Annotated in this window: 55 protein-coding genes and 1 riboswitch (1 of these 56 only partly in view); of the genes, 25 read left to right on the plus strand and 30 right to left on the minus strand. The window is 56.9% G+C overall.

Annotated elements, in window-relative coordinates; all coding sequences use genetic code 11:
- Positions 1-28 precede the first annotated feature (28 nt).
- Positions 29-1,192 (plus strand): serine hydrolase domain-containing protein, encoded by a 1,164-nt coding sequence (locus ACR0DG_RS04815; RefSeq protein WP_480694807.1) that lies wholly within the window; start codon positions 29-31, stop codon positions 1,190-1,192.
- Positions 1,193-1,201: 9 nt separating this feature from the next.
- The gene (locus ACR0DG_RS04820) at positions 1,202-1,576 is read left to right on the plus strand and encodes a DUF2237 family protein (RefSeq protein ID WP_480694809.1); all 375 of its coding nucleotides are present in this window, start codon (positions 1,202-1,204) and stop codon (positions 1,574-1,576) included.
- Positions 1,577-1,657: 81 nt separating this feature from the next.
- Here the strand turns inward: ACR0DG_RS04820 and trpB are convergent, their stop codons facing one another.
- From trpB to ACR0DG_RS04860, 8 genes are all read right to left on the minus strand, one after another.
- Positions 1,658-2,905, minus strand: coding sequence for a tryptophan synthase subunit beta (trpB, locus tag ACR0DG_RS04825; RefSeq protein WP_480694811.1), 1,248 nt, complete (start codon positions 2,903-2,905; stop codon positions 1,658-1,660).
- A 67-nt stretch (positions 2,906-2,972) separates the two neighbouring features.
- On the minus strand, positions 2,973-3,308 hold the full coding sequence (locus ACR0DG_RS04830) for a hypothetical protein (RefSeq protein WP_480694813.1): 336 nt from the start codon (positions 3,306-3,308) through the stop codon (positions 2,973-2,975).
- A gap of 47 nt (positions 3,309-3,355) precedes the next feature.
- Positions 3,356-3,997, minus strand: coding sequence for a phosphoribosylanthranilate isomerase (locus ACR0DG_RS04835; RefSeq protein WP_480694814.1), 642 nt, complete (start codon positions 3,995-3,997; stop codon positions 3,356-3,358).
- Between the two features lie 7 nt (positions 3,998-4,004).
- Entirely contained in the window at positions 4,005-4,355 is a 351-nt protein-coding gene (locus tag ACR0DG_RS04840) for a lipopolysaccharide assembly protein LapA domain-containing protein (protein ID WP_480695007.1), read from the minus strand.
- 6 nt (positions 4,356-4,361) lie between these two features.
- On the minus strand, positions 4,362-4,646 hold the full coding sequence (gene ihfB / locus ACR0DG_RS04845; protein ID WP_050603110.1) for an integration host factor subunit beta: 285 nt from the start codon (positions 4,644-4,646) through the stop codon (positions 4,362-4,364).
- Between the two features lie 271 nt (positions 4,647-4,917).
- On the minus strand, positions 4,918-6,594 hold the full coding sequence (gene rpsA, locus ACR0DG_RS04850; RefSeq protein WP_170769919.1) for a 30S ribosomal protein S1: 1,677 nt from the start codon (positions 6,592-6,594) through the stop codon (positions 4,918-4,920).
- 264 nt (positions 6,595-6,858) lie between these two features.
- Complete coding sequence (locus ACR0DG_RS04855) at positions 6,859-7,161, minus strand: DUF6525 family protein (RefSeq protein WP_480694817.1); 303 nt, start codon at positions 7,159-7,161, stop codon at positions 6,859-6,861.
- Positions 7,162-7,245: 84 nt separating this feature from the next.
- Entirely contained in the window at positions 7,246-7,779 is a 534-nt protein-coding gene (locus ACR0DG_RS04860) for a hypothetical protein (RefSeq protein ID WP_480694819.1), read from the minus strand.
- Between the two features lie 217 nt (positions 7,780-7,996).
- Here ACR0DG_RS04860 and ACR0DG_RS04865 point away from each other — a divergent pair, with 217 nt between their 5' ends.
- Positions 7,997-8,476, plus strand: a complete 480-nt coding sequence (locus tag ACR0DG_RS04865) for a YHS domain-containing (seleno)protein (RefSeq protein ID WP_480694821.1) — start codon at positions 7,997-7,999, stop codon at positions 8,474-8,476.
- Between the two features lie 31 nt (positions 8,477-8,507).
- Here the strand turns inward: ACR0DG_RS04865 and cmk are convergent, their stop codons facing one another.
- The 10 genes from cmk to miaB form a co-directional block, all read right to left on the minus strand.
- Positions 8,508-9,125, minus strand: a complete 618-nt coding sequence (gene cmk / locus ACR0DG_RS04870) for a (d)CMP kinase (RefSeq protein ID WP_480694823.1) — start codon at positions 9,123-9,125, stop codon at positions 8,508-8,510.
- Entirely contained in the window at positions 9,122-10,468 is a 1,347-nt protein-coding gene (gene aroA / locus ACR0DG_RS04875) for a 3-phosphoshikimate 1-carboxyvinyltransferase (protein WP_480694825.1), read from the minus strand. Before aroA ends, cmk begins: the two co-directional genes overlap by 4 nt.
- Positions 10,469-10,536: 68 nt before the next feature.
- Complete coding sequence (trmB, locus tag ACR0DG_RS04880) at positions 10,537-11,247, minus strand: tRNA (guanine(46)-N(7))-methyltransferase TrmB (RefSeq protein ID WP_480694827.1); 711 nt, start codon at positions 11,245-11,247, stop codon at positions 10,537-10,539.
- 122 nt (positions 11,248-11,369) lie between these two features.
- Positions 11,370-12,551 carry a methionine adenosyltransferase gene (metK, locus tag ACR0DG_RS04885; protein WP_480694828.1) on the minus strand — a complete coding sequence of 394 codons (1,182 nt, stop codon included), beginning with the start codon at positions 12,549-12,551 and terminating at the stop codon, positions 11,370-11,372.
- A 5-nt stretch (positions 12,552-12,556) separates the two neighbouring features.
- Positions 12,557-12,605, minus strand: a riboswitch (SAM-SAH riboswitch).
- Positions 12,606-12,647: 42 nt separating this feature from the next.
- Complete coding sequence (gene lnt / locus ACR0DG_RS04890; RefSeq protein WP_480694830.1) at positions 12,648-14,144, minus strand: apolipoprotein N-acyltransferase; 1,497 nt, start codon at positions 14,142-14,144, stop codon at positions 12,648-12,650.
- The gene (locus ACR0DG_RS04895) at positions 14,141-15,028 is read right to left on the minus strand and encodes a hemolysin family protein (RefSeq protein ID WP_480694832.1); all 888 of its coding nucleotides are present in this window, start codon (positions 15,026-15,028) and stop codon (positions 14,141-14,143) included. Before ACR0DG_RS04895 ends, lnt begins: the two co-directional genes overlap by 4 nt.
- 37 nt (positions 15,029-15,065) lie before the next feature.
- Complete coding sequence (ybeY, locus tag ACR0DG_RS04900) at positions 15,066-15,560, minus strand: rRNA maturation RNase YbeY (protein ID WP_480694833.1); 495 nt, start codon at positions 15,558-15,560, stop codon at positions 15,066-15,068.
- A gap of 38 nt (positions 15,561-15,598) precedes the next feature.
- Positions 15,599-16,621, minus strand: coding sequence for a PhoH family protein (locus tag ACR0DG_RS04905; RefSeq protein WP_480694835.1), 1,023 nt, complete (start codon positions 16,619-16,621; stop codon positions 15,599-15,601).
- A 162-nt stretch (positions 16,622-16,783) separates the two neighbouring features.
- Positions 16,784-17,548 (minus strand): outer membrane protein, encoded by a 765-nt coding sequence (locus ACR0DG_RS04910; protein WP_480694837.1) that lies wholly within the window; start codon positions 17,546-17,548, stop codon positions 16,784-16,786.
- Positions 17,549-17,735: 187 nt separating this feature from the next.
- Positions 17,736-19,055: a tRNA (N6-isopentenyl adenosine(37)-C2)-methylthiotransferase MiaB gene (gene miaB, locus ACR0DG_RS04915; protein ID WP_480694839.1), complete on the minus strand. Its 1,320-nt coding sequence runs from the start codon at positions 19,053-19,055 to the stop codon at positions 17,736-17,738.
- A 60-nt stretch (positions 19,056-19,115) separates the two neighbouring features.
- On the opposite strand from miaB, the gene ACR0DG_RS04920 reads away from it, so the two are divergent.
- Entirely contained in the window at positions 19,116-20,039 is a 924-nt protein-coding gene (locus tag ACR0DG_RS04920) for a hypothetical protein (RefSeq protein WP_480694841.1), read from the plus strand.
- On the opposite strand, the gene ACR0DG_RS04925 is transcribed toward ACR0DG_RS04920, so the two are convergent.
- Together ACR0DG_RS04925 and irrA are read right to left on the minus strand one after the other, a co-directional pair.
- On the minus strand, positions 20,027-20,833 hold the full coding sequence (locus tag ACR0DG_RS04925) for a phytanoyl-CoA dioxygenase family protein (RefSeq protein ID WP_480694843.1): 807 nt from the start codon (positions 20,831-20,833) through the stop codon (positions 20,027-20,029). The genes ACR0DG_RS04920 and ACR0DG_RS04925 overlap by 13 nt on opposite strands.
- A 167-nt stretch (positions 20,834-21,000) precedes the next feature.
- Positions 21,001-21,417, minus strand: coding sequence for an iron response transcriptional regulator IrrA (gene irrA / locus ACR0DG_RS04930; protein ID WP_480694845.1), 417 nt, complete (start codon positions 21,415-21,417; stop codon positions 21,001-21,003).
- Positions 21,418-21,604: 187 nt separating this feature from the next.
- Here irrA and fabA point away from each other — a divergent pair, with 187 nt between their 5' ends.
- The 3 genes from fabA to ACR0DG_RS04945 are packed head-to-tail and all read left to right on the plus strand — an operon-like array spanning position 21,605 to position 24,172.
- Entirely contained in the window at positions 21,605-22,114 is a 510-nt protein-coding gene (gene fabA, locus ACR0DG_RS04935; protein WP_480517532.1) for a bifunctional 3-hydroxydecanoyl-ACP dehydratase/trans-2-decenoyl-ACP isomerase, read from the plus strand.
- A 31-nt stretch (positions 22,115-22,145) separates the two neighbouring features.
- Positions 22,146-23,375 carry a beta-ketoacyl-ACP synthase I gene (gene fabB / locus ACR0DG_RS04940; protein WP_480694847.1) on the plus strand — a complete coding sequence of 410 codons (1,230 nt, stop codon included), beginning with the start codon at positions 22,146-22,148 and terminating at the stop codon, positions 23,373-23,375.
- 5 nt (positions 23,376-23,380) lie between these two features.
- The gene (locus ACR0DG_RS04945) at positions 23,381-24,172 is read left to right on the plus strand and encodes an enoyl-ACP reductase FabI (protein WP_480694849.1); all 792 of its coding nucleotides are present in this window, start codon (positions 23,381-23,383) and stop codon (positions 24,170-24,172) included.
- A 272-nt stretch (positions 24,173-24,444) separates the two neighbouring features.
- On the opposite strand, the gene ACR0DG_RS04950 is transcribed toward ACR0DG_RS04945, so the two are convergent.
- On the minus strand, positions 24,445-24,873 hold the full coding sequence (locus tag ACR0DG_RS04950; protein WP_480694851.1) for an FKBP-type peptidyl-prolyl cis-trans isomerase: 429 nt from the start codon (positions 24,871-24,873) through the stop codon (positions 24,445-24,447).
- 126 nt (positions 24,874-24,999) lie between these two features.
- On the opposite strand from ACR0DG_RS04950, the gene ACR0DG_RS04955 reads away from it, so the two are divergent.
- The 9 genes from ACR0DG_RS04955 (at position 25,000) to ACR0DG_RS04995 (ending at position 33,169) form a co-directional block, all read left to right on the plus strand.
- Positions 25,000-25,686, plus strand: a complete 687-nt coding sequence (locus ACR0DG_RS04955) for a haloacid dehalogenase type II (protein WP_480694853.1) — start codon at positions 25,000-25,002, stop codon at positions 25,684-25,686.
- Entirely contained in the window at positions 25,686-26,513 is an 828-nt protein-coding gene (locus ACR0DG_RS04960; RefSeq protein WP_480694855.1) for an alpha/beta fold hydrolase, read from the plus strand. Before ACR0DG_RS04955 ends, ACR0DG_RS04960 begins: the two co-directional genes overlap by 1 nt.
- Positions 26,510-27,484 carry a threonine ammonia-lyase gene (locus ACR0DG_RS04965; RefSeq protein WP_480694857.1) on the plus strand — a complete coding sequence of 325 codons (975 nt, stop codon included), beginning with the start codon at positions 26,510-26,512 and terminating at the stop codon, positions 27,482-27,484. Before ACR0DG_RS04960 ends, ACR0DG_RS04965 begins: the two co-directional genes overlap by 4 nt.
- 59 nt (positions 27,485-27,543) lie before the next feature.
- The gene (gene pcaD / locus ACR0DG_RS04970; protein WP_480694859.1) at positions 27,544-28,332 is read left to right on the plus strand and encodes a 3-oxoadipate enol-lactonase; all 789 of its coding nucleotides are present in this window, start codon (positions 27,544-27,546) and stop codon (positions 28,330-28,332) included.
- Positions 28,333-28,347: 15 nt separating this feature from the next.
- On the plus strand, positions 28,348-29,073 hold the full coding sequence (locus ACR0DG_RS04975; RefSeq protein ID WP_480694861.1) for an alpha/beta fold hydrolase: 726 nt from the start codon (positions 28,348-28,350) through the stop codon (positions 29,071-29,073).
- Positions 29,074-29,140: 67 nt separating this feature from the next.
- Positions 29,141-30,340: a TCR/Tet family MFS transporter gene (locus ACR0DG_RS04980; RefSeq protein WP_480694863.1), complete on the plus strand. Its 1,200-nt coding sequence runs from the start codon at positions 29,141-29,143 to the stop codon at positions 30,338-30,340.
- Positions 30,341-30,421: 81 nt separating this feature from the next.
- A complete protein-coding gene (locus ACR0DG_RS04985) occupies positions 30,422-31,516 on the plus strand; it encodes a Zn-dependent alcohol dehydrogenase (protein WP_480694865.1) in 1,095 nt (364 codons plus the stop codon).
- A 23-nt stretch (positions 31,517-31,539) separates the two neighbouring features.
- Positions 31,540-32,772 (plus strand): mandelate racemase/muconate lactonizing enzyme family protein, encoded by a 1,233-nt coding sequence (locus ACR0DG_RS04990; protein ID WP_480694867.1) that lies wholly within the window; start codon positions 31,540-31,542, stop codon positions 32,770-32,772.
- 109 nt (positions 32,773-32,881) lie between these two features.
- Positions 32,882-33,169, plus strand: a complete 288-nt coding sequence (locus ACR0DG_RS04995) for an ArsR/SmtB family transcription factor (protein WP_480695009.1) — start codon at positions 32,882-32,884, stop codon at positions 33,167-33,169.
- On the opposite strand, the gene ACR0DG_RS05000 is transcribed toward ACR0DG_RS04995, so the two are convergent.
- Complete coding sequence (locus ACR0DG_RS05000) at positions 33,166-36,162, minus strand: ABC transporter transmembrane domain-containing protein (RefSeq protein WP_480695011.1); 2,997 nt, start codon at positions 36,160-36,162, stop codon at positions 33,166-33,168. The two genes, ACR0DG_RS04995 and ACR0DG_RS05000, sit on opposite strands and share 4 nt — an antisense overlap.
- A 244-nt stretch (positions 36,163-36,406) precedes the next feature.
- On the opposite strand from ACR0DG_RS05000, the gene ACR0DG_RS05005 reads away from it, so the two are divergent.
- Positions 36,407-36,766: a DUF3307 domain-containing protein gene (locus ACR0DG_RS05005; protein ID WP_480695013.1), complete on the plus strand. Its 360-nt coding sequence runs from the start codon at positions 36,407-36,409 to the stop codon at positions 36,764-36,766.
- 7 nt (positions 36,767-36,773) lie between these two features.
- Here the strand turns inward: ACR0DG_RS05005 and ACR0DG_RS05010 are convergent, their stop codons facing one another.
- From ACR0DG_RS05010 to ACR0DG_RS05040, 7 genes are all read right to left on the minus strand, one after another.
- Entirely contained in the window at positions 36,774-37,505 is a 732-nt protein-coding gene (locus tag ACR0DG_RS05010) for a hypothetical protein (protein ID WP_480694869.1), read from the minus strand.
- A 59-nt stretch (positions 37,506-37,564) separates the two neighbouring features.
- A complete protein-coding gene (locus tag ACR0DG_RS05015) occupies positions 37,565-38,869 on the minus strand; it encodes an NAD(P)/FAD-dependent oxidoreductase (protein WP_480694870.1) in 1,305 nt (434 codons plus the stop codon).
- Positions 38,866-39,540: a TetR/AcrR family transcriptional regulator gene (locus tag ACR0DG_RS05020; RefSeq protein ID WP_480694872.1), complete on the minus strand. Its 675-nt coding sequence runs from the start codon at positions 39,538-39,540 to the stop codon at positions 38,866-38,868. Before ACR0DG_RS05020 ends, ACR0DG_RS05015 begins: the two co-directional genes overlap by 4 nt.
- The gene (locus ACR0DG_RS05025; protein ID WP_480694874.1) at positions 39,541-41,094 is read right to left on the minus strand and encodes a trimethylamine methyltransferase family protein; all 1,554 of its coding nucleotides are present in this window, start codon (positions 41,092-41,094) and stop codon (positions 39,541-39,543) included.
- Positions 41,094-43,496, minus strand: a complete 2,403-nt coding sequence (locus ACR0DG_RS05030) for a GcvT family protein (RefSeq protein WP_480694876.1) — start codon at positions 43,494-43,496, stop codon at positions 41,094-41,096. The genes ACR0DG_RS05025 and ACR0DG_RS05030 overlap by 1 nt, the downstream gene beginning before the upstream one ends.
- Before the next feature lie 111 nt (positions 43,497-43,607).
- Positions 43,608-44,237 carry a glutathione S-transferase family protein gene (locus tag ACR0DG_RS05035; RefSeq protein WP_480694878.1) on the minus strand — a complete coding sequence of 210 codons (630 nt, stop codon included), beginning with the start codon at positions 44,235-44,237 and terminating at the stop codon, positions 43,608-43,610.
- A gap of 16 nt (positions 44,238-44,253) precedes the next feature.
- Positions 44,254-44,751: a class I SAM-dependent methyltransferase gene (locus ACR0DG_RS05040; protein ID WP_480694880.1), complete on the minus strand. Its 498-nt coding sequence runs from the start codon at positions 44,749-44,751 to the stop codon at positions 44,254-44,256.
- Positions 44,752-44,983: 232 nt separating this feature from the next.
- Between ACR0DG_RS05040 and ACR0DG_RS05045 the strand changes: the two genes are divergently transcribed.
- The 5 genes from ACR0DG_RS05045 to ACR0DG_RS05065 are packed head-to-tail and all read left to right on the plus strand — an operon-like array spanning position 44,984 to position 52,204.
- Positions 44,984-46,756, plus strand: a complete 1,773-nt coding sequence (locus ACR0DG_RS05045) for an ABC transporter ATP-binding protein (protein WP_480694882.1) — start codon at positions 44,984-44,986, stop codon at positions 46,754-46,756.
- A complete protein-coding gene (locus tag ACR0DG_RS05050) occupies positions 46,749-48,659 on the plus strand; it encodes an ABC transporter substrate-binding protein (protein WP_480694884.1) in 1,911 nt (636 codons plus the stop codon). Before ACR0DG_RS05045 ends, ACR0DG_RS05050 begins: the two co-directional genes overlap by 8 nt.
- A gap of 13 nt (positions 48,660-48,672) precedes the next feature.
- The gene (locus tag ACR0DG_RS05055) at positions 48,673-49,701 is read left to right on the plus strand and encodes an ABC transporter permease (RefSeq protein ID WP_480694886.1); all 1,029 of its coding nucleotides are present in this window, start codon (positions 48,673-48,675) and stop codon (positions 49,699-49,701) included.
- A complete protein-coding gene (locus ACR0DG_RS05060) occupies positions 49,698-50,852 on the plus strand; it encodes an ABC transporter permease (RefSeq protein WP_480694888.1) in 1,155 nt (384 codons plus the stop codon). Before ACR0DG_RS05055 ends, ACR0DG_RS05060 begins: the two co-directional genes overlap by 4 nt.
- Positions 50,849-52,204 carry a CoA transferase gene (locus tag ACR0DG_RS05065; RefSeq protein WP_480694890.1) on the plus strand — a complete coding sequence of 452 codons (1,356 nt, stop codon included), beginning with the start codon at positions 50,849-50,851 and terminating at the stop codon, positions 52,202-52,204. The genes ACR0DG_RS05060 and ACR0DG_RS05065 overlap by 4 nt, the downstream gene beginning before the upstream one ends.
- A gap of 88 nt (positions 52,205-52,292) precedes the next feature.
- Here the strand turns inward: ACR0DG_RS05065 and ACR0DG_RS05070 are convergent, their stop codons facing one another.
- Positions 52,293-54,674: a mechanosensitive ion channel domain-containing protein gene (locus ACR0DG_RS05070; RefSeq protein ID WP_480694892.1), complete on the minus strand. Its 2,382-nt coding sequence runs from the start codon at positions 54,672-54,674 to the stop codon at positions 52,293-52,295.
- A gap of 367 nt (positions 54,675-55,041) precedes the next feature.
- On the opposite strand from ACR0DG_RS05070, the gene ACR0DG_RS05075 reads away from it, so the two are divergent.
- The 3 genes in view from ACR0DG_RS05075 to ACR0DG_RS05085 are tightly spaced (each overlapping or abutting the next) and all read left to right on the plus strand, a layout consistent with a single transcriptional unit that may run on beyond the window.
- Positions 55,042-56,256, plus strand: a complete 1,215-nt coding sequence (locus ACR0DG_RS05075; RefSeq protein ID WP_480694894.1) for a glycosyltransferase family protein — start codon at positions 55,042-55,044, stop codon at positions 56,254-56,256.
- Positions 56,253-57,500, plus strand: a complete 1,248-nt coding sequence (locus tag ACR0DG_RS05080) for a glycosyltransferase family 4 protein (RefSeq protein WP_480694896.1) — start codon at positions 56,253-56,255, stop codon at positions 57,498-57,500. Before ACR0DG_RS05075 ends, ACR0DG_RS05080 begins: the two co-directional genes overlap by 4 nt.
- Positions 57,500-57,671: the 5' end (the start) of a glycosyltransferase family 4 protein gene (locus tag ACR0DG_RS05085; protein WP_480694898.1), read on the plus strand. The gene runs 905 nt beyond the window's last position; the window shows 172 of its 1,077 coding nt (coding positions 1-172); it begins with the start codon at positions 57,500-57,502; its stop codon lies off the right edge, out of view. The genes ACR0DG_RS05080 and ACR0DG_RS05085 overlap by 1 nt, the downstream gene beginning before the upstream one ends.

A 57,671-nucleotide genomic window follows, 5' to 3' on the forward strand; every position in this document is an offset into this window, starting at 1 on the left:
AATAGGGTACGTATACGGGAGGCTACGGATGAGAACCTTGTTAAAGTGGGTGCTGCGCATCGTCCTGACGCTGGTGCTGGCCGGCGCTGTCGTGGGCCTGTGGAAACGCGAAGAAATCCAACGTCTTATGGCTGTGAATTCTTTGTTTTCCGAAGACAAGATCGTCCACAACTTTTCCAATATGGACGACGCCTTCCTGACAGCCACTTTGCCGCGCGGCGATGGACCGACATGGGATCTTGCGTATGGCGCGGGATTTGACCTGCCTGACGGCACGGACCGGTGGATCGAAGACCGTGCTGTAACCTCTTTACTGGTGATGCAGGACGGTCAAATCCGGTTCGAAGAGTACTATCTGGGGACCACACCCGATGACCGGCGGATTTCCTGGTCAGTCGCCAAAAGCTATTTGTCATCCCTGTTCGGCATCCTTTTGAGCGAGGGCGCAATTGAATCGCTAGACGATCCGGTGACCAAATATGCCCCCAAACTTGCAGGAACAGCCTATGACGGCGCGACAATCCGCAATGTTCTGAACATGGCCAGCGGCGTCACCTTTAACGAGGATTATCTGGACTACGATTCAGACATCAACCGCATGGGTCGCGTCGTTGCCTTGGGCGGCGAACTGGACGACTTTGCCGCATCCCTGCAGGACAGTTTCGCCACGCCCGGAGACACCTGGCAATATGTTTCGATTGATACGCATGTTATCGGAATGGTGATCCGGGGCGCCACAGGTCGCAGTGTTACCGAACTGTTGAGCGAACGGATCATCCAGCCGCTGGGTCTTGAACGCGATGGGTACTATGTCACCGACGGTGCCGGCGTAGCCTTCGTATTGGGGGGCCTGAACTTCACCACCCGTGATTTCGCAAGATTTGGTCAGATGATCCTGCAAAACGGCGCGCACAACGGACAACAGATCGTTCCCGCCGACTGGATCGCCGAATCTGTCGCACCTAGCGCCCCGACTGCACCGGGTAAGATCGGCTATGGGTACCAGTGGTGGATCCCGCAGGGTGCGCATGAGGGAGAGTTTCTGGCGCGCGGCGTCTATGGCCAATACATTTATTTTGACCAACCCAGAGGCGTTCTGATCGTTTCGACAGGGGTGGATCGCAACTTCCGTGACCCCGGTGTAAATGAAGCCAATATCGAAATGTTCCGCAAAATCGCGCAAAGCCTGTAAGATGGTCACATGCAAAAACAAGACAGTGTAAATGTTCTTGGGGGCGTTCTCGCCCCCTGCTCTCGTGATCCGCTGACCGGGTTTTTCCGGGATGGAGCGTGCAATACATGCCCCGAAGATCAGGGCAGTCATACGGTCTGCGCCGTCATGACGGCTGAGTTTTTGGCCTATTCCAAATACGTGGGAAACGACCTGAGCACCCCGCGGCCAGAGTTCAACTTTCCTGGCCTCAACCCCGGCGACCGTTGGTGTCTGTGCGCGGGACGCTTTCTGCAAGCGCATGATGAGGGTTGCGCCCCAAAGGTTCAGTTAGACGCGACACACCAGCGTGCACTGGACGTTGTGCCGCTGCGTGTTCTGAAAATACATGCCATTGAGGATTGATGTTCTGCACCGCACTGCCAGAACTGAAACGGCGCGCTAGAAATAGCGCGCCGTGATACGTTCCAAAGACGTAAGGTCGGGTTAATCGACACTCCGACCTTCCGTGTCGGACATGTCAAAGTTCAGATACTTGGCAACAGTTTGCACATCCTTGTCGCCACGACCGCACATGTTCATACAGATCAGGTGATCTTTGGGCAGGTCAGGGGCAATCTTCATCACGTGCGCCAGCGCATGGGACGGCTCCAGTGCGGGGATGATACCCTCGGTCGCGCAACATAGCTGGAACGCTTCCAGCGCCTCTTTATCGGTAATCGAGACATATTGCGCGCGACCTATGTCGTGCAGCCAAGAATGCTCGGGGCCAATGCCGGGATAGTCCAGCCCGGCCGAGATCGAGTACCCTTCCAAAATCTGGCCATCGTCATCCTGCAACAGATAGGTCCGGTTCCCGTGCAACACGCCGGGACGGCCACCCGTCAGGGATGCGCAATGCTCCATCTTTTCATTCACGCCTTTGCCGCCAGCCTCTACACCGATGATATTGACGGACTTGTCGTCCAGGAACGGATAGAACAGACCCATCGCATTCGATCCACCGCCAATGGCGGCAATGATCGTGTCGGGCAACCTGCCCTCGGCCTTGTGCATCTGCTCTTTGGCTTCCTTGCCGATGATCGACTGAAAATCGCGCACCATCGCGGGATAAGGGTGCGGACCCGCCACGGTACCGATGCAGTAGAACGTGTCGCGCACATTGGTGACCCAGTCGCGCAGCGCGTCATTCATCGCGTCCTTCAGCGTACCGCGGCCTGAGGTTACCGGAATAACTTCTGCCCCCAGCAGGCGCATGCGGAACACGTTGGGGGCCTGACGCTGGACGTCGTGCGCACCCATATAAACCACACATTTCAAACCGAATTTGGCGCAGACCGTGGCAGTGGCTACGCCGTGTTGACCTGCCCCTGTCTCAGCAATGATACGGGTCTTACCCATGCGCCGCGCCAGAATGATTTGACCGAGTACGTTGTTGATCTTATGCGCACCAGTATGGTTCAGCTCATCGCGCTTAAGATAGATCTTCGCGCCGCCCAGATGTTCGGTCAGACGTTCCGCGTAGTACAGAGGCGAGGGGCGACCCACATAATTCGCCCAGAGATCATCCATCTCGGCCCAGAAGGTCGGGTCATCCTTGGCCTTTTCATATTCCTCTTCCAGCGACAGGATCAGGGGCATCAGCGTTTCGCTGACGAACCGTCCGCCGAAGATGCCAAAGCGGCCCTGTTCGTCGGGGCCGGACATGAAGGAATTGAAAAGATCGTTGGCCATGGGTGTCTCCCTCGTCATACCCGTTGTTCATAGGAGGTGACGACGGGATTTGCCATGCTAAAACGTATTATTCCGCCGCCTGTTTTTGCGTCTGCCAAACCTGCAAAGCCTGCGCACGCGTCGGGACAGAGATACACGGAAAATGGCAAAACCGGTTTATGTTGGCCAATCTCGCCGACGCCTGAACAACGCGCCGATGCGGCCCGGATTGCGCAAATGTCAGCATGGCTTCGGCATCGTGCCAAACGCTTAGCGAAAACAGCAGACCATCGTGCGGAAACACGCTGGCCTCCAGGCACAAGGGATCACCCTGCGCTTGCCGCAAGGCCCGGTGCGCTCGCCAAAAGAATTCGGGCGCGTAGTACCAGTGCTTGAGAGTTACACCGCCGATTGCTGCAATCACGTCTCACCTCTTTTCTTCAGGTGATACGCAACGGTACGAAAATCAGATCAACCAGCGGCCTTGATAAACGCACGTATGAGCGCGGGATCTTTTACCCCCGGTGCGCTCTCCACCCCGGAGGCAACATCGACCTGACGCGCTCCGGTCATACGAATGGCTTCAGCCACGTTGTCGGGGTTCAATCCCCCGGCCAGCATCCAGGGCTTGCACCAATACTTGCGCCCCGCCAACAAACGCCAGTCAAAGGCCAAACCGTTACCACCGGGCAGAACCGCGTTTTTCGGTGCCTTTGCATCAATCAAAAGCTGATCAGCAACGTCGCTATAGGTGTCGATGGCAGGTAAGTCTTCTGCATCAGCGACCCCGACAACCTTGATCACAGGCAAACCGTAACGATCCTTGATAGCTTGCACACGCTCAACGCTTTCTGATCCGTGCAATTGTAGCATGTCGAACGGGGCCACAGCGGTGATGGTATCAAGCAACTCGTCCGAGGCATTCACCACCAAGGCCACTTTCGCCACCCCCACAGGCACATCGGCGGTCAGGCCCTCGACATCGGCGGGTGCAACATAACGGGGTGATTTCGGAAAAAAGTTGAACCCAAGGTAACGCGCGCCCGCTTCCACTGAGGCGCGCACGTGGTCAGACGCGGTCAAACCGCAAATTTTGACAGAGACTTCCGGCATTTACGCCTCAGCTCGCCTCGTCAAGGATCGCCAGAACTTCGTCCTTGCCTTCGTTCTGCTTTTTCTTGAGCTTCTTGACCTCGCGCTCAAGCTTGCGAACTTCACCGGTTTTCGCCGAGGCATCCGCCCGGTGCTTGTGTTCGCGCAGCCATTCCCACAGGAAGCCTATGATCAGGCCGGCAACAACACTGCCCAGAACCACAATGAACAAGGGCAGCGAAGTGCTGAAATTAAAGCCCAACAGATCAGCAATGGCCTGCGGCATCAGCGTCAGTTCCACGGCTTCGCGGTTGGCCAGCGAAACCGAGATCAGAACGATCCCAAGGATCGCAAGGAAAGCATATCGAAGGTAGCGCATCATACCTTAGGCTTTACCGTTCAAACGGTCCCTTAGCAACTTGCCAGTTTTGAAAAACGGAACACATTTTTCTTCGACCTGAACGGTCTCGCCTGTCCGGGGGTTACGGCCTACCCGTGCATCGCGTTTTTTAACCGAAAAAGCGCCAAAACCACGCAGCTCGACCCGGTCACCGCGCGCCATCGCATCTGTCACTTCTTCGAACACGGTATTCACAATCCGCTCGACGTCGCGTTGGTAAAGATGCGGGTTCTCGTCGGCGATTTTCTGAATCAGTTCTGAACGGATCATGTGCGTTACCCTCCCAGGCGACCGGTTTACCATGTCTATTATTCTGAACAGTATAGAAAAAAACTCGGTTCGGGGGAACGTTGACTCTGCCCGCGAGACCTTCATTTTGCCTCAAAGTCACGCGATTTTTCATGTGTTCATAGGAATTCGGGTCCTAAAGCATGAACAGCAGGTGAATAAAGCCCACCAATCGGAACATATTGATTCGCAACAAAAACGGCCCCGCACTTTCGCGCGGGGCCGGAATGTCTAATTTCGCTGACGCCTGAGCTTAGTCGCCGGACTTCAGCGCTGCACCCAGAATGTCGCCCAGCGATGCACCCGAGTCGGAGGAACCGTACTGTTCCACGGCCTCTTTCTCTTCTGCGATCTCGCGTGCTTTGATCGACAGACCCAGACGGCGGGTCTTGCTGTCAACATTGGTGACGCGGACGTCAACCTTGTCACCGGTCGAGAAACGCTCGGGGCGCTGCTCGGCACGGTCGCGCGACAGGTCCGAACGGCGGATGAAGGATTTCATGCCTTCGTACTCGACCTCGATGCCACCATCTTCGATCGCGGTGACCTCAACGGTGATGACCGAGCCACGCTTCACGCCGCCCACGGCTTCGGCGAACTTGTCACCGCCCAGGGCTTTGATCGACAGCGAGATACGCTCTTTTTCGACGTCCACTTCCGAGACAACGGCCGAAACCATGTCGCCTTTGCGGTAGTTCTGGATCGCATCCTCGCCACGCTCGTCCCAGGACAGGTCCGACAGGTGAACCATGCCGTCGATGTCGCCTTCGAGGCCAATGAACAGACCGAATTCGGTGATGTTCTTGACTTCGCCTTCGACCTCGGTGCCCTCGGGGTGTGTTTCTGCAAACACTTCCCATGGGTTGCGCTGAGTCTGTTTCAGGCCCAGAGACACGCGACGCTTGGCGCCGTCGATTTCCAGAACCATGACGTCGACTTCCTGGCTGGTCGAAACGATCTTGCCAGGGTGGACGTTTTTCTTGGTCCAGGACATTTCGGAGACGTGCACCAGACCTTCGACACCGGCTTCCAGCTCGACGAACGCGCCGTAGTCGGTGATGTTGGTAACGCGACCCTGGTGGACCGAGCCCAGCGGGTATTTCGCAGCAACCAGATCCCACGGATCTTCCTGCAGCTGCTTCATGCCCAGGCTGATGCGGTGGGTCTCTTTGTTGATCTTGATGACCTGAACCTTGATGGTTTCGCCGATCGTCAGGATCTCGGACGGGTGGTTCACACGACGCCATGCCATGTCGGTGACGTGCAGCAGGCCGTCAACGCCGCCCAGGTCAACGAATGCACCGTATTCGGTGATGTTCTTGACAACACCCTCGACGGTCTGACCTTCGGACAGGTTGCCGATGACTTCGGCACGCTGTTCGGCACGCGATTCTTCCAGGATAGCGCGGCGCGATACAACGATGTTGCCACGGCGGCGGTCCATTTTCAGAATCTGGAACGGCTGCTTCAGACCCATCAGCGGGCCGGCGTCGCGCACGGGGCGCACATCAACCTGCGAGCCGGGCAGGAACGCAACTGCGCCACCCAGATCGACGGTGAAGCCACCTTTGACGCGACCAAAGATTGCACCTTCGACGCGCTGGTCGTCGGCATATGCTTTTTCCAGACGGTCCCATGCCTCTTCACGGCGGGCCATCTCGCGCGAGATGACGGCTTCGCCACGGGCGTTTTCTGCGGCGCGCAGGTATACTTCGACCTCGTCGCCTACAGCGATTTCAGGGGCTTCGCCGGGATTTGCGAATTCTTTCAGATCAACGCGGCCTTCCATTTTGTAGCCTACGTCGATGATGGCTTGGCCGGCTTCGATCGCCAGAACCTTACCTTTGACAACAGAACCCTCTTCGGGTGTGTCCATTTCGAAGCTTTCATTCAGGAGGGCTTCGAATTCCTCCATGGATGCGTTAGCCATGTGGCGTTGTTTTCCTTTACAGTACGTTTTTGCTGGCCGAGCGGTTGTCTCCGCCGGTCTTGTTTCATGATGTCCTTGGACGTGACCCGGTGCGCATCTGACTACACAAACACAAAGGGCCGAGGTAACCCGGCCCTGCTCAGATACGTCATCCAGACGTTAACCGCCCTTGTTCAGACAGCGCGCGTATAGTCCGGTTTATTCCCAGACGCAAGTGCAATAGCCCGAAACGCCAATCATAGGCGGTTCTTGACGCCTCGGTTATCAATGCCGCACTCCCCAGATCGCCACATCACGCTGCAACATTGCGCGTTCTATCGCGTCCAACCTTTCGCATGCGGCGATTGGATCGGTCGAACCGCCAGCTTGCTTCCAGATTTTCAAAGCCGAGGTCGGGCTCCAAGGAAGGCAGGCCGAAGCCAGCCATTGCCGCAATCCCTTGGGCAAAGCATCGTAGGCCTGCATTGTGGGAATGCGCCGCCTGCGCCGTTTGAGCTGCGTGCGAAGATTGCGCCCAGATCGGCTTTTGGTCTTGGAAATTGTGTCCAACTTGCGCGCTGTATGCATTGGCCTGTCCTGCTGCAGTGTTCGTTATGATATTACATAACCAAACTGCAGCAACAAGCCACACTTACTGCGCAGAATTGAGGTTTAGATTTCCTCGCCCTTTTTTAGCAGCTCGTCGATCAACTCTCGTTGCAGGTTTCCACTGTCGCCCCCGCCGAATTGCTGCGCTCCACCCGAATAGAGCGAGCCGTAGGTCTTGGCGATATTCACCGTCTGCGCCAAGCCAGAGATCAACTGGTCCTTTTCAAGCGGTGAAAGCGGGTGGATAAAGGCGGCCCACAGGGTTCCGTTTGCGATCGCGTAACGCGCATCCAGCGCGCTATCAAAATTGGCCTGCATCATACGTTGCAAATCCTCGGCCGTTAAATCCGCCGCACTTCGGATCGGCACCATTGCCCGCATTCTGTCAGCGTTGGAATCCGTGATCACCAATACCGGCACGTCAGAAACAGTTAGCTGGAAACCGGGCCCGCTGGGTTGCGCATCCGGGTCGAGCGCAAAGATAATCTTGCCCAGCCGTTCGTAGGTCATAGGCGGCTCGGCTTCAGGCGTTGGTTCTGCTTCTTGCGCAGCCAGACCTCCGGCCAGAAAAATCAAGGTAATGGCTAGTCGGATCATGGCGTCGCTCCTGCAAATTGCTTTTTCACCATACGCAGCACCTTGGTGTCATACCAAACAAAGCTTAGTGAAGAGCAGAACTTGATCATTCCGAATATTGAACGATCTGCAATGCAAGCGATCCCATCTGCGATAGTTCGTTCGGATATGACCCTCTAACTATGTTTCAGCGGTTAACGGATGAACCGTACCGAACCTGAACATGGAAGGAAACGCAATGAAATCTCTGATCTTCAGCACCCTGATCGCAACCTTGCCCCTGATCGCAGCTCCGGCATTTGCCGCGGACGAAATCAATGTCTCGAACGGAATATCTGCGGCGGGCGCACCTCTGGCTGCGCATGGCGTTGATCTGGTCGCCCTCGTTACCAACGGCAACCCGGTCCAAGGCTTTGCCACGCATTCGGCAACATATGACGGTGCCTCTTACTATTTCACCACAGCAGAAAACCGCGAAGCGTTTGAGGCCAACCCTGCAGCTTATCTACCACAACATGGCGGTTTTTGTTCCTTTGGCGTTTCGGTCGGGAAAAAGTTCGACGGTGACCCCGACCAGTACCTGATCGCTGACGGCAAGCTTTACCTGTTCTTGAACGCGGAAACCCGTGCCGCATTTCTGAAAGACGTGCCCGGCACCGCAAAGACGGCCGACGGCCAATGGTCCAAAATCAAAAGCATCGCAGTCGGCGAGCTGTAGTCCCGGCAACGCGCAGCGATTGCCCGCGGCACTAAGGTGTCGCGGGCTTCAACCGTTCAATCAGCGCAATGGCCTGCGAAAGCGCCGCTTCGATGCTCAGGTCCGAGGTATCCAGCAGCACGGCGTCATCTGCCGGTTTCATGGGTGCGGTGCTGCGTTCAGCATCACGCGCATCCCGCTCGCGTACATCTGCGAGAACCTGATCCTTGTGGATGTCCGCGCCCTTGGCTTTGAGCTCGAGGTAGCGGCGCTCTGCCCGCACCTCAGCGCTGGCCGTAACAAACAGTTTTACCTCGGCATTGGGGCAAATGACGGTTCCGATGTCACGCCCATCCAAAACCGCACCACCAGCCCGGCGGGCAAACGCGCGCTGAAAGTCCACGAGTGCTGCCCGCACCTCGGGTACGACGGCCACCTTGGACGCGGCCTGTGCGATTTCGGCCGTGCGCAGATCGCCCTGCTCCAACTCTTCGGCAGTCAAAGCTTGGGCCGCTTGGACAGGGTCGACCCCTTGCAAAGTGCGCCTCCCAACGGCGCGGTACAAAAGCCCGGTATCCAAGTGAGCGAAACCGAAATGAGCCGCAACCGCTTTCGAGATCGTGCCTTTGCCAGCTGCAGCCGGGCCATCAATGGCGACTGTAAAGCTCACCCACGCACCACGTTTGCACCCAACGCGTGCATCAACGGTTCAAAAATCGGGAAAGATGTCGCAATCGGGCCGCCATCATCAACGGAAACCGGAGTTTTGGCACCCATGCCCATCACCATGAAAGACATCGCAATACGGTGATCCAGAAAGCTCTCGCAAGTGCCGCCACCTGGAACATTGCCGATGCCCAGTCCTTCGACCGACCACCATTCCTCGCCCTCTTCCACGGTCACGCCATTGGCGCGCAGGCCACGTGCCATGGCGTCGATCCGGTCGCTTTCCTTCACCCGCAGCTCTTTCACGCCGCCCATCATTGTGGTGCCGGTGGCGTTGGCCGCAACCACTGACAGAACCGGGTATTCGTCGATCATCGAGGCCGCGCGCTCGGGCGGCACGTTGATGCCCTTCATGTTGGGCGAGTATTTCGCGCGCAGGTCAGCGACCGGCTCCCCGCCCTCTTCGCGTTCGTTTTCATAGGTCAGGTCCGCACCCATCTCGCGCAGCGTGGTGAACAGGCCCGCACGGGTCGGGTTCAAGCCAATGCCCGGCACAAGCACGTCCGAGCCGGGCGTGATCAGCGCTGCACAAACCGGAAAGGCCGCGCTGGACGGATCGCGCGGAACGGCAATGACCTGCGGTTTCAACTCAGGGCGACCGGTCAGGGTGATGACCCTACCCTCATCAGTATCTTCAACGGCGATTTCTGCACCGAACCCCGCCAGCATCCGCTCAGAGTGGTCGCGGGTGGCCTCTTTCTCAATCACCACGGTTTTGCCCGGCGCGTTAAGACCAGCCAACAGCACAGCGGACTTCACCTGAGCCGAAGGAACCGGAACTTCGTAGCGAACCGGCACAGGCTCTGCTGCGCCCACGATGGTCATCGGCAGACGCCCGCCCGAGCGCCCAACCGACTGCGCCCCAAACAGCGCCAGCGGGTCCGTCACCCGCGCCATCGGGCGCTTGTTCAGGCTGGCATCACCGGTAAATGTCGCCGCAATCGGACAGGTCGCCATCGCGCCCATGATCAGCCGCACGCCTGTGCCCGAGTTGCCGCAATCGATCACCTGATCCGGCTCGGCAAAGCCGCCGACACCCACACCATGCACGGTCCATTCGCCGTTACCGTGGTCGGTGACCTCAGCCCCAAAAGCACGCATCGCCTTGGCGGTGTCCAGAACATCCTCGCCCTCAAGAAGGCCGGAAATCTTTGTTTCACCCACCGCCATAGCGCCAAGAATCAACGACCGATGCGAGATCGACTTGTCCCCGGGAACCTCTGCCGTGCCGGTCAGCGGACCGCAGGGATGCGAGGTCATCGGGATGGGCGTGCCGTGTCCGGACATGGGGGCTCCTGTTTTCGCTATCAGTTCAAGGCGAATTAGCGAATTGGGGCCAGATGGTCCAGCGGCAATCAACCCTTACGGCGGAAGGTCAGGTAATGCGGGGTGCGGCCTTCACGCAGAGCTTTCTGTTCATAGCGGGTGGAAATCCAGTCGTCCCACGGTTCGCGCCAGTCCGAAGGACGCTCGGCCAGCCATTCAAACCCGGCGCGCGGAACCTCTTCCAGCGTCTGGCGGACATAGTCGGGAATATCGGTTGCCACGCGGAAAATCGAACCCGATTTCAGGGTACGCGCCAACGGCTCCAAGTGTTCCTGTGTCACAAAACGGCGGCGATGGTGCCGTGTCTTGGGCCAAGGGTCTGGATACAGCAGAAACGCGCGCGAGATACTGGCCTCGGGCAAGACATCGAACAGATCGCGCACGTCACCGGGATGCACCGCAAGGTTATCCACGCCCGCCTGACGGATCTTACCCAACAGCATAGCGACGCCGTTGATATACGGCTCGGCACCGATGATGCCGATATCGGGATTGGTCTTGGCTTGGTGCACCAGATGTTCACCACCGCCAAAGCCGATCTCAAGCCAGACTTCTTTACCACCAAACAGCGCCCCAAGGTCCAATGGGTGTCGCTCGGGATTACTCTCCCAATCAACCGCACCCGGCGACAATGCATCAAGATCTTCGCTCAGATACGTCTTCTGGCTTTGCTTCAGGGTTTTTCCCTTGAAGCGTCCATAAAAGTTTCTGCGGGGGCGTTGAGGTGTCTGGGTGCTCATGGCCGAGCCATTACTGCGCGGATAACCCAGAGGCAAGAGGCACAGGGCGTTCCTTCCGCCTCTAGCCGATTTCCCCAGAATAAAGCGCGCCCGAAAGGGCGCACCTTTTGATAGATGTCAGATCAAACCGACGCTTTCAGCGCATCGACCAGATCTGTGCGCTCCCAGCTGAAACCGCCGTCAGCGTCCGGCTCACGACCAAAATGGCCATAGGCTGCCGTGCGCTGATAAATCGGCTTGTTCATCTGAAGGTGCTGCCGAATACCACGCGGCGTCAGGTCCATCACCTGCCCAACAGCCTTTTCGATCGCAGCGTCTTCTACCTGACCCGTACCGTAGGTTTCGGCGTAGATCGACAAAGGTTTGGACACACCAATCGCATAGCTGAGCTGGATGGTGCACCGCTCGGCCATACCTGCTGCAACGACGTTCTTTGCCAGATAGCGAGCGGCGTAGGCCGCTGAACGGTCAACCTTTGTTGGGTCTTTCCCCGAGAACGCACCGCCACCATGCGGTGCCGCCCCGCCATATGTGTCCACGATGATCTTGCGACCGGTCAGGCCGGCATCGCCATCTGGTCCACCGATGACAAACTTGCCTGTCGGGTTGACGTGCCATTCCGTGTCAGCAGACAGCCAGCCCCCTGGCAGGGTTTCAGTGATGTAAGGCTCTACAATCGCGCGGATATCGTCCGATGTCAGCGCTTCGTCCAGATGCTGTGTCGACAGAACGATCGAACTGACCCCGACCGGCTTACCATCCCGATAAACCACCGACAGCTGCGACTTCGCATCCGGGCCCAGCGCGGGTTCCGACCCGTTCTTACGGACTTCGGCCAGACGACGCAGGATCGCATGAGAATACTGGATCGGCGCAGGCATCAGTGCCGGCGTTTCCGTCGTGGCATAACCGAACATGATGCCCTGATCGCCAGCGCCCTCGTCCTTGTTGTCGGCCGCATCAACACCCTGCGCAATATGGGCAGACTGCTCATGCAGCAGGTTCGTTACCTCAACGGTTTCGTGGTGGAACTTGTCCTGCTCGTATCCGATATCCTTGATACACTCGCGGGCGATCTGATCGATGCGCCCCATGTAATCGTGCAGCTTGTCCTGATCCGACAGACCAACTTCGCCACCGATAACAACACGATTTGTCGTGGCAAACGTCTCGCACGCAACGCGTGCTTCGGGTTCTTCGTTCAGAAAGGCATCAAGTACAGCGTCGGAAATCCGGTCACAGACCTTATCCGGGTGACCTTCGGAAACGGATTCCGAAGTAAAAGTATAGTTCTGTCGGGACATAAATGTGCTCCATTAAGATTTCCCCGTCACGCCAGGAAGCCGTTGTGACGGGCAAGCGATTGGATACGCTTACATATAAAGCGGGTCAATCGGTAATTATGACAGTAATCTGCGGGCGTTGCGCCAATGCAGCGCCAGAAAGGCCAGAATAGCCGCAAAAATCGGCCAATCGCCTAGCCGGGAATAAATGGTAGGCGACAGTGGAGCGGGCAACAGGGCGTCTATGTATCCGGCTTCGCCTAGTGCAAGTGCATCTGTCATACGCCCAAGCGGGTCAATCATCGCCGAAACACCTGTGTTGGCCGACCGCATCATGGGCAGACCCTGTTCGATCGCCCGCATCCGCGCCTGCGCGAGATGTTGATAGGGGCCTGATCGCGTACCAAACCAGGCGTCATTGGTGATTTGCAGCAAAAAATCAGCTCGACCGGGGGCGGATAAGACATCCTGTGTGAAAACCGCCTCATAGCAGATGAGCGGTAGTGCTGCGCCCAATTTCCCGACCTCAATCAAAGCCGCCCCGGGGCCTGAACTGAACCCATGCCCGGTGGTGGCTGCCATCCCATGAATGCCGAACCGGGCCATAAGCTCTCCAAACGGGACGTATTCCCCGAATGGGGCCAGATGGTGTTTGTCGTAAAGCGCCGCTTGTTGCCCTTCTTCGTTGAGGTAAATCATCGAGTTGTAGATCTGCGGACCGTCGCCGCGCTGAATGCCAAAAATGACAGGGGTACCGTCCGCCGCGTCGGCAATCGCGTCCAAGTAAGGCTGAGCACTTCCAAGCCAAGCCGGGACCGAGGTTTCCGGCCACACAATCAGGTCGGGTCGGGGTTGCGCCGCAGTAAAGTCGATCTGGCGTGCAAAAAACAAATCCTTGAACGCAGGGTCCCATTTCTGATGTTGGGGCGCGTTGGGTTGAACCAGCCGCACCACATGCTCAGTGTTTTCAACGGTCGGCCGGGTGACTGCACATAAAATCACGACCCCAACCCCCGTAAGAGACAGAAGCGCCGGCCATTTGAAACCGGCTCTTTCGGTCAATGCCGCGCCCAAAGGCAGCGTCACCAACAGTGTCAACGCACCAAGCCCATAGGGCCCGATCCATGACAAAAGCTGCGCTGGTGGCGCGTCAACCCAGACCTGAGCCAGCCCCGCCCAAGGGAAGCCGGTCAGCACATAACCCCGCGCGCCCTCGGCCAGGGAAACCGCCAAAGCCAGCAGGATGGCTTGGCCCACGCCCGAAGCCCCTGGCTTGCGGACCAGCCAAAAGGCAAAAGCCCAGAACAAAGCCAAACCACCCGCCATGAACACCAAGGCAAACGGCGCCATCCACGCGTGACGCTCTGCGTCAACGAGAAAAGGTTCGACAATCCAACTCAGCGCGTGAGCAAAATAACCGGTTGCAAAGGCCCATCCCAACCAGGCCGACTGCGAGCGCGTTCGCGTGGCCAAAAACAACGGCGCAAGGCCCACCAGGGCCAAAAGCGTTGCATACCAAAAGCCAAATGGTGCGAGCCCAAAGGCGGCAATTGCGCCCAATCCCAAAGAAAGACCAAAGTTCAACCAGAACGGCCAGCCCTCGGCAGGGTTCATGCAACAAGATCCGGAAGCATAACGCGCAAACGTTTGATCCGGCGTGGGTCCGCATCAATGACCTCGAACTCGGGGCCTTCGGGATGCAAAACAACCTCACCTCGCGCAGGAACGCGTCCGGACAGCATGAAGACCAACCCGCCCAAAGTGTCGATTTCCTCTTCGTCGACATCTTCGTGACTGGTGAGCGAGCGGCCAATTTCCGCCTCGAAGTCTTCCAGCGGAACACGGGCCTGCACGACATAGCATCCCGGCTTTTCCTGCACCCATAGCTGACTTTCATCGGCGTCGTGCTCGTCAGCAATTTCGCCCACAACCTGTTCGATCAAGTCCTCGATGGTCAACAAACCATCCACACCGCCGTATTCGTCTATGACAAGAGCCATGTGCCGACGCTCGGTCTGCATCTTGGTCAGCAAAACCCCAATCGGCATGGAGGGCGGCACAAACAACAGGGTCCGCAGCATAGAAACCAGATCAAAATCCGAGGACGACCCGTTAAAACCATGCGTCAGGGCAAAGTCCTTGAGGTGAACAAATCCCAGTGGTGTGTCCAGCGTGCCTTCATAAACAGGAATACGCGACAAACCACTTTCACGGAAAACCTGCGCCAATTCATCCTTGGAAATGGTCGATGAGACCGAGATGATTTCAGCCGTCGGGATCGCGACGTCTTCAACACGCATCCTGCGCAGGTTGATCATGCCTCTTGGCTGCACTTTGTCGGCCTCATGCCCGTTGACCGCCGAGGCCTCTTGCTCTTCCGGTGACGAGAACGCGTCCACTATTCGAGAAAAGAAACCCGTTTTCTCTTTGAAATTATCGGTGCTGTCCTTTGATTGCGCGCCCTGCGCCGCCATAGAACTGCCGTCTGTATCGCCCATTATCCCATTCCAAATGATCGGCCTCAAAAGGCCCGTACTAAACAGTATATGGGTCATCAATACCCATTTTGCCAAGTATCTCGACCTCGACCCGCTCCATCAAAGTGGCGTCAGGGTCACGAATGTGGTCGTATCCCAGCAGATGCAACATTCCGTGAACGATCAAATGAGTCACGTGATCCTGCAGCGATTTGTCCGCCTCTGACGCTTCGCGGGCGCAGGTGTCGTAGGAAATCGCGATATCGCCAAGGGCGATTTCTCCGGTAAAATCCGGCTGCGGAGAGACAGGCCGCTGACCTGCGATCTCTGGCGCCAAATCCTCGGCCGGCCAACTCAGAACATTTGTAGGTGTGGGCTTTTCCCGAAACTCTGCGTTCAATTCAGCAATTCGGTCGTCATCACATCCCAGAACGCTGATCTCACAAAGTTCGTGATCCAAACCGACATGATCCAACACAGCTTTGATCGCACGTTGGGCCAAGGCCTCAAGTCCCTGCCAGCGCGCGTCTTCCACGGTTAGTTCCAAATTCATGCGTAGAAATCCAAAGCCCCTTGCGCGAGACCCCGATACTAACCGGTTTCGCGGCCCGCGTCGGCCTCATACGCCTCGATAATGGCGGCCACAAGTGGGTGGCGTACAACATCCTTCGACGTGAAGTAATTGAAACTGATATTCGGGATCGTCTTCAACAACCGCTCTGCATCAGCCAAGCCAGATTGCACACCGCGCGGCAGATCGACCTGAGACCGGTCACCGGTGATTACCATACGGCTCCCCTCGCCCAAGCGTGTCAGGAACATCTTCATCTGCATGGTCGTGGCATTCTGTGCTTCGTCCAGAACGACAAAGGCATTTGCCAGTGTACGTCCGCGCATAAAGGCCAGGGGCGCGATTTCAATACGCTTTTCCTCGATCAATTTCGCGAGCTGCTTGCCCGGCAAAAAGTCATTCAGCGCATCGTACAACGGCTGCATATAAGGATCGACTTTGTCCTTCATGTCCCCCGGCAAATAGCCCAGCTTTTCACCCGCCTCGACCGCAGGACGGCTGAGGATAATGCGGTCCACGTGACCACCGATAAACATCGAGACCCCAACAGCGACAGCCAAATAGGTCTTACCCGTTCCGGCGGGGCCGATTCCAAACGCCAGTTCGTTGTTGAACAATGACTGCACATACGCTTTCTGAGCGTCCGTGCGCGGCTCAACCAGCTTCTTGCGGGTTTTGATCTCGACCGTGCCGCCCTTGAACATCTCAAGCTGATCGCCGTCGCGGCTACCAGTTCCCTGCTCAGAACTGCCCATGCGCAGCTCGCGATCCACGTCTGCGGCTTCTACCTCTTTCCCCGTTTCCAAACGGGTATAGAGCGCCTGAAGCACCTCGATCGCTTGTTTTTGGGCTTCCTCGTCTCCCATGATAACCAACTGGTTGCCGCGGCGCACAATCTGGACGGACAGCTTATGTTCGATATCGGTCAGGTTGCGGTCGTATTCGCCGCAAAGATCAATCAACAACCGGTTGTCGGGAAATTCTACAAACGCCTCTCGTTGGGGCATTTCGTCTTGCGGTGGGGTCAGGGCACCGATGGCCAATACGTTCTCCTGTCTTGGCGTTTCACCCTGAGCGTGACAACAATTCCCGGTGGGCGCAAGCCACAGAATTAAATTTTCGCAAACGGATGATAAAACCGCCCACGGCTTTTGCGCACATGCCGTATCTCACCCGGCCTTAGGGTGACGGGCGAGCCCACAGGTTCAGTACGTATAGTTCAATCCAAACCTTAAGCCGCTGTATTTCGGAGTTGAGCGTGTCGAGAATCCATTCTCGAATTCAATGTCTTCAGCCTCAAACTGCACATACTCAAACTCACCGGTGATCGACCAGTCATCACTCAGGTAATGCTCAAGCCCGATACTGGCCGAAAAGCCGTTGCGGCTGTCACTTTCCTGAAAAGACTGCGTCACGGTTCCTACAGAAATGCTGTTCGTGGTCTCCACATCGCCCCGGACGTACCCTGCCGAAACAAAGTACAAAAGCGAACCGCTTTTGTTGGTGATGCCATTACGAAATCGAATCGATAAGACATCCGAGACCTCGGATCCGCCTGTGACCGTCGCTCCGCTGATGTTTGTGGTCACTTCGTCGTCAAGCGACCCAAAGTCATAGCCCAGTTCGACGCCATATACATAGCTGCGATTGCCCCGAAAGGGCAGAATACCGCGCCAACCTGCCCGAACCCCGCCGAGCGTTCCTTTCAAATCCAATTCGCCGATTGGAAAAATTTGCGTCGGTGTATTCAAACCAAACTGATCGGTGCCGCCAATCGAATAGATGCCAGACAAACCCAGATAAAAGGCACTGATGTTCTTGCTTTCTGTCTGAGGGCTGGCGACCGGAGGATCTGTCACAACAGCGTCCAGATTCCCTGCGGCCGTCGCGCTGGACAGCCCGGCGAAAGAGATTGCAGTCGCCAATAGCAGATGCAGATTCTGTCTAATCACGTTCTTCAGAATACTCACTCGCACCCTCCAACGCCCCCCCAACCATTCCCAGGGTCGATACATACAAGGGAATTTCAGGGGCATGTTGTCTGTAGGCCCCTAAAAAACCTGACTTTTCTCGGAGCATAGTTCCAATTGATAAATCAAGGGTAAATTTTCGAACCTAACGTCAACGGCATTTACCCATCTTAAACACCGGGCGTTGTCAGATTAGTTCGCCTGCCAAAGAATTTGCCCCGGATGCAGTAATTCGAACGTCCCTCAATTCACCGACCTCCAAACTTGCGCCAGAGACGTGAACTGAATGAAGATACTCGGATTTTCCGACCATCTGCCCCGGCAAACGCCCAGGTTTTTCGAACAGAACTTTGACATTCCGCCCGACCATTGCATCCTGAATTTCACGCTGGTGCTTTGTGATTAAGGCCTGCAGGCGCTGTAGGCGGTCATCCGCCACTTCGGGATCAACCTGAGACCGCTCGGCCGCGGGTGTTCCCGGACGTGTCGAATATTTGAAGGAATAGGCGTACCCGTACCTGACCTGCTCGACCAGATCGAGCGTTGCCTGAAAGTCCTCGTCGGTCTCTTCAGGAAAGCCCACGATAAAGTCGCCCGACATCATGATATCAGGCCGTGCTTCACGGATGCGTTCGATCAGACGCAGATAGCTGTCGGCCGTATGACTGCGGTTCATCCGTTTCAGAATCCGATCCGAGCCCGACTGAACCGGCAGGTGTAGATAGGGCATCAGCTTTTCACATGTTCCGTGCGCCTCAATCAGGTCATCGGCCATGTCATTGGGGTGCGAGGTCGTGAATCGAATACGCTCCAGCCCGTCGACCTTGTTCAATTCCCAGATCAGCCCAGCCAGCGTCATGTCACCGTTGGGCCCGGCACCATGGTATGCATTCACGTTCTGGCCAAGCAACGTAATCTCGCGCACGCCACGCTCAACCAAATCCTGCGCCTCGCGAATGATGCGGTCGGCGGGGCGGCTAACTTCGGCGCCACGTGTATAGGGCACAACACAGAACGCGCAGAACTTGTCGCAGCCTTCCTGCACAGTCAGAAAAGCAGTTGGGCCGCGCTTGGCCTTGGGCCGGTTTTTGAGTTTTTCGAACTTGTCTTCTTCAGGGAAATCCGTGTCCAGCGCCTTGGCACCTTCGCGCGTCTTCGCTTCCATCTCGGGCAGACGGTGATAGCTTTGCGGACCGACAACCAGATCGACCAACGGCTGCCGGCGCATGATCTCTTCGCCCTCTGCCTGCGCAACGCATCCTGCCACACCAATCTTCAGATCCGGCTTTTCGGCTTTCAGGCCTTTAAAGCGACCCAACTCGGAATAAACTTTTTCCGCGGCCTTTTCCCGAATGTGACAAGTGTTCAGCAGAATCATATCCGCGTCGTCTGGGCTTTGCGTTTCCACATAGCCCTGCCCGCCCAACGTTTCAGCCATACGCTCGCTGTCGTAGACATTCATCTGACAACCATAGGTCTTGATGTACAGCTTTTTGGGTTCTGACATGGGTATGGCCTTTGCGTTCGCGGGATCGGCGTCGTCTATACTCAACGAACGCCGCTTGCAATGCCCGCGCGATTACCTGATTTTGTCCGAAAACGCCAGCAAAGCGGAACCAAACAGGCGATGCAGTACGACACCCTTTCCTCTTTCCTGCAATCTGGCCGCATAGCGCTTGCCAAGGGTCCAATCGCCCTGATTTTCGCTGAAGACAATGTCGAGGTGGAAAGCACGATACGCCATCATCTGAATCTCGGCTTCAAAGCTCTGATCGCCTTTATGCCTGCCGAGTTTGTGCTCAGCCCCGATCTGTCTGACAGAATACACAGGGTCACGCTGACTTGTGCGCCACGAACGGTGGTGTTCGAGACCATTAACAAAGTGATCCAATCGGCACCCGACCTGTGGATGTATTACTGCTACAACGCCGAATACCTGTTCTTTCCCTTCTGCGAGACCCGCTCAGTCGGAGAGATGCTGGCTTTTCACAAGGAAGAGCGTCGGAACGCGATGCTGACCCATGTGGTGGACCTCTATGCCGACGACCTTGGTGCCTACCCAAACGGGGTCGCACCGGATCGGGCGATGTTGGACAGGGTCGGCTATTACGCCCATGCGCGGCACACGACCGAAGGACATCCGCTTGAAAGACAGCTCGACATGTCCGGTGGCCTGCGGTGGCGATTCGAAGATCACATACCCTATGAACGCCGCCGGATTGATCGGATAGGATTATTCAAGTCCCAAAAAGGGCTGCATATCCTGCCGGACCACAGTTTTGACGCGCCGGAATACAACACCTATTCCTGCCCATGGCACCACAATCTGACAGCGGCAATCTGTTCTTTCCGGGCGGCCAAAGCGCTCAAGTCCAATGCCGGTTCGACGTTTGATATCCCGACGTTTCAGTGGCGCAACTCGATTGCGTTCGAATGGACCTCGGGTCAATTGCTGGACTTGGGCCTTATCGAAACCGGTCAGTGGTTCTGACGGCGCAACAGAATGGGAAACCAGTCCTGACGCAAGCGTTGGCCCGGCACCATATCATGCCCCGGGAAAGGCGGAGACGTGCGCCCCGGCCTTTCGACATAGCGGGCGTCATCACCGACAAGACGCAGGGAAAATGCACGACGACGGCTGTCAGAATGGTTTCCGCGCGCCCCGTGCAAAGTACGGTAATTGAACGCCACAGCGTCGCCAGGCTCCATCTCGAACTCCATCACCGTCATGCCCTCGGCATCCGGGTCGGGCACGGGAATGTACTGCCCTTCATCCGGAAAGAAGCCAGCCTCTGACACCCAACGGGTCGGCAGCACCTCTTTCTCCCATCGATGCGATCCGGCGACGCATCGCAACGTCGCTTGTTTGACCGGGTCAAGAGGAGACCAGAAGCTGATGGTTTGTTGACCTTCGACAAAATAATAGGGACCGTCCTGATGCCACGGCGTCGCCATCGACGTACCGGGTTCTTTGACCAGAACATGGTCGTGAAACATCTGCACCGTGTTGGATTTCATCAGATCCGCAGCTACCTCGGCAGCTGGAGAGTTATGAACGACATCCTGGAACTGTTCGATACGCGACCAATTGCAGTAATCATCAAAGAACAGACCTGTTTCACCCTGCTTTTTGTTGTCCGAAGCATAGGGGCCCGGCGTGACCATATTGGTTTCAATACCTTCCCGAAGGGTATTCACGTAGTCTGCGAACAGCCCCTTGACCAAAACCACACCGTCGCGCTGGTAGGTATCGATCATCTCTTGCGTAACAAGTGGGTGGGTCATCTTGGTCTCCGGTAGAATTTCGGGTGTTTTGCCCGGGGTGCGAGACCTTGTTCAAGCCCTAACTTTAGAAGTCACCGCCAGCCTAGCGTTGGCATTGGCCAGCGTCTAAGCGAATACGGCTGCGCGCGTGGGTACCACGTCAGCCTGACATCAGAAACAGTTGTTAGTTACTTCTTGCGCAGACGGATTACCACGTCGACGGACGCGATTTCCACACCTTCCGGCGCTTTGGGCAGACGCTGAATCACCAACTCTTCGGACGGTGCGTCGCTCAGGCGACCTTCGTCTTCCCAGAAGAAATGCGGGTGGTCGTGCGTGTTGGTGTCGAAATAGCTTTTCGACCCATCCACAGTGATTTCCTGCAACACACCTGCGTCACAGAACGCACGTAACGTGTTGTAAACAGTTGCGAGCGAAACAGCATCGCCATTCTTCTTGGCCGATTCAAACAGGCTTTCCGCCGTTACATGGCGATGACGGCCATCACCCACCAGAAGTTCAGCCAAGGCCACGCGTTGCCGCGTCGGGCGCAGTCCGGCTTGAACCAACCAATCGGTGGCGATGCTCTGGCTTTCTGGTGTCATGAATCCGATACCGTTTTGTTGCTGGTATATATATAAGTGTTGTACTCAGGTAATTTCAAATGAAATTCATTCGCAAAGAATAGACTGAACACAACAGGATGTGGGCCGCCGCTCTTGCAGGACCTTGCTAACGGGTGCTAGACGAGGCCAGATTAAATGAACGAACCCCGGCAGGAGAGGCGGCAGAATGGCCCAATTCCCGAGCAGCTTTGACAAGGATGATCTGCTGAAATGCGCCCGTGGCGAATTATTCGGCCCCGGCAATGCGCAGTTGCCCGCCCCACCAATGTTGATGATGGACCGTATCACCGATATCTCGGCTGATGGTGGTGAACATGGTAAGGGCCACGTACTGGCCGAGTTCGACATTACGCCTGACCTATGGTTCTTTGACTGCCATTTTCCGGGCAACCCGATCATGCCCGGCTGCCTTGGTCTTGACGGATTGTGGCAGCTTACAGGCTTCAATCTGGGTTGGCGTGGCTGGCAGGGGCGCGGCATGGCCGTCGGTGTGGGCGAGGTCAAGCTGACCGGCATGGTCCGCCCGGACCGTAAGATGCTGACTTATAAAATCGATTTCAAAAAAGCGATCCAGACGCGTCGCCTGACCATGGGTGTCGCAGACGGAATCGTCGAAGCGGACGGTGAAATGATTTACGACGTCAAGGACATGAAAGTCGTTCTGTCCGAAGCCTGAGCCTGATGGGCTCGAAATAAGGAGCACGCACATGCGTCGAGTAGTTGTCACCGGTTTGGGGATTGTCTCCTCCATCGGGAACAATGCCGCAGAGGTTTTGGCCTCACTCAAATCCGGAAAATCCGGCATCGAAGCCAATGAGCAGATGATTGAGCACGGCTTTCGCAGCCAGATCGCCGGGTCGCTGAAAATCAACGTAGCCGAACATGTGGACAAGCGGACCCTGCGGTTCATGGGGCCCGGCGCGGCCTACGCCCATATTGCAATGAGCCAAGCGATTGCGGATTCCGGTCTAAGCGAAGATCAGGTCGTGAACCCACGCACGGGGTTGGTGGCCGGTTCCGGCGGTCCCTCGACCAGTGCCATGCTGACGGCTCATCAGACCGTTCTGAAGAACGGTGCGACGAAACGTATCGGCCCGTTTGCGGTACCCAAATGCATGTGCTCAACCATTTCCGCAAACCTTGCGACCGCATTCAAGATCAAGGGCATCAACTATTCGATCACCTCGGCCTGTTCGACTTCGCTGCACTGCATCGGTAATGCAGCAGAACAGATCATGCTGGGTAAGCAGGACGTTATGTTTGCAGGCGGCGGCGAGGAACTGGACTGGACTCTGTCCTGCCTGTTCGACGCGATGGGCGCGATGTCGTCCAAGTACAACGACACGCCCGAAAAAGCCTCTCGTGCCTTTGATCAGGACCGCGACGGTTTCGTGATCTCGGGCGGTGGCGGCATCGTCGTGCTTGAAGATCTGGACCACGCGTTGGCACGCGGCGCCAAGATTTACGCCGAGGTAACCGGCTATGCGGCCACATCCGATGGCCACGACATGGTGGCCCCATCAGGCGAAGGCGGCGAACGCGCGATGCGTCTGGCGTTGTCGACCTTGCCCGAAGGGCGAAAGGTTGACTACATCAACGCCCACGGCACCTCGACCCCAGTCGGTGATGTGGGCGAGGTCGAAGCAGTGCGCCGTATCTTTGGCGAAGGCAACGTGCCGCCCATTTCGTCGACCAAGTCGATGACCGGCCATGCGCAGGGTGCGGCTGGCGCGCTAGAGGCGATCTTCTGCCTTTTGATGCTGGACAACGACTTTATTACGCCGTCGATTAACGTCGACACTCTTGCCGAAGGCATTCTGCCCGGTGAAATTGCAACTCAAGTGGTTGAAAACGCGGGTTTGGACAGTGTGATGACCAATAGCTTTGGCTTTGGTGGCACGAATGGATCCATGGTTCTGTCAAAGTTTAACGGGTGAATGTGATGTCGGATCTTCTTAAAGGTAAACGCGGCCTGATCATGGGCGTGGCGAACGACCGCTCGATCGCTTGGGGTATCGCCAAGGCCATGCACGAGGCTGGCGCTGAGCTGGCTTTCACCTATCAGGGCGAGGCATTCGGCAAAAGGTTGGAACCTTTGGCCCAAAGCCTCGGCAGCGATTTCATGGTTGATGCGGATGTCACCGATGACGACTCGCTAGATCGGGCTTTTTCGGAACTGGGCGAACGCTGGCCGACGATTGATTTTGTGGTTCACGCAATCGCTTATTCAGACAAGTCGGAACTGACGGGTCGGTTTCTGAATACGACGCGCGCGAATTTCAAACACTCGATGGATGTGTCCGCGTACTCGTTTATCGAAGTTGCACGGCGCGCGTATCCGCTGATGAAAGACAATGGCGGTACGCTTTTGACGCTGACCTATCAGGGATCGAATCGTGTTGTACCGAATTACAACGTGATGGGCGTAGCGAAGGCTGCACTGGAATCGGCGACGCGTTATTTGGCCAATGATCTGGGCCCCGAAGGGATTCGCGTCAACGCAATCTCGCCCGGCCCAATGAAGACGTTGGCCGGTGCCGCAATCGGCGGTGCGCGTAAAACCTACAAGTTCTGCGATAACAATGCGCCAATGCGTTCGAACGCGACGCTTGAGGCCGTTGGCGGGACCGCAGTTTACCTGACCTCGGATGCTGGGGCTTGTACGTCGGGGGAGATTATCCGCGTCGACGGTGGTTTCCATGTGCTGGGAATGCCGCAACCAGATTTCATGTGACCTGAACTTTCCCTGCCGGTGCCCAGATTTGACCATCTTTCACCGGCAGAGATATCGGCATGAGCAAAGCCGATCACATACTTGAAAGCAACAAGCGCAGTTCGCGGTCCAGACGCAAACCGGGTTTTTTGACTGTACGCGGGCGCTTGGCGCTGTTGGTGCTGACAACACTATTGATTTTGTTTGTGTTTTTCACACAACCGCAAATCCGTACAGCCTTTGTATCGTGGGCCAGCCTGGCTGCGGGCTAACCCACTCTGACTGCCAAACGGTCAGTTGATTGAGACGACTTCAATGTCAAAAATCAGGTCCTGACCCGCCAACGGGTGGTTGGCATCCAGAGTTACAGTTGCCTCGTTGGCTTCAACGACTGTAACCGGCATAACCTGACCATCCGGTGTCTGCATCTGAAGTTGCGAACCCGGCTCCAGCGGGATGTCATCGGGGATGCCCTCGCGCGGGATGTCCTGCCGCATGGCCGGATTGATGGGGCCGTAGGCATCAATGCAGGCAATCTCGACCCGCTTCTTATCGCCCACTGCCAGACCCGGCATGGCACTATCCAGTCCCGGTATGATCTGGCCGGATCCGACCACAAATTCCAACGGGTCCCGCCCATCCGAACTGTCGAATACGTTCCCGTCCAGCAACGTCCCGGTATAGTGAATGCGAACAGTGTCGCCCTGCTTGATTGCGGTCATTTTGGCCTCCGGCCTTCAAAGAGTTGAACGGCCAAACCTACGGTCTGACACGTCTTTGTAAACCCTTCCCTCTTTTAAGCGCCGCAGCGTTGTGCAAACCTGCGCCCGACCGAGGGAGGGGATGAAATGCCGATTACAACTTGTGTTTTTGATGCATATGGCACGCTGTTCGATGTTGCCGCTGCGGCCCGTCAAGCTGCGACCGAGCCGGGTTTTGAAGCTTTGCAAGACAAATGGCCCGAGGTGGCGAACCATTGGCGGCTGAAGCAGCTGCAATACACGTGGCTGCGCGCGGTTGCGAATGCGCATGCGGATTTCTGGGACGTTACACAAGACGGCTTGGACTGGGCACTGGAAGCCGCCGGTTTGGACGGCGACGCAAAACTGCGGCAACGCCTGCTTGACTTGTATTGGGAACTGCAGGCCTACCCAGAGGTGCCCCAGATGCTTGCCGCCTTGAAAGCCGGAGGATTGCAGACCGCAATCCTGTCAAACGGTTCACCGCCGATGTTGGACGGTGCAGTGCAGTCGGCTGGCATAGGCGATGTGCTGGATGACGTTTTGTCTGTCGAGAGTGTCGGCGTCTTCAAACCGCACTCAACAGTCTACGACCTTGTTCAAAAGCGTTTTGGCGGTTCACGTGACGAAGTTCTGTTCGTCAGCTCAAACGGATGGGATGCGGCTGGCGCCAGTGGATACGGCTTTGTCACCACTTGGGTGAACCGTGCAGGCGAGCCGATGGACCGGTTACCGTGGAAACCCGCACATGTTCTCTCGGACCTTACAACCATTCCGCAGATCGCTGGACTCTGATGCCTTTTTTCAAGACCTCAGACGACATCAACCTGTATTTTGAGGACACGGGCACGGGAAAACCCGTCCTGTGTCTTGCAGGTTTGACACGTAATACCCGCGACTTTTCCTTCCTCGCCCCGCACCTTTCGGACATGCGCATGATCGCCATGGATTATCGGGGACGTGGTCAGTCGGACTATGATCCTGACTTCATGAACTACAACGTTTTGCGCGAATCTCACGACGTGGTCGAATTGCTGGATCACCTCGGACTTGATCGGGTCACCGTTATAGGAACATCGCGCGGTGGGCTTATCGCGATGGCTTTGGCCGCCAGTCATCCCGAACGCCTATCGGGGGTCGTACTGAACGATGTGGGGCCCGTACTTGAGCTGTCGGGTATCGCAAAGATCATGGACTATGTCGGCAAGCAACCCGCGGCAAAAACCTACGACGAGGCCGCGCTTGCATTACAGCATCTGATGGAGCCGATGTTTCCCGGCGTGTCCCTGACGCGTTGGCAACAGCAAGCCCGTATTCAATACGAAGAAACCGCGCAAGGCCTTCGGATGCGATATGACCCTGCCCTGCGCAAGGCTTTGTTGGAGCAGGCTGCGGCAGGGGCAATCCCCGACATGTGGTTGTTTTTCGAAGCGCTGAAAGATATCCCGACGGGCGCTATTCGGGGACAGAACTCTGATATTTTGGGAAAGGACACTCTGACCCAGATGCATGTAAGACACCCCGGCCTTTTGTCCGTCGAAGTACCGGATCGCGGCCATGCGCCATTTCTGGATGAGCCGGACTCTCTTGACCTCATTCGAAAGGTATTGGACGCCGTATGAGCACGCTGGACATGATCGAAGCCGCTGCAACCCGCTTGGATGGGCACGCGCGGATGACCCCTCTTTTGACCTCTCCGTTTCTGGATGAACTGGCGGGTCGACGAGTGCTTGTGAAACCGGAATGCCTGCAGCACACGGGCAGCTTCAAATTCCGCGGGGCATGGTCGGCAATTTCGGCGCTCAGCGCTGCGGATCGTCAACGCGGCGTGATCGCCTATTCTTCGGGGAACCACGCGCAGGGCGTGGCTTATGCCGCGGCACTGCACGGGATTTCTTCTGTCATCGTAATGCCGTCGGATGCACCGCAACTTAAGATCGAAAATACTCGTGCCCTGGGCGGAGAGGTCGTTTTGTACGACCGCGCCAACGAAAGCCGTGAAGACATCGGCGAGGCTATTGCCGCCGAGCGCGGTTTAACCTTGATCCGACCCTATGACGAACCTCAGGTTATCGCAGGGCAAGGCACTGTTGGCCTTGAGATCGCCCGCCAAGCGGCGGAAATGGGCGTTCAAAACGCCGACGTTCTGGTCTGTTGCGGGGGCGGAGGCCTGACATCAGGGATCGCCCTGGCGCTTGAGGGACATGCCCCCGGTCTGCGCGCCCGCCCGTGTGAGCCAGAGGGCTTTGATGACGTCAAACGTTCGCTTGCTGCCGGTCGCATTCAAAGCAATCCAGCGGCTTCCGGCAATATCTGCGATGCGATCCTGACCCCACAGCCCGGAGACATTACTTTTCCAATTCTCAACCGATTGTGCGGGCCGGGCCTTTCGGTGTCAGAAGACGAGGCATTGCACGCAATGGCCCTGGCCTGCCTCCGCCTCAAGATCACCCTTGAACCTGGTGGAGCCGTTTCGCTTGCATCGGCACTGTTTCGCAGTGACGAAATCAAAGGGGACGCGGTGATAGTGGTGGCGTCTGGCGGGAATGCCGACCCAGCGATTTTTGGCAAAGCGCTGGAATTCCTGACCTGACCGTCTGCGATGTGTCGGGCAGATTGGCGGCTTCTACGGGGATGAACGGAGATCATACAATGCAAATTGCAGGTTTCGGCGATGTGCAAATCCATTACCAGATCGACGGAGATCCCGACGGACCGCCCATTGTTTTCGCCAACTCACTGGGGACAGATCTGCGCCTTTGGGATGCGATATTGCCGTTTTTGCCCGCGGGTCTTCGGATCGTCAGATTCGACAAGCGGGGACACGGGCTGTCCTCGGCGCCAACAGCACCATATTCGATGGGATCACTAGTACGTGACGCAGAACGCCTGCTGGATCACCTTGAGGTGCGCGACTGCGTGTTCGTGGGCCTTTCGATCGGCGGCTTGATTGCACAGGGCCTCGCAGTCAAACGACTTGACCTGATCCGCGGTCTTGTCCTCTCAAACACGGCTGCCAAAATCGGAACCCCTGCGATGTGGCAGGACAGGATGGACGCAGTTCAGGCGGACGGTATCGAAGCGTTGGCCGACGCAACCATGACCCGTTGGTTTTCCAAGGATTTCCTTGCCTCGCCCGAGCATTTGCTTTGGCGCAATATGATGGTCCGTCAATCGCAGCACGGTTATGTGGGCTGTTGCGCCGCAATCTCAGGCACCGATTTCTACACACCGACAAGCGGCCTGCGCCTGCCAACCTTGGGAATTGCGGGCAGCGAGGATGGCTCTACCCCGCCCGATCTGGTAAGAGAGACCATTGATTTGATCCCGGGCTCTCGCTTTGAATTGATACGCCGAGCGGGACACCTGCCATGTGTTGAACGCCCCGCCGAATATGCCGATCTGTTGCGGGCGTTTTTGACCGAAATCGGACATATATAAAAAAGGAGCAAAGCTGTGGCGGAATTCCTTTTGGTTCATGGATCGTGCCATGGAGCGTGGTGCTGGCGCGATCTGATCCCCGCGCTCGAAAAGTTGGGGCATACGGCACGCACTATTGACATGCCAAGCCACGGTGCCGATCCGACACCCATCGGCGATGTGACGCTTTGGAATTGTCGCGACGCCGTGCTGTCGGCAAGCACACCGCAAACTATCATCGTCGGCCATTCCTGGGGTGGTTACCCGATAAGCGCGGCCGCTGAGGAAAACCCCAAAGCCATGCGTGCGCTGGTGTACCTCTGCGCTTACGTTCCGCGTGACGGGCTGTCGATGATCGAAATGCGAAAACAATCCCCGCGGCAAACCATTGGGGATGCGGTTGAAAAGTCGGCTGATGGGCTGTCATATTCCGTAAAACCTGACAAGGTTCAGGGTCTTTTTTATCATGACTGCGCACCGGAAATTACGCCATACGCCTTTGCCCGCCTGTGCCCACAGGCGATCGCGCCGCAAGACACCCCCCTCCCCTTAGGCGAAAATTTCTCAAGCGTTCCAAAGGCCTATATTCGCACATTGGATGACCAAACGATCCCAACCGAGTATCAAGAACAAATGAGCCACAGTGTTCCAGCGCACATGCGCCACAACATGAACAGCGGGCATTCACCGTTCTTCTCGCACCCCGCCGAGCTTGCAGGCGTCCTGAGCACGATTGAAAACGCGCTCACCACGCAAGACTGACCACGGATGTCTTTGACACGCGACCGCGTCTAACTAGAGTAACCGAAATCACCAATCTGCGGTTTTCATGCGCCTGCCCTATTTCTTCGTTCTGCTGACAGTCATGATCGATGCCATGGGCATAGGTCTGGTGCTGCCAATCATGCCGGAACTCATTGTCGAGGTTCAGGGCGGAACGCTTGCTAGCGCAGCGATTTGGGGCGGTGTCCTCAGTACCGTATTCGCGGCGATGCAATTCGTATTTGGCCCGGTGCTCGGCAATCTCTCGGATGCGTATGGGCGTCGAATTATCCTTCTGGTGTCACTGTTTGTGATGTCGCTGGACTATGTTGTGATGGCTATGGCAGGCAGCATCTGGCTGCTGCTGGTAGGTAGAGTTGTCGGCGGGATCACAGCAGCCACACACGCAACTGCAGCCGCGTTCATGGCGGATGTATCGAAGCCTGCGGAAAAGGCCGCGAACTTTGGCCTTTTGGGCGCCGCCTTCGGTGTGGGCTTTGTGCTGGGCCCTGTGATCGGAGGTCTACTGAGCGAATATGGCACCCGCGCGCCTTTCTGGGCCGCGGCCTGTTTGTCGGGACTGACGTTTGTGTTCGGCCTGTTTGTCATGCCAGAAACAGTGACCGACAAAACACGCAGGGCATTCAGCCTGAAGCGCGCAAACCCGATCAATTCCCTGCGTGCAATCGCTGCTTTGCCAGGTATTCGGCCCCTTCTGTGGGTGTATTTCCTCTATTCCGTTTCGATTTATGTCTACCCTGCCATCTGGGCTTACTTCACCACCGAACGGTTTGGGTGGTCACCGCAGATGATCGGCCTGTCCCTTGGGGTCTATGGCATCGGCATGGCGGCTGTTCAGGGCGGGTTGATCCGCCCCGCCACCAGATACCTGGGCGAACGGGTAACGATTATCTACGGGATGGGTTTCGAAATTCTCAGCTTCCTTTTGCTGGCATTTCTGACGAACGGGTTCATTGCCCTTATGCTGATCCCAATCACCGCTCTGGGCGCGGTCGTTACGCCAGCACTTCAGGCCATGACGTCCCGCGCCACGCCGGATTCGCAACAGGGCGAATTGCAGGGCGTTCTGACATCCCTTCACGCGCTTTCAATGGTGATTTCGCCTCTGCTCATGACCAGTGTCTTTGCCCATTTCGCCAGACCCGGAACTGGCATCTACTTACCCGGTGCCCCGTTTTTGCTGGCTATGGTTCTGATGGTCATAGGCTTTGCCCTGTTTATCAAAGCACGCAACGTAAAGGCCTAACAACGACATATCCGTGACGGTTTCCGCCTTGCGATACGCTTTCTAGCACGCCACCGTGGTCCAAAGCGAGCGAGGGAAGCAATGCAAACAATCAAAGCCGCCGTCTGCAGGGCGTTTGACGAGCCTCTGATCATCGAAGACGTGCAAATCGCACCTCCGGGGTCTGGCGAGGTTGAGGTGACACTGGACGCCGTCGCCATCTGTCACTCGGACATCTCATATGCCAGCGGCGCGTGGGGTGGATTTCTGCCGGCAGTTTATGGGCACGAGGCCGCAGGCGTCATCACGGCCGTCGGATCATCCGCCGGTGATTTTGAGGTTGGCGACGCGGTGGTTGTGACACTGATCCGCGCTTGCGGGTCCTGCCCATCCTGCGCGGGGGGCAAGCCAACAATCTGCGAAACGCCTTATGACACGGTCAAGGGGCCACTGCGCACGTCCGATGGTGGGCCGCTCGAGCAAGCTATGGCGTGCGGCGCATTCGCGGAAAAGGTTGTGGTCAGCCATCGACAGATCGTGAAAATACCCGAGACCATGCCAAAAGACGTGGCAAGTTTGTTGTCCTGCGGGGTGATTACGGGCGTCGGCGCAGCGGTAAACGCGGCTGGTCTTCGTCCGGGGCAAGACGTGGTTGTGATTGGTGCGGGCGGTGTCGGACTGAACGCAATCCAGGGCGCGCGCATTGCCGGAGCACGGCGCATAGTGGCCGTCGATATGACGGAGGAAAAGCTGGATATTGCGATGGAATTCGGGGCAACGCACGGCGTGCTTGCGACCTCTGGAACGCCGTGGAAAGACGCCTACAAAGCTTTGGGCGGGCGCGGAGCAGACGCTGTTCTGATCACCGTTGGTGCAATTCCAGCCTATGACCAGGCACCCAGATATCTGGGACCGGGCGGTAAGGCGGTCATGATCGGGATGCCTCATTCCGGTGATACCGCAAATTACGAACCGGTAATTCTGGCCGCGCTGGGTCAGGGTTTGGTCGGGTCCAAAATGGGCGACGTTGTCATCCAGCGGGATATCCCGTGGATGATCGACTTGTACGAACAGGGCCGCTTGAAACTGGATGAGCTGATCTCGGGCCGTTGGTCATTGTCGCAAATCAATGATGCGATCGCTGATACCAAAACCGGATCAGCAAAAAGAAACGTCATCGTCTTCGACAGAACCTGACAAGACGCGCCGGAGGAGATGCCATGAAGCTGCAGGATCTGGATATCATCGTCACCGCACCGCCTGCCCCCGGCTGGGGTGGGCGCTATTGGATCCTGGTCAAGGTCACGACGGACACAGGCATCACGGGCTGGGGTGAATGCTACGCGTCATCGGTCGGCCCCGACGCGATGCAACATGTCATTCGCGACGTTTTCGAACGTCACATGCAAGGTGAAAACCCCGAGAACATTGAACTGATGTTTCGTCGGGCATATTCCAGCGGCTTTACTCAGCGCCCGGACCTGACCGTGATGGGGGCCTTTTCCGGGCTCGAAATCGCGTGCTGGGATATCCTAGGGAAAGATCGTGATCGCCCAGTTTATGCGCTGCTGGGTGGGCTGATGAACGAGCGTATTCGGTCCTATACATACCTCTACCCCCTACCGCATCATAACCTGAACGACTTTTGGACCGCCCCGGATCAGGCCGGGGAATGCGCGGCCGAGATGGTGCGGCGCGGGTACACCGCTGTCAAATTCGATCCGGCCGGGCCTTATACGATACGTGGCGGGCACATGCCCGCAATGTCCGACATTTCGATGTCCGTTGCCTTTTGCAAGGCGATCCGCGAAGCCGTCGGCGACAAAGCGGACCTGTTGTTTGGCACCCATGGGCAGTTCAACACGGCCGGTGCGATCCGGCTTGGACAAGCGCTGGAGCCGTTTTCCCCGCTCTGGTTCGAGGAACCTACGCCACCGGACATGATCGCAGACATGGCACGCGTTGCTCGCAACGTCCGCATTCCTGTTGCTACAGGCGAGCGTTTGACGACAAAGGCCGAGTTCAGCGCTGTCTTGCGGGCGGGTGCCGCCGAAATCCTGCAACCTGCTCTGGGCCGCGCAGGGGGCATCTGGGAAATGAAGAAAGTTGCCGCCATCGCCGAGGTTTTCAATGCGCAGATGGCGCCTCACCTATATGCCGGACCGGTTGAATGGGCGGCGAACATTCACCTGGCGGCGTCGATACCAAACATCCTTCTGTTAGAGACCATCGAAACGCCGTTCCACGACGCGCTGATCAAAGGGTGTCTAAAGGTTGAAGATGGGTTCGTTACCGCCCCAACCGCGCCCGGGCTTGGTATCGAAGTTGACGAGGATCTTGCCCGTGCGCACCCCTATCAAGACACCGGACTACACCTGCAGATGCAGGAAGATCCCTGTGATTATGTAAATGGTAACGCGTTTCAAGGTGGTGCCCCTGCAACCGAGGGGTGACAACCGCCCGCAATCTGAGGCATATTACAGCGACCCCCTAGTTGCAGGCAGGCCCGCAGTGACGCTCAAGGAAGATGACCTTCAGACCAAGGCAGATGCTTTGTCCGATATGCAAGACAGTGCCGCGCGGGCGGCAACGTTTCTAAAGGCATTGGCGCACGAAGGGCGTCTTATGATCCTGTGCCATCTGGGAGATGGCGAAAAATCGGTGGGTGAGCTGGAAAAGCTGCTCGATATCCGACAGGCCGCGGTCAGCCAGATGTTGGCACGGCTGCGTGGCGAGGGGCTGGTTTCGACCCGTCGCGACGGCAAGACGATCTACTATTCCCTGCAGGACGGAAATACAGCCCAAGTGATCGGGCTGCTTTATGACCTGTTCTGCAAGCCGCAGCCTTAATTCGACACATACCCGGCGATGACTTGAAGCAGTTTGAAGGCTGTGGCGGCATCGTTTTCGACAACGGCCAGAAACTCTTCTTCACCTATCCGCAAACAGGACAGGTTGGTTTCCGCGATCATGCTGAGCGCCCGAGGTTCCTTGCGGATAAGCCCCAATTCTCCAACCAACGCACCCGATCCGACGGTCGCGATCAATTGATCCGGTCCGCTTTGTTGCGGAAGGTACAATCCTGCTTCGCCGTCCAGAATCACATAAGCCCCATCGGTCGGCTGATCATCCTTGAGGAATACGATTTCGCCCGGTTTGGCATCGAACCAACGTGCCCCAAACGCCAGCAGGCGTAGCTGTCGACGATCAAGGCCCGAGAACAAGGGGGTCTGCTCCAGCGCGCGTAGTTTGCGCGCCAGATCTGCCGAAGCGGCGCTGTCTTCTTCCACGTCCGAAGGTCCTTCGTCTGACACCACCCGCCCCTGTCGTATTTCGAAATACGCGTCGAAAACATCCGGGTTGTCGAACTGTTCGTTCAGGTAGATTACCGTCGTCTCGGGCAGCAATGAGCGCAAGTTCTTATACACCGCAACCTGTGTCGCCATGTCATAGCTGGCCAGCGCATTGTCCAGAACCAGAATGTCGGGTTTCTTGATGGTCGCCCGTGTAAACGCTAAGGGTTCTGCGAATACGGCTGGCAAATTCTGCCCCCCCAATGCAACAGGCACATCGTAGATCAATTCGACAACCAGCGGGCGCGCACCGTTCTGGTCCAAAACGTCCACGATCAGTTTTCGAACCTCATCGGACCGTGCGCCTCCGATCTGGCTGACTTTACCAAAAAGCGCGTTCTCCATCACGGTCAGGCCGGGGGCGAATTCTGAGGCATCAAGCGGAACAAACACATCGTGCAGCGTTTCCAAAAGCTTGTCAGAATGGCTGTGACGCAGCTCGAGGATGCGGTTTTTCAATTCATCCGAAAATGCAGGGCCAATTTGTTCGGCCGAAATGACCACTGGAACCGCCAGCAAATTGGCAAGCTGTTCGTCGTCCAACCCCGAGACACCTTCGTCACGGGTGCGTTCCAATAGCTCTATCGCGCTTTCATAAGTCTGCGCTTCGAGACCCAATTTTCGGAACAGCGGGTGGTCGGTACCATCCAGTCCAAAGATCTGCCGTAGCATATCGACCACATCGCGGGTCAGGTTGACCAGTGTTTCGTCCAGACCCAACTCGCGCAGTTGTCCCAGAAACACCGATTGCTGCGCCAGCAATTCCTGCGTAACCGGAACGCGCGGCGTTGCGAACAACAGGTTTTCTGCCACCGGAAGGGCTGGGTTGTAACAGCAGCGGTCAAAAATCAACGCTTGCTGCTCGAGGCCGGCGTCGTGAACGGCCTTTTGAATAACAGGGCGCAGCTCGACCAGTTTCTGGGCAAGTGCCAGATGATCATCCGCTTCGAATACCTGTTCCGCCCCGCGCTGGAACAAGGCGGGGCCCGAACCCATGCCGTCGATCAGGTGCAGCCACCAGTCACGCAGCGCACCCGCGTCCTGCACTCCGGCCAGAGACGGGTTCAACCACTCGGCCTTGAACGGGTCCGCGCTGTTTCCGGCGCGTTGGGTTTCCGCAAAGCCGGGATCGTCTGTCTGCGCGGTCAATGGTTTGAAACGCATGGGCATCATGACGTTGTCGCCTAGCGTTCCCTGAAACATGATCGGCCGAGACGAAGCATAGCCAATCCGCGCCGCGATAGTGCTTTGATGCAGTCCCGACAGACTTTCCGACCCGATTTCCAGACGACCAGATGTTGGCAGTATTTCACGCGTCAGCAATTCAGCAATCGCGCGCCTGTCTTCCTCGCTGGGCGCCGCTATACCAATTGTCTGCCCTCCGGCAAATGTCAGGTTCAGGTCATCCAGCACCTGGTTGCCATCCATATCCCGAACCGAAACATGATCCAGAACGATGTCGCTGTTCAGACGAGGCTGCTCTGCTGGTTCCTCTTCAAACAGTTTTTCATCCACCATACCGGGCGGGGCAAACCGTTCGATGACAACGTCCCAGCGCAAAGACATGTCCTGTGTCTGGTTGTAATAAGTCAGCAGTTCTTTCCAAGGAGAGCTCAGATCCTTGTAAGCCGCCAATGCCGCCACCAAGGCACCCAGCGAAACAGATCCCTGCAGGACAAGCACACCACCCACCAGATAGAACATGAAAGGCGTCAGCTGCGAGATGAAGTTGTTTATGAACTTCATAAAGAACTTCTTCTGATAGATTTCAAACCGAATTCCGAACAAGCGCCCGAGCTGGTCAGAGATCATCGCGCGCCGGTAACGCCACCCGCCATTGGTTCTGAGTGTCGAAGCCCCGGCAGCGTTTTCACCGATTTGCGCCGCCAGTATTCGCACCTCTTGGATGCGTTCCTTGTTCAGCAAGTTGATTTGCCGCTGAAGTTTGGGGATCAACCAGGCCTGCAGCGGAATAAGAGCAACCGCCGCCAAACCAAACCAAACACTTTGCAGGAACAGGAACGACAGAATCGTGATCATCTGCCCCGCCTGCAAAACGGGCTGGCTGATTGCGTCGCCCATCAGACCGCCCATCGGTTCACTTTCCGCCGTGACCATGGACACCATCTCGCCCTGACTGACCCTTTCGAAATAGGGCTGCGGAAAGCGCAAAGCGCGGCTGATCAACTGGTACCGAAAACGGCGCAGCATGCGTTCGCTCAACACGCCTTTCATCGTGTTGATCCGCATTTTCATCAACCCGTGGGCAAGAACTGCCGCAAGAAATGCGAAACACAGGATGATCAGAAATGTCATCTGTGGCAGATCAAATCCAAAAACGCGCACCACGGGGCTGGCCGCACCAATTGCATCGTTGATAATCCGCTTGGGCAGCTCCAGCGTCAGATACAGCAGCGGGAACAGGGTCGAGGTGACGGCCAGCAAAATCAGCTGGTCGCGTTTCGAATATTTCCAAATAAATCGGAAGATTGTGCGTTCTATGGAACCTGCCCCTATAGCGGATCAATGACCCGATCTTGCCGTATGTGTCGCAAATCCAACACCCCGAAGTTACCGTAATCAATACAGACGACGCAAATAGTTTCAAATTTGATCAGATATTCGCCGAGTGTGAACAAGTTCATTTGCGCAACCACACATTAAACCCTAGTCTCGTCCACAGGACGATATCGGGAGGATTCAGTTGCATGCCAATTTAGGCGCAGTGTTTTTGATGCTCTGCTTATTGCAGATCAAACATATGTTTGCGGACTACTACCTCCAGACGCCCAAAATGCTGGCGGGGCGGGCTGAATATTTCCATATGGGACGCGCACAACATGCAGCAGTGCATATTGTGGGCTCGTTCATCGTGTTTTTTCTATTTGGCGCGCCGTGGTCATTTATTTTGATCATCGCGGCACTTGAGTGGATCGTTCATTTCAATATCGATTTCGCCAAAGCCAGCTATTCCGACAAAAAACAACTCATGCCGTCACAGGCCGCCTTTTGGCGCGCTGCTGGACTGGACCAGTGCCTGCACAACCTAACCTATGTGGCGATGGTTTGGGCTTGGGTGAAATTCGCCGCCTAGCGGATATTCAGGCAACATTCTCTATTTCGGATTGTCGGTATGCAGACAACCACTGCCGGTCAATGCGATCTATGCTGGCGGGATCAAACGCCTGCCTCTCTTCCCAGTAACGTCCCGATGGAACGAAATAACCCAATTCGCGTTCCGCCCGCAGGGCTGCAGCCATCCCCGCCGTCGACGGCAAATCAGTCGACAATAGCGCCTCGATCGAAACCGAAGGAAAAACAAGACGACTTTCCCCTCTGGACAGTCGGACGGTGTGACAGCCTTGTGCCGCGCCAAATAAGGCCAAGCGCGCCGACTTCGCCTCGAGCGACCGAAGGGTCACATCTGCGCGCAACGGGTCAGCCGTGCCTTGGCCGTAGAAATGCGTCTGGCCCGATTTCGGGTAAATCATGTCACACCCGAAATACGCTAGAACCGATGGTTTCAACGCGGCCAGAGCCCAATACCCGGCTGTAAACGCCATCGTTCCACCGGCATAAACGAACCCGCCGAATTCGTTTTGCAAAGGAACATATTCCTCTGCACCGACGATCCGTTGACCTGCCGCCAGTACCTGTGGCTGGTTCTCTTGCGGGAAATCCTCGGGGTGGATCAGGATGTCCCAATCCGGGCGAATCCGCCATGCGTTATTGATCGCGACAATATGCGAAAAAGCATCGCGCGCCCAATCTCGCGCTGCCATAGCTGACGGAGCGCTTCCCAATATCAACACGCGTGGCTTCGTCTCGGTCATTCCGGGGTCCTGCCTTTCTCTGCGGTCACAGGAAAGTGTAGAACGTTTTAGGACTTAAACTACCCCAAGACTGAAAAACTGCTTTCTTCGTTGATCGGGCGCTTGCGCGAGTAGAAACCAACATTGATCGTACGCTTGATATAAGGCAGTTCAAACTGCAGCGGGTCAGAGTCGTGATCCGCACCGCTTTCGCAATAGTCGATCAGTGCTGCCATCATCTTTCCAGCGATCGGCGCGTTTTTGTATTGGTTTCCGCTTGTACCGCAAGCCATGTAAAAGCCCTGCAGGCTGGATTTATCATAGATCGGAATCCAGTCGGTCGACGCGTCGTACAAATCAACAACCCCCCGCGTTTTGGACGGAATACCCAAGGTTGGAACACGCTGTGCATAACGCATGGCCTGCGTGGTCCACTGATCGGTGAAATCGTGATTGTAGTTCACGTCATCTTCGCACCATTGATGCGGATCGCATTCCGGGTCTTCTGAACCGACTAGAATGTGGTTGCCATGCTCAGGCCGACAATACAGGGCAATATCGCTGTCTGACACGATTGTACCGTCGTTTTCGAAATCGAACCCTTCAGGCGCGGGGACGTGCACGACCTCTTGACGCAACGGTCGGGTCTCGATGGTCATGTCGTCCAATACGCCCGCCATCTTGTTCACAATCGCCGAGCCCGGCCCGGCAACGTTCACAACAACCTTGGCGTTGATCACCTCACCCGAGGCGAGTTTGACACCGGAAACACGTCCGCCATCCGTCAGAATTTCGACAACCTCGGCACCCGTTCGCAATTCGGCCCCGTGTTGTTTCGCAGCCTCCATAAGGTTCTGCGCTGACAAGGCTGGATCCGTCACGTATCCGGCCTGAGGCCAAAACACGCCCCCTTGCATCTTGCGCCCGTTTGACTGGCCAAACTCGGGGTCATCCATACGACGCGCAGGTGCGTAGCTCTCCAGAGAATACACGGGCAGACGTTCGGTGATTTTCTCAGGTGACCATTCCTCGAACGGGCAATCCAGGTCGGCACTGTTCTTCATGTGCTTGACCAACATCTCATTCGCGTCGGTCTTCATAACCAGGCAACCGGTCTCGCGGAATTGCGCCAGATTGGCATCTGCAGGCAGCCCCAGATACTGGGCCCAGTCACGCCAATAGTGATACCCCTCCCACGCAAATGCGGTGCCATCAAACGTTGAATAGTGCATTCGAATGATCGCGCAGGACCCCGCGGTCGAGCCGTGCCCCACCTGTGTGTTGCGGTCCAACGAAAGGGTTTTCCACCCAGCCTTTGCCATCTCAAACGCGGTGGCTGCGCCGATTACGCCGGTTCCGATGATGATTGCATCTGGTTGGGTCATGACGGATCTCCTTTCCAATAGCGCCTGCAATATGCGCTGAATTCTTCAACTTCTTCGGGTTTGGCTTCGACGCCGGTAAAGGCGTAAAGGTAATGAGGAACCATTGATATCCGGGTCGAGAATGGTTCGTTCAACTGCGCAAGATCATATCCGATCTGCATGTAGTAGAGCACCCTGGCCCGTGTCTCGGCTTCGATCTCGGAATACCCATACCGCGTGAACATTGCGTGCAGGGCCTCAAGGCGACGCGCATCCGACTGATCCAGCGCGCGTCGCACTTTGCCAGACTTGCGCGCCCAATCCCGCACTGCAAAATCAAGCGCAGTATCGAACAGATCGGTATTCACAACACATCTCTGCACGTTGCAGACGGCGGCCGTAATGGTCTGCGCCGGTGCCTCCGCCTGTTGGACCAGCGCCGCTGTATTCAGCGCCTGCCAGCGTGCCAGTAACGCGTCCAGCAATTCCTGACGTGACTTGAAATACCAGTAGAAGGACGATCGCGACACGGCCATCCTCTCTGCCAGATTCAGAACCTTGATCTGGTCGATCCCGTCTGAGATCAGCACATCCATAGCCACGTTCAACCAGTCGTCACGCGTAACTTTAACGTTGCCGACCAGCGGTTCGGCCTCGGGGTCGTCGCGATGGAGGATGGGTTTGGTGTTCATTTAACTCTCCGGCGGCGCGCCGCCCTCCTGCGTCCGTCGGGCGATAAAATCCTGCAACGTATCAAGGCGCCCTGCATCTTGTGTCGGGGCTTGGAAATTGGCGAGGATATCCTTCCACACACCCGTCGCGCGGTGATTGGCATCGACGGCACCGCGTTCGGTCCAGGTTCCGAAGTTGGCATAATCATGCAAGTGCGGCTCATAAAACGCGGTGTTGTACCGCTCCATCGTCTGGCTGGCAGCAAAGAAATGTCCGCTTGGGTCAACCTCGCTGAGCGCGTTGTCAAAGCCGATTTCGTCCGCTCCGGCCTGCGTCCCGGCGCATAGTTCGGCCACCATATTCAGCACTTCGGCGTCGCAGATCATTTTCTCGAAGGATACCGTCAGGCCACCTTCCAACCACCCGGCCGAATGGATTATGACCGTGGCCCCAGCCATGAGACAGCCCCACAGCCCGAACTGGTTCTCGTTCGCTGCCTGCACATCATTGATGTTGGCCGCAGACCCCGCCGCCGACCGCCACGGCAGCCCCAGATGCCGCGCCAATTGTCCTGCAGCGAGCGACGCCTGGAAATGGGATGGTGTTCCAAAGGCCGGCGCACCCGATTTCATGTCAACATTGCTGGTGAACGTTCCATAGCACACCGGAGCGCCGGGATTTGTCAGTTGGGTCAGAGTCAAAGCCGCCAACGCCTCGGCGTGGGACAGAGTAATAGCCCCGGCTACCGTGATCGGCGCCATCGCCCCCATCAGTGTAAACGGCGTGATGATCGACATCTGCCCATGGCGCGCAAAGTCGATCAACCCCTGCGCCATCGGGATATCCAATGTGCGCGGGCTGTTGGTGTTTATGATCGTATAGCAATGCGGGTTGGCGCGAAATTCTGCGTCTGACAAACCGCGCGCCATGGATAGCATCTCAAAGCAATCCATCACTTGCGGCGTACCGCGCGAAAAGAAAAACGGAAACTTGTCCGTCAATTCCATTTGCGCCTGCGTAGTAAAGTAATGGCGCAGATTGGTCGGCACATCCTGAGGTTCGACCTGTGGTGAGATCATCTGGAACACGTCGAAATGATGCGTGAGCTTTAGGAACTCCAGATAGTCCTGTCCGGACGCCGGGCGGCGACCGCGTTCAAGATCTGTTGCGTTCGGGGCACCTGCGCCGGGCTGAAAAACTAGGCTGCCCAGTTCCAGGGTGAAATCGCGCCGCCGTGCCCCTGCCCTGCAGGCGATAGATTTCGGGGCCGAGGCAACCGCCGCCTCAACCAAATCGCGTCCGATGAACACCATTTCGGTGCTTTCATCCACGCGCGCGCCCGCCTTGGCGTAGATACGGCGCGCTTCTGGCAACAGGCATTTCACCCCCAGTTCCTGCAAGACCCGCAATGCCGTTTCATGCATGTCGGCAATCTGGTCTGCTGGAAAAACCTCCATCTGAGGAAACGGGTTTTTGAGCTGACGGTAATTTACATCGCGGCTCGGCGTTGGCTTGGCATCCGCGCCGCGTCCCCGCCGTCGCCGTCCGCGCTCAGAGGTTTGTGAGACGTCCATCAGCCCCTCATCGCCTTGCCCTGCGGGTCGTAGGGGGATGGTGCGACGACACGGGCGGGTCTTTCAACACCGACGACATGCACCGACAGCTCAGTCCCCGGCTCCGCCTTGTCCTGATCAACCAACGCCATTGCCAGCGATTTACCTGTGTAGTGCCCGTAGCCACCCGAGGTCACGAATCCTACGCGTTCATCACCGGCCCAAACAGGTTCGTACCCGCTGGCATCCGCATCCAGTGCGTCCACCTCAAGCGTCACCTGTACCTGTGCGGGTCCGTTGCCGTCACGCTCAGCGATGGCAGCGTCTTTGCCGAAGAAATCCTTATCCCAGTCGATCCAGCGGTCCATGCCTGTCATGCCGGGCGTGTAGGCTTGGGTGAATTCCGCCGACCAGATACCAAAGCTTTTTTCCAACCGCGTCGAGAGCATAGCGTTAAAGCCACATTCGCGGATACCCTCGTCAGCTCCGGCCTCCAACAGCATCCGGCGCAGTTTGATGTGATCGCCATAGCGGCAGTTGATCTCGTATCCCTTCTCACCCGTGACCGACATACGCGCGACGCGGGCACGAACCAGACCGATATCGAAATCCCCACAGCCCATGAATTTCAGGCCCGAGATATCCTGCTCTGCCGGTTTCTCAATTACCGCCTGCGATTTCGGTCCGACCACGGCGAACCCACAGTATTCCTCGCCCAAATCGCGAACGGTGACGCCGTCCATCATATAATCATCAAACCAGCGCATATGCCAGGCACGCAGGTAATAGCTGCCCATGATCCACCAGGTGCCATCGCCCCAGTTGAGCACGGTCAGATCGCCTTTGAGCCGCCCATTCTCGCCCAGCATCGGGGCCAGCTTGGCGCGCCCCGGCGCGGGCAGTTTTGAGGCCATGACCTTATCCAGCCAGGCCAGCGCATTCGGACCCGTTACCTCGAATCGCGAAAAGCCCGAGATATCCAGCAGACCCACGCCTTCCCGGATCACCTTGCATTCCTCAGCTACGATATCGTGCGCGTTCGACCGTTTCAGGGTCGGTGTTTCCTCAAACCCTTTCGGCGCAAAGTACAGCGGGACCTCAAGATCCCAGCTGAGGCCCCACTTGCATCCCGCCTCGGTCATCGCGTCATGGGCCGGAGCCATTTTAAGGGGACGGCCCGCAGGCAGTTGTTCGTTCGGATAGGTCATCACGAAACGGCGCGAATAGAACTGACCCGTGGTCTCGCGAATATAGCGCTTGTTCTGCGCGAAATCGCCATAGCGCGCCACGTCCATCGGCCATGCGTCGGCCTCGGGCTCACCATGGATCATCCACTCGGCCAGCGTTTTACCGACGCCACCGCCCTGCAGGAACCCGGCCATCACCGCGCAGGCCGACCAATAGCCCCGCTTGCCCGGCACCGGACCGACCAGAGGGTTGCCATCGGGCGAGAAGGTGAACGCGCCGTTCACCCATGTCTTGATGCCCACATTCTGAATTGAGGGGTAGCGTTCGAAACCCAGCGTCAGTTCATTCTCGATCCGGTCGAGCTGTTCCTGAAACAGCTCCTCGCCATAGTTCCAAGGCGCGCCGTCCATGGCCCAGTGTTCGTGGTCAACCTCGTAGATGCCAACCAGAACACCCTTCTGATCCTGCCGCATATAGGTGAACCCTTCGAGGTCCACGGTCATCGGCATCTCAAAATCCGCCTGCGCAACCTCGGGTACCGTATCGGTTATCAGATAGTGGTGTTTCAGCGGAGAGACCGGCAGCTCAACCCCTGCCATACGGCCCACCTGTTTGGCCCAAAGACCCGCGGCGTTCACCACATGCTCGCAGGTGATCGTGCCCTTGTCTGTCACAACCTGCCAGCCATCGGCGGTCTGGATCAGTTCCTCGACCTTGGTTTCTTCATAGTATTCGGCACCTCGTTTCTTGGCCGCTGTCGCATAAGCCTGCACCGTGCCAGTCGTGTCGATATAGCCCTCGCGATCGGCCCACATCGCGCCCAACACACCATCGGTGGACATGATCGGGCAACGCTTCTGCGCTTCTTCGGGTGAAAGCAACTCGCAATCATCAATGCCAATAGACTGGAAGATACGGTAGTTGGCCTGCAGCCATTCCCACCGCTCGGGCGTTCCCGCCAGTGTCAGACCACCCGTCATATGAAGCCCGATATTCTGGCCTGATTCCTTTTCAATCTCGCTCAGCAAGTCGATGGTATAAGCCTGCAGTGAGGCCATATTGGGATCCGCATTCAGCGCGTGAATACCTCCGGCTGCGTGCCACGATGATCCCGAAGCCAACCGTCGCCGTTCCAGCATGACCACATCTGACCAACCGAACTTGGCAAGGTGATAGAGAACGGATGCCCCGACAACACCACCTCCGATGACGACAACACGATACTGAGATTTCATCCCGCACTCCCCCGCATGACTCGCACAGGACGCTAGACGCACTGTTCACATCTGTCTAGACATTTCTGTACAGTTCACTGCGCGAAACAAGTGCCCTCAGGAAGCGGTTATTTAAAGCTGTGCGCTTGGGCGTTCCGAGATCTTGTCAAACCATGCCTGCGTCGCGACGTTTTGCGACGGGATACGCATTTTGATAACGCGTGCGAAATTGACAAAAACATAGGTGGATATATCGGCGAGACTAAAGCTATCGCCCGCCACAAAAGGACTGTCTGAAAGACGTCCTTCCAACATCTGGAAAAACCGGCCAACGCGATCGGTGCCGCGCTGTGCCAGCTCGGGGATTTGCGCATACCCTGTCGGCCCCGGTATTGCGCGACCTTCGAACGCGGGATGCGTATTGCGCAGCGCCTCGGCAATTGGCATTCCGCCCTGCTGCTCAACGATGCTGTTCCACATTAGCACCAAGCCTTTTTCGTCCGCAGTGCGTCCCATCAAAGGCGGCTCGGGGCTGTACGCCTCAAGATAAGCGGCAATCCCAAGGTTTTCCGTCAACACGGTACCATCGTCAGTGATCAAAACCGGAAGCGTCGCATTGGGATTTATGGCGCGAAACGCTTCGCTCAGTTGCTCTCCTTTCGCGATCGAGATGTCGCGTGTTTCGATCTCCAACCCTTTTTCCGCGATAAACATCCGGGCCCGACGCGGATTGGGGGCGGTGGAACAATCATAGAAAAGCATATCGGTCCCCCTGCGATCAGCGTCGGTAGACAAAGCAGCGACCGACAACCGCGCCTGCAGGCAAGGGTAGCTCGGTCAGCTTTTCAAAATACATCCGGTCACTGGAAACCATCAACCCGCCCGGTGCGAGCAGCGGTTCAATCAAAGGCGATACGAAACGGGCGAAGGCGTCGTTCTTTTCGCGGTTGTGACCCCCAAGGTCTGCGTGGATCAGGCTGGCGGTCGCTCCGAACCGATCGGTTGCCGCTGGTAAGGTGTCGCGCACGTCTCCAAGAATTACGCGGTCCTCTGGCGGCGTGGAATCAGGGTGCGAGGCAACGGCCCGCTCGAACACGTAAACCGGTCGGTTCCGAATATATTGAACCATGTGGTGATAGGTCCGCCCGTTACCCAATCCCAGTTCGAATACGGGTCCGGACATGCCGCTTGTTTCGGCGATTGCGTAATCCAGACACGCACGTTGCGACACCATACGGTCAATAAACAGGTCCAGGCGGCTTTGGGGATCGGGCACGGGAAATCTCTCCTTGATATCTGCCGACGTATAACCACAGGCAGACGTCGCATTAGATGACAAATCCTCAAGGCTTTGTGTAGGCAATTTGGCCCCAGTTTCATAATACCGCGACATTTCTACCCAAGAACGGGTTTGACTAGTTGGGCCCAACCGAGCGAAACTATGTCAAAAAACACGGGGAGTTGAACTAGCTCATGCCGAGTATCGGCCTAACGGGTGGAATACCCGTATGACTGCTTTGTTGTCTGTCAGAGACCTGAGAATCGGCTTTGGTGCCGGTGAAGCTGTGGTCAACGGCGTCAGTTTTGACGTCGAGGCCGGGCAGACTCTGGCGTTGGTCGGCGAGTCGGGATCGGGCAAAACCATCTCTTGCCGGGCTGCCTTGCGGATCTTACCGCGCACGGCGCAGATACGATCGGGCACAATTACGCTGAACGATTCCAAAGGCATGGAAGATCTTACAGCGATCACCGAGCGTCAGATGCGTAATATTCGGGGCAATCGGGTCTCGATGATTTTTCAGGAGCCGATGCGATCGCTGTCCCCCCTGCACAAGATCGGCAATCAGGTCAGCGAAGTTCTGTGGCTGCACCGCGGTGCATCCGAAGCGGAAGCGCGCAAAGAGGTGCTGACACAGTTCGAGCGCGTCGGCTTCCCCGACCCGCAACGCGCCTATGATTCTTATCCGTTCGAGCTGTCGGGCGGGATGCGTCAGCGCGCCATGATCGCCATGGCCATGGTGTCCAAACCGGAACTGCTGATCGCCGACGAACCTACGACCGCGTTGGACGTCACGACGCAGGCTCAGGTTCTGGGACTTATCAAAGAATTGCAGCGCGAAACCGGGATGGCCTTGATCCTTGTGACGCATGACCTTGGCGTGGTCGCCAACATGGCAGAACAGGTCGTGGTCATGCACAAGGGTCGGGTGATGGAGGCTGGCGCCGCTGCGCCAATCCTGACGTCTCCGGCACATCCTTACACCCAACAATTGTTCGATGCCGCCCCAGCGATCCCCGACAAGGATGCCGTCGGCATTCCGATGCCCGCAGATGACCTGATCCTGCAGATGAAGGATGTCTCTAAGACCTACACCATGCGGTCGAGCAAAGGATGGCAAGGGGACCGATTGATCCACGCGTGCCGAGGCGTTGACCTAAAACTGGCGCGTGGCAAAACGCTGGCAATCGTTGGCGAAAGCGGATCGGGAAAAACCACAGCGGCCCGCATCGCGCTGGGGGCCGAGCCCCCTGACCCCGGCGGTGAAGTTCTTTTTCGCACGTCACCTGCAGATCAGCCGATCACTGTCCACCACATGAGCCGCGCCCAGCGCACCGCTTTTCAGCGCAAGGCCCAAATGGTATTTCAAGACCCATACAGCTCGCTCAGCCCAAGGATGCGCATTCAGGATGCGATGACCGAGCCGCTGGAGATTCACAAGATCGGCTCACCTTCCGAACAACGTGATAAAGCGGCCGAGATGTTGCAACGGGTCGGGCTGAATGCGGACATGCTGAAACGTTACCCGCACGCTTTTTCAGGCGGTCAGCGCCAACGGTTGTCGATCGCAAGGGCAATGATGCTGGACCCGCAACTTATCGTTTGCGACGAGCCGACCTCGGCCTTGGATGTTTCCGTGCAGGAACAAATCCTGACTCTGCTGGAAAACCTGCAGGACAGTTTGAACCTGTCTTATTTTTTCATCTCGCACGACCTTGCAGTCGTGGCCCGCATTGCCGACGAGGTTGCGGTAATGCGACGAGGCCTTGTCGTCGAACAGGCCCCACCCGAAACTTTGTTCTATAACCCGCACCACCCCTACACCAAGGCGTTGATTGCTGCTCAACCGGAACCCGACATCAACCGGCCCATCGACTTGAATCTGGTTGCTTTAGGCGCCGGTTCGCCGGACAGTTGGGATGACGCCTTCCGATTTACCGACTCCATGATACCTTCATTGGTAGAGATGGAACCCGGCCATAAGGTAAGATGCCATGTTTAAGACCACTCGCCCCCTGTTAATGGCCGCCGCCCTGTGCACATCGTGGATGACGACTGCATGGGCAGAAACGCCTCAAGCCCAGGAAAATGATTTTTGGGCTGACGAGGTCAGTTCCGGGAATCTCCCGCCTGTTGACGAACGTTTGCCTTACGAGCCGCTGATCGTCGATCTGGCAGCAAAGGGGCGTGAGTTTGGAACGCCGGGCGGAACGCTCCGCACGATGGTGACCCGCTCGAAAGACATCCGCCAGATGGTCGTTTATGGCTACGCGCGGTTGGTCGGGTTCGACGAAAACTATGAGATTGTGCCTGACCTGCTGTCCTCGTTTGAAAACGAAGGAAACCGCAAATTCACGTTGAAGCTGCGGGAGGGGCACAAATGGTCAAACGGGTCGCCCTTCACGTCCGAGGACTTTCGGTACTGGTGGGAAGATGTCGCCAACAACGAACTGCTTAGCCCATCAGGGCCGCCAGATTTCCTGATCGTCGAGGGCAAAGCGCCAACAGTAACATTCCCGGACGAAACGACCGTTGTTTTCGAATGGGACGAGCCCAACCCGGATTTCTTGCAATCGCTGGCGCAAGCGCGACCACCATTTATTTATCGCCCGTCCGAGTTCCTCAAACAGTACCACGAGAAATTCGCGGACGTAGAGGAACTGGCGTTTCAGGTTGAAGATGCGCGTGTCACCAGTTGGGCGGCCCTGCACAACAAGTTGGACAACCTGTACAAGTTCGACAATCACGAACTGCCGACCTTGCAACCCTGGCTGAATGCAAGCTCGGGTAAGAAGATCCGCCACAACTTTGTCCGCAACCCCTACTATCACCGCATCGACAGCAATGGCGTACAGTTGCCCTATATCGACGTGGTCGAGATGGAGATTGTGGCACCCGGTCTGGTCGCAGCAAAAACCAATGCCGGTGAAACTGATTTGCAAGGGCGTGGTCTGGCGTTCCGCGATGCTTCGATCCTGAAAAAAGGCGAAGCTGGCGGGAACTACAAGACATTGCTGTGGAAAACCGGCGTTGCCTCGCAAATCGCCATTTACCCCAATCTGAACTACGCCGATGATGGATGGCGCGAAGTGCTGCGGGACGTGCGCGTTCGCCGGGCATTGTCACTGGGGATTGACCGCAAAACGATCAACCAAGCGCTGTACTTCAAACTAGCACAACCCGGCGCCATGTCCGTTTTGCCAGCCTCACCTTTCTATGACGAGGAAAATGCCAACGCGTGGGCGCAGCACGACGCCGATATGGCCAATAAACTGTTGGACGAGGCTGGATTGAACGAACGCGACAAGAATGGCATTCGCCTGTTGCCAGATGGCCGCCCGATGGAACTGATTATCGAAACCGCTGGCGAACGTCAGGAAGTTGAAAATGCGCTACAGATCGTCACCGACACATGGCGCGAAATCGGCGTTGATCTGGTGATGCGGCCGCTGGACAGGGACATTCTGCGCAACCGCGTGTTTGCCGGAAATACCATGGCATCCGTGTGGTTCGGCTGGGATGACGGCATTCCACAACTGCACACTTCACCCGCATACCTGGCCCCGACCGATCAGGTGTTTCTGGCATGGCCCAAATGGGGGCAATATTACCAGACCGGAGGCGAAGCCGGTGAGCCGCCCGACATGCCCGAAGCTGAACGTCTGATGCAGTTAGCTCATGACTGGGAAATCGCTGAAACCGACGCCGAGCGCGAGGCTGCATGGGGTGAAATGTTGAAAATCCACGCAGATCAGCTTTACGCTATCGGTATTCTGAATGGGGCACCCCAGCCAATTGTCGTGTCGAACCGTCTGCGTAACGTCCCCGAACAGGCCATGTGGGCGTGGGAGCCCGGCGCGCATTTCGGCATTCATCGTCCGGACGAGTTTTTCTTCGCCGACTGACAGGAGCAGCTAAATGGTCATGCTGCGCTATGCGGTGTATCGCTTTTTCACGATGCTGCTGACGCTGCTTGTGGTGTCGGTCCTGATCTTCGTGATCATCAACCTGCCGCCCGGCGACTATCTCAGCAACCAGATCGCGGAATTGCAGGCATCGGGCCAATCTGCCGGTGTGGCCAAGGCTGAATTTCTACGCACCGAATATGCGTTGGATCGCCCGATGTGGGAACAGTATCTGATCTGGATGGGGTTCTGGCCCGGCCCCCACGGGTTCGAGGGTTTGATTCAAGGCAACTATGGCTGGTCCTTCGAATTTGACCGCCCTGTAGCCGAGATCGTGGGCGACACGCTTTGGCTGACCGTGGTTGTCAACCTTGCCGCGATCCTTTTCGTCTACGCGGTGGCTTTGCCTCTTGGCGTTCTCGCGGCTGCAAAATCACGGACATGGATTGATTACACGTCAGCCTTTGTCGGCTATCTCGGTCTGGCGACTCCTAATTTTCTTTTGGCGTTGATCCTGTTTTATTACGGGCATCAGTATTTCAACCTACCCATTGGCGGCTTGATGGACCCATCCTTCGAGGGTCAACCGATGAGTTGGGACAAGTTGAAATCCATCCTGCTGCACCTGATCGTTCCAACCTTTGTGATCGGCACCTCGGGCGCGTCTGCGATGATGCAACGCCTGCGGGCCAACATGCTGGACGAATTGGGCAAACCATACGTGGAAACCGCAATTGCCAAAGGTATGGCCCCCTCGCGTATGCTGACCAAATACCCGCTGCGCGTGGCCTTTAACCCGTTTGTGGCTGACATCGGCAACCTGCTGCCTTCGATGGTGTCCGGATCGGTTCTGGTGTCGGTTGTTCTGGGCCTGCAAACCATCGGGCCAACCTTGCTGACTGCGCTTAAAACGCAAGACCAGTTCCTGTCTGCGTTCATCTTGATGTTCGTCGCATTGCTGACGCTGATCGGCACCATGATTTCCGACATTCTGCTGGTCATGCTGGACCCGCGCATTCGCTATGAGGGGCGCGAGGCATGAGCAAACGATCTGATGGTCGCTATGTCGACGACGCCCCATTTGATCCCAACGCCGCCCTGCAACAGGTCGAGCGCGCCGATCTCGACGCGCCAAACTGGCTGCTGGTCTGGCGAAAATTCCGAACGCACAAGCTGGGGCTGATCTCGGGTATCTTCCTGCTGCTCTGCTATCTGATGTTGCCATTCGCCGGATTTATCGCCCCTTACGGCCCGAATGAGCGGAATGACGAACACCTCTATGCGCCGCCGCAAAGCATAAACTGGTTTCACGAGGGCGAGTTCATAGGCCCCTACGTCTACTCAATCGTGGCCGAAGCGGATCTGGAAACCTTCCAGTGGAAATTCATACCCAACACGGATGACCCACGCCCTATCAAGTTTTTCTGTGAAGGGGCTGAATATAAACTGGCGGGCCTGATCAAAAGCGACACCCATTTGTTTTGTCCTCCTGACGGCGCCACCGTGTTTCTTTGGGGATCCGACAGGCTGGGCCGGGACGTCTTCAGTCGCATCCTGTATGGCGCGCAGCTGTCTTTGACAGTTGGCCTTATCGGTATTTCGGTGTCTTTCTTCCTTGGCATCTTGTTCGGGTCCATGGCCGGTTATTTCGGCGGCAGGATCGACTGGGTCATCAACCGTGTCATCGAAGTTCTGCGTTCGCTTCCGGAACTGCCATTGTGGCTGGCGTTATCAGCTGCGGTGCCCTCGAATTGGAGCCCGGTCGCCGTGTTCTTTATCATTTCGATCATCCTTGGAATTCTGGATTGGCCCGGTTTGGCGCGATCGGTACGCGCCAAATTCCTGTCCCTTCGCGAAGAAGAATATGTACGCGCGGCTGAGATGATGGGCGCCAGTTCAGGACGTGTGATCCGCAAACACTTGCTGCCGAACTTCATGTCGCACCTGATTGCCTCGGCCACATTGTCGATCCCAGCGATGATCCTTGGAGAGACCGCGCTCAGCTTCCTTGGGCTTGGGTTGCGCGCGCCCGCGGTCAGTTGGGGCGTGATGCTGAATGATGCGCAGAACCTGGCCTCGATCGAGATCTACCCGTGGACAGCGATTCCGATGCTGCCGATCATCGTCGTTGTTCTAGCGTTCAACTTCCTGGGCGACGGTTTGCGCGACAGCCTTGATCCGTATCAGCAATGACGCTGATCTCTGCCCTTCCAGCTGCTGACAGCTATCGGGTAACGGGATCAGGCGCGCGGCCAAGTGTTTACGCGGTTTCAGAACTGGCCACTGCCAGCTTTGCCGCCGTTGGGCAAGAATTGGCGCGTTTGATGTCCGCTCTGGGCCTATCAAGCGCCGCGCCCGAAGTTTCCGTTGATCACAGGCTCGCATCGCTGTGGTATGGGTTTTCCTTCAAACCCGATGGCTGGGCAATGCCAAGCCTTTGGGACGCCGTCGCAGGCGATTATGAGGCGGCCGACCGATGGATCAGGCTGCATACAAATCTGCCACGCCACAGAGCAGTGGCTTTGGACGTGCTCAAAGTGGATGCTGAACGCTCAAAGGTCGCAGCCGCTGTGAAGACCTGGAATGCCGGAGATCTGGAAAACGCAATCGTAGCCAAAGGTGGGGTCGCCGCAGCGATGCGTAGCCGGGCAGAGTGGCTCGATCACCCCCAAGGCCGCGCCGTATCACGGGATCCGTTGATCGGGTGGCACAATCCCCGCCAAATAACCTTGCGTGACCGCCCCGAAGCCAGCGCTGAACGCCCATTGTCCGGTTTACGCGTTCTGGACCTGACGCGGGTTCTGGCCGGACCGGTATCGACACGAACGCTCGCGGCCTTCGGGGCTGAGGTGCTGCGTATCGATCCACCTGAGTGGGACGAGCCCGGCGTTATACCGGACATTTCTCTGGGGAAAAACTGCGCCTACCTTGATCTGAAGTCTCCGCAAGACCTTGAGAAACTACAGGGATTGCTAGCTCAGGCCGACGTTTTCGTACATGGTTACCGGCCCGGAGCGCTTGATGCTTTGGGCCTCACGCAATCAAAGCGCGATGAACTTGCACCCAATCGCATTGAGGTCACCCTGAATGCTTACGGCTGGCAAGGACCGTGGTCCAATAGGCGTGGATTTGACAGCTTGGTTCAGATGAGCGCTGGTATCGCCGACGCAGGCCGTGAATGGGCCAAGGCTGAAAAGCCCACACCGTTGCCTGTACAGGCGCTTGATCATGCCACAGGCTACTTGATGGCCGCCGCGGTTCTTTCTGCATTGGCCGAGGCCGCGTCCGGGAACACCGTCATGCAAGCGCGGTTGTCTCTTGCACGAACAGCCGAGCTGCTTGCGGTTCTTGGGAAATCGGAAACATCCGACAAGATCACCAAAGCTGACACCCCGGACTACTCAGACGTGACCGAAGAATCCGGATGGGGACTAGGTTATCGATTAAAGCCTGCCCTACGTGTCGGTGAGGCCCGCATGTCGTGGCCCCTGCCAGCCTCCAAGCTGGGCACAGCCCAACCATCCTGGCCCTCGCTCACCCCGTAAACCGACCGCCGCGCGGAACGCGCGGCCCGGCCCAACAGCTTGAATTGTGTCTCGTCAGAGACACTGCTCAAGGTGGCGGGAGAGTGCCCTACCTGTCATCCCCACTGGGGCCGATATCATCCAGATAATCTTCGTCGATTGCAGCCTGTACCGCGCCAGTCACCGCCTCGCGCTGTTTGGGCGTCAGGTCTTCAGCCTCTTTGTCGTCCGCCAGACGAACCGTAACCTCGCGATGTGCAAAGCGAATACCCTCGCGCGCAAAGAGCTCGCGTATATCCTGATAGACTTTCTTGCGCACCAGCCACTGATCGCCCGGCTTGGTCATGAATTTGACCCGGATGATCATGGCCGAATCCTGCATCTCGATCACACCCTGCGACTTGAGAGGTTGGATGAAATTGTCGCCAATGACCGGATCGTTCAGCAATTCCTGTCCCAGCTTCTTGATCAGCTTCCGTACCTTTTCAACGTCCGTGTCATAGGTCACCCGCAAAGGCAGTTTCATGATGACCCAGTCACGAGAGTAATTGGTCAGCACCTTGATCTCGCCAAAAGGAATCGTGTTCAAAGCGCCAAGATGGTGCCGCAACTGGAACGACCTGACCGAGATTTTCTCGACCGTTCCTTTGACGTCGCCGATGTCGATATATTCGCCCTTGCGGAATGCGTCATCCATCAGGAAGAAGGCGCCCGAGAAGATGTCGCGCACAAGGGTTTGCGAACCAAAGCCCACGGCAAGCCCAACAACACCAGCACCCGCAAACAGCGGGCTGACATTGATCCCAAGCTCCATCAGAACAATCAACACAATGGTGACAACCACCACTGCCAAAATCGCGCCTCTGAAAAGCGGTAGCAACGTCGCCAACCGGCTCTGACCGCCTTCGCCACCTTCGTCGCCAAGCTCAGCCGCAGCTCCACCATCGTCTTCTTCCTCGGCGATTTTCGTATCGATCCAAATGCGGAAAAAGTGAAACAGGATATAACCGATGAACAGGATCACCATCACATCCAGCGCCCGTTCGATCGGCAAGTCCTCGCTCCAGCTTGCCTCGGGGTTCCAAATCACGACCAGCGCATACAACCCGACAACAAATGCCAGAATACCTGCGACCCGTCGCGCCAGATCTTCATAGGTTAGAATCGCGTGTTTTCGCTTTTCGGCCAGAGGCGTTTCAATCACCTCTTCCTCAACGACTTCCGCGACGGTGTCCCCGTCCGCGTTCAGGTCTTCCATCTGCCGATTGCGATCAAAGTACCTTTCCAACAGGTAGTTCATCGCGCCATAGGCAATCACGACAGACATGAAAATCGCATAGCTGCTGGCAACCAATGGGATCGAATTCTGGTTTTCCAAGACCAGATCCACGGCCAGTTTAAGCCAGCTGAATACCATGTAGACAATGAGAACGGGCGCCCATGCCAACGAGATGAAACGCGAGATCCATGAAACCTGATCCTTTGCGCGCCCACCCCGGATCGCATGCGAAATTGCACGTGCGTTGAATAAGATCATCAACACATTGCCCAACGCGCCAAACATGGTCAGCCCGCCGTAAACCAGCGCGTAGACGTTATAGTTCAGACCAAAATCCGCGACCCAGGTCGCAAACAAAACAACCGAAATATCATAGGTCGCCAAAGCAGATGCCCATATGTACAGCCGTTTCGCATCCCTGTCGGAAAACGGTGGCAGACGGTATTGGCTGAGATAAGGCGACAACACCATGCGCCACAGGTCGGACACGGTTCGCGACAGGAAAAACGCCGTGAAAATTGCGGTGACCGTGAATTGGATCGAGAGGTCTTCGGCCTCGCCGAAAAACAGGAACCCAACGATCAACGCCATCAGCATCGCAAATATCGTAGCCCCGATCCCCATAAGAAACCGGAAAACCAGGAACGGCATCTTCTCGCGATACCCTTGCGGGTTTTCCTTGGACCGTGCCACCACGATCCCTTTAGCCAGTCGCTTGCCGTAGATTTCAATCGACAGCCAGCGCCCGATCAAAAGGAAAAGAATGTTCCAGAACAGAACCTCGACATAGGTCTGTATCCGACCGTCCGGACTGGTTTGGCGCAGAACATACTGGACCTCGAATATTGAATAAGGCAGCGCCTCAAGGCGCGATTCCATCGACGCCCTGAATTTCGAGAACCGCTCCTGCGCTTTCATCAACTGCGACCCCTGCGCCATTGGGTCTTGTGGGCCAGCGTCTTGGGCCCCCGTCGCTGTTCCACCCGATGATACGATCTGACCGGCGCTGTCGATGACGATCACACTCGCCCCGGCTTCGGTTGCGGAACGAATAGCAGCCGCAAGATCACCTTCCTCAGAGGCATCCGAACTGGTATCTGCCCCCGTGGTATATCCCGGAATAAGCGAGGTCTGTGCAAAAACCCCTGTTGGAAACTGCAATAGCATCGCCCAGCCTAGAAGGGCGAAAATAGCAACAAGTCTAAGTTTCATCAGGGTTTCTATCCAATTCGACGTTTGCGCCGCACATTACAGAACCACATACCCGTGTTCAAATCATCAACTTGCTGCCGGGTGTTATCCCGGTGTGGCGTGTTCTTGGCGCACTGAAGCCGCATCGAGTGTTTTCAACACGACAAAAACTGAATATGACAGTAGTGAGAGCAAGCGCAGCTCGGTCGTAGCCAGCGTTTGATGTAAGTCGGGGCAAGCCAGCAAAGATTTCTGTAGGGTGTAGCCAATTGGCTATGTTTGTCGTTTTTCGCGGATCAGGGCCGCAGTTTTTGCAAGCAGCCGAGAAACATATGCGATAGTGGTGCAGGCGCGCGGAATAGCACCAAGACACTAAGACGGCGACGAAATGAGCCCAGGACTACAAAATAACAAGACCGGACGTGCACCCCGCATTCTGTTCTACAGCCACGATACATTCGGACTAGGCCATTTGCGCAGGTCTCGGGCCCTTGCCGCAGCTATTACGCAGGCAGATCCCTCGGCCTCGGCCTTGATCCTGACAGGCTCACCCGTTGCGGGGCGGTTCACATTTCCACGGCGTGTGGATCACGTACGCCTGCCCGGGGTCACAAAACGCCCGGATGGATCCTATGCCTCGCAAACGATGGGTATGGGGATCGAAGAGGTGACCGAACTGCGCGCTGGCCTTATTCATACCGCGGTCGAGCAGTTTGATCCTGACGTTTTAATCGTTGACAAGGAACCCACCGGTTTTCGAGGTGAGTTACTGCCAACGCTCGAAGCGCTATATCAGAGCAAACGCGCCAAGATGGTGCTCGGCTTGCGCGATGTGCTTGACGAACCCGAGGTTCTGGCCGCCGAGTGGGACCGCAAAGAAGCCGTAAGCGCTACCGAAAAATACTATGATGAAATCTGGGTCTATGGGTTACGCTCGATCTACGACCCGACAAGCGGACTGCCTCTGAACGCGTCCGCGCAGGCTCGCATCCATTGGACAGGCTACCTGCGCCGCGATCTTGGACCGGTCAATGAACCCCCAGAACAGCCCTATATTCTGATCACACCGGGCGGTGGTGGCGACGGCAAGGCCATGGTTAACCTGGTTCTGTCTGCTTACGAGCAAGACCCGACACTATCGCCACGGGCCGTGCTGGTTTATGGCCCCTTCCTGTCTGGTGAGTTGCGCGACGACTTCGAAACGCGTGTCGCGGCATTGAACGGGCGCGTAACTGCGGTAGGCTTCGAATCTGAGATAGAAACACTGTTTGCAGGCGCTGCCGGTGTGGTGTGCATGGGCGGATACAACACGTTCTGCGAAGTCCTGTCGTTTGACAAACGCGCAGTGATTGTCCCGCGTACAACACCGCGGCTTGAACAATGGATTCGGGCATCGCGCGCCGAAGAATTGGGCCTTGTGCGCATGTTGGACGAAAGCCGCGATGGTCTGACCGCAGAGTCAATGATTCACGCGATCCGGGCCCTGCCCCAACAAGCCCTGCCCTCGCAAGCCATCGACGACGGGCTTTTGGACGGGCTGGATTATGTCACCGACCGAGTTGACGCCCTGCTCACCGGGGAACCGGAGCGGGCCACCGGATGAGTTCGACACAGCCGAACCTTGCGGTGCTGGTCAAAGGGTGGCCGCGCCTGTCCGAGACGTTCATCGCGCAGGAATTGGTGGCATTACAGGACGCAGGTCATCGCTTTGATATCTGGTCGTTGCGTCATCCGACGGATGTGAAACGCCACCCGTTGCATGAACGCTTCAATGGTCACGTTCACTACTTACCGGAGTATCTGTACCAAGAAACCGAGCGGGTTTGGTCGGCGCGCAAGGTTGCGCAGGCTTTGCCCGGTTACGCCAAAGCTTATGAGGTCTGGCGCAATGACCTGCGGCGCGATCCCTCGCATAACCGAATTCGGCGTTTTGGTCAGGCTTGCGTATTGGCCGCTGAATTGCCGCCGAGCACCCGGGTTATGTACGCTCATTTCATGCATACACCGTCTTCGGTCGCGCGGTACGCCGCCATTATGCGAGGCCTGCCATGGAGCTTTTCAGCCCATGCCAAGGATATCTGGACGTCACCCGACTGGGAAAAAACCGAAAAGCTGCGGGGCGACACCTATGGCGCTGCTTTCGGCGCAACCTGCACCGCCATCGGCGCCGAGCACCTGCGCAGCCTTGCGGATCATCCCGAACGGGTTGAATTGATCTATCATGGGTTGGACTTGGATCGCTTTCCATCTCCGCCCAATCGGCCGTTGAGGTCTGCGGACGATCCATTTCACATGCTGTCTGTTGGGCGGTTGGTCGAAAAGAAAGGGTTTGATCGCCTGATCGACGCGTTTGCTGTCCTCCCCAAGACGCTCGATTGGCGATGGACCCATATCGGCGGTGGCGATTTGGGCGATACCCTGCAGCAACAGGCTAAGGCGGCTGGTGTGGAAGACCGGATTTCGTGGAAAGGGGCCTGTGACCAGCCCGAGGTCATCGCAGCAATGCGCGACGCCGATCTCTTCGTTTTGCCCAGTCGTATCGCAACGGACGGGGATCGCGACGGGTTACCGAATGTTTTGATGGAAGCTGCCTCTCAAATGCTGCCCATCCTGTCGACACCCGTCTCGGCGATCCCCGAGTTCATCCAGACCGGACTGCACGGAACCCTGACCGAAGACGAACCATCTGCGCTTGCTGCGGCAATCACCCAACTGGCGAACAACCCGGGGACGACGGCGGATATGGCCGCCAAAGCCTATGCCCGGCTACTGGCAGAGTTTCGGATGGACCCAGGGGTCGCCGTCCTGTCCAAACGCCTTGCCGCGTTGGGGGCGGACAGGGACTGATGGCCCGGATCGCATTTTACGCACCAATGAAATCTCCGGACAGCCCTGTCCCCTCGGGTGATCGGGAAATGGCGCGTAACCTTATGAAAGCCATTAGCGCCCAAGGGGATGAGGTTGAGCTTGTCTCGTACCTGCGCAGCTTTGACAAAACCGGTGATGAGCAGCTGCAAA

The sequence above is a fragment of the Ruegeria sp. BG8 genome, from assembly GCF_056538325.1.

Coding starts and splice junctions, on each gene's coding strand:
- trmB (WP_480694827.1), bottom strand. CDS start 11,247: ATGAGCACCCAGACACCTCAACGCCCCCGCAGAAACTTTTATGGACGC.
- ACR0DG_RS04860 (WP_480694819.1), bottom strand. CDS start 7,779: ATGATCCGACTAGCCATTACCTTGATTTTTCTGGCCGGAGGTCTGGCT.
- ACR0DG_RS05020 (WP_480694872.1), bottom strand. CDS start 39,540: ATGAACACCAAACCCATCCTCCATCGCGACGACCCCGAGGCCGAACCG.
- ACR0DG_RS05010 (WP_480694869.1), bottom strand. CDS start 37,505: ATGACCGAGACGAAGCCACGCGTGTTGATATTGGGAAGCGCTCCGTCA.
- ACR0DG_RS05045 (WP_480694882.1), top strand. CDS start 44,984: ATGACTGCTTTGTTGTCTGTCAGAGACCTGAGAATCGGCTTTGGTGCC.
- pcaD (WP_480694859.1), top strand. CDS start 27,544: ATGCAAATTGCAGGTTTCGGCGATGTGCAAATCCATTACCAGATCGAC.
- fabA (WP_480517532.1), top strand. CDS start 21,605: ATGGCCCAATTCCCGAGCAGCTTTGACAAGGATGATCTGCTGAAATGC.
- ihfB (WP_050603110.1), bottom strand. CDS start 4,646: ATGATCCGTTCAGAACTGATTCAGAAAATCGCCGACGAGAACCCGCAT.
- ACR0DG_RS05025 (WP_480694874.1), bottom strand. CDS start 41,094: ATGGACGTCTCACAAACCTCTGAGCGCGGACGGCGACGGCGGGGACGC.
- ACR0DG_RS04995 (WP_480695009.1), top strand. CDS start 32,882: ATGCAAGACAGTGCCGCGCGGGCGGCAACGTTTCTAAAGGCATTGGCG.
- ACR0DG_RS05035 (WP_480694878.1), bottom strand. CDS start 44,237: ATGCTTTTCTATGATTGTTCCACCGCCCCCAATCCGCGTCGGGCCCGG.
- ACR0DG_RS04945 (WP_480694849.1), top strand. CDS start 23,381: ATGTCGGATCTTCTTAAAGGTAAACGCGGCCTGATCATGGGCGTGGCG.
- aroA (WP_480694825.1), bottom strand. CDS start 10,468: ATGTCCGGACACGGCACGCCCATCCCGATGACCTCGCATCCCTGCGGT.
- ACR0DG_RS04895 (WP_480694832.1), bottom strand. CDS start 15,028: ATGGGCGATACAGACGGCAGTTCTATGGCGGCGCAGGGCGCGCAATCA.
- ACR0DG_RS04980 (WP_480694863.1), top strand. CDS start 29,141: ATGCGCCTGCCCTATTTCTTCGTTCTGCTGACAGTCATGATCGATGCC.
- ACR0DG_RS05050 (WP_480694884.1), top strand. CDS start 46,749: ATGTTTAAGACCACTCGCCCCCTGTTAATGGCCGCCGCCCTGTGCACA.
- ACR0DG_RS04960 (WP_480694855.1), top strand. CDS start 25,686: ATGCCTTTTTTCAAGACCTCAGACGACATCAACCTGTATTTTGAGGAC.
- ACR0DG_RS04950 (WP_480694851.1), bottom strand. CDS start 24,873: ATGACCGCAATCAAGCAGGGCGACACTGTTCGCATTCACTATACCGGG.
- ACR0DG_RS04965 (WP_480694857.1), top strand. CDS start 26,510: ATGAGCACGCTGGACATGATCGAAGCCGCTGCAACCCGCTTGGATGGG.
- ACR0DG_RS04815 (WP_480694807.1), top strand. CDS start 29: ATGAGAACCTTGTTAAAGTGGGTGCTGCGCATCGTCCTGACGCTGGTG.
- ACR0DG_RS05065 (WP_480694890.1), top strand. CDS start 50,849: ATGACGCTGATCTCTGCCCTTCCAGCTGCTGACAGCTATCGGGTAACG.
- ACR0DG_RS05055 (WP_480694886.1), top strand. CDS start 48,673: ATGGTCATGCTGCGCTATGCGGTGTATCGCTTTTTCACGATGCTGCTG.
- trpB (WP_480694811.1), bottom strand. CDS start 2,905: ATGGCCAACGATCTTTTCAATTCCTTCATGTCCGGCCCCGACGAACAG.
- ACR0DG_RS04855 (WP_480694817.1), bottom strand. CDS start 7,161: ATGCATACAGCGCGCAAGTTGGACACAATTTCCAAGACCAAAAGCCGA.
- ACR0DG_RS05075 (WP_480694894.1), top strand. CDS start 55,042: ATGAGCCCAGGACTACAAAATAACAAGACCGGACGTGCACCCCGCATT.
- rpsA (WP_170769919.1), bottom strand. CDS start 6,594: ATGGCTAACGCATCCATGGAGGAATTCGAAGCCCTCCTGAATGAAAGC.
- ACR0DG_RS04865 (WP_480694821.1), top strand. CDS start 7,997: ATGAAATCTCTGATCTTCAGCACCCTGATCGCAACCTTGCCCCTGATC.
- ACR0DG_RS04840 (WP_480695007.1), bottom strand. CDS start 4,355: ATGCGCTACCTTCGATATGCTTTCCTTGCGATCCTTGGGATCGTTCTG.
- ACR0DG_RS05080 (WP_480694896.1), top strand. CDS start 56,253: ATGAGTTCGACACAGCCGAACCTTGCGGTGCTGGTCAAAGGGTGGCCG.
- miaB (WP_480694839.1), bottom strand. CDS start 19,055: ATGTCAGAACCCAAAAAGCTGTACATCAAGACCTATGGTTGTCAGATG.
- ACR0DG_RS04955 (WP_480694853.1), top strand. CDS start 25,000: ATGCCGATTACAACTTGTGTTTTTGATGCATATGGCACGCTGTTCGAT.
- ACR0DG_RS04985 (WP_480694865.1), top strand. CDS start 30,422: ATGCAAACAATCAAAGCCGCCGTCTGCAGGGCGTTTGACGAGCCTCTG.
- ACR0DG_RS04835 (WP_480694814.1), bottom strand. CDS start 3,997: ATGCCGGAAGTCTCTGTCAAAATTTGCGGTTTGACCGCGTCTGACCAC.
- ACR0DG_RS04925 (WP_480694843.1), bottom strand. CDS start 20,833: ATGACCCACCCACTTGTTACGCAAGAGATGATCGATACCTACCAGCGC.
- ybeY (WP_480694833.1), bottom strand. CDS start 15,560: ATGAATTTGGAACTAACCGTGGAAGACGCGCGCTGGCAGGGACTTGAG.
- ACR0DG_RS05070 (WP_480694892.1), bottom strand. CDS start 54,674: ATGAAACTTAGACTTGTTGCTATTTTCGCCCTTCTAGGCTGGGCGATG.
- ACR0DG_RS05005 (WP_480695013.1), top strand. CDS start 36,407: ATGCTCTGCTTATTGCAGATCAAACATATGTTTGCGGACTACTACCTC.
- irrA (WP_480694845.1), bottom strand. CDS start 21,417: ATGACACCAGAAAGCCAGAGCATCGCCACCGATTGGTTGGTTCAAGCC.
- lnt (WP_480694830.1), bottom strand. CDS start 14,144: ATGAACCCTGCCGAGGGCTGGCCGTTCTGGTTGAACTTTGGTCTTTCT.
- ACR0DG_RS04820 (WP_480694809.1), top strand. CDS start 1,202: ATGCAAAAACAAGACAGTGTAAATGTTCTTGGGGGCGTTCTCGCCCCC.
- metK (WP_480694828.1), bottom strand. CDS start 12,551: ATGTCCCGACAGAACTATACTTTTACTTCGGAATCCGTTTCCGAAGGT.
- ACR0DG_RS05030 (WP_480694876.1), bottom strand. CDS start 43,496: ATGAAATCTCAGTATCGTGTTGTCGTCATCGGAGGTGGTGTTGTCGGG.
- ACR0DG_RS05015 (WP_480694870.1), bottom strand. CDS start 38,869: ATGACCCAACCAGATGCAATCATCATCGGAACCGGCGTAATCGGCGCA.
- ACR0DG_RS04990 (WP_480694867.1), top strand. CDS start 31,540: ATGAAGCTGCAGGATCTGGATATCATCGTCACCGCACCGCCTGCCCCC.
- fabB (WP_480694847.1), top strand. CDS start 22,146: ATGCGTCGAGTAGTTGTCACCGGTTTGGGGATTGTCTCCTCCATCGGG.
- ACR0DG_RS05060 (WP_480694888.1), top strand. CDS start 49,698: ATGAGCAAACGATCTGATGGTCGCTATGTCGACGACGCCCCATTTGAT.
- ACR0DG_RS04920 (WP_480694841.1), top strand. CDS start 19,116: ATGCCCGCGCGATTACCTGATTTTGTCCGAAAACGCCAGCAAAGCGGA.